General features: G+C 66.2%; 57 protein-coding genes (2 of these 57 only partly in view). 21 read left to right on the plus strand and 36 right to left on the minus strand.

Annotation, left to right across the window (positions count from 1 at the left end; translation table 11 throughout):
• Positions 1 to 581, plus strand: partial view of a tripartite tricarboxylate transporter substrate binding protein gene (locus tag FHT32_RS08850; protein ID WP_176664248.1) — the 3' portion only. It extends 415 nt beyond the left edge of the window; only the last 581 of its 996 coding nucleotides appear in the window; its start codon lies off the left edge, out of view; the stop codon is at positions 579 to 581.
• Between the two features lie 29 nt (positions 582 to 610).
• Here the strand turns inward: FHT32_RS08850 and FHT32_RS08855 are convergent, their stop codons facing one another.
• The 7 genes from FHT32_RS08855 to icd form a co-directional block, all read right to left on the minus strand.
• Complete coding sequence (locus tag FHT32_RS08855) at positions 611 to 1,063, minus strand: DUF3574 domain-containing protein (protein WP_176664249.1); 453 nt, start codon at positions 1,061 to 1,063, stop codon at positions 611 to 613.
• 23 nt (positions 1,064 to 1,086) lie between these two features.
• Positions 1,087 to 1,746, minus strand: coding sequence for a CatB-related O-acetyltransferase (locus tag FHT32_RS08860; protein ID WP_371132148.1), 660 nt, complete (start codon positions 1,744 to 1,746; stop codon positions 1,087 to 1,089).
• Positions 1,747 to 1,843: 97 nt separating this feature from the next.
• Entirely contained in the window at positions 1,844 to 3,283 is a 1,440-nt protein-coding gene (gene sbcB, locus FHT32_RS08865; protein WP_176664250.1) for an exodeoxyribonuclease I, read from the minus strand.
• Positions 3,284 to 4,729, minus strand: coding sequence for a cardiolipin synthase (cls, locus tag FHT32_RS08870; RefSeq protein ID WP_176664251.1), 1,446 nt, complete (start codon positions 4,727 to 4,729; stop codon positions 3,284 to 3,286).
• Positions 4,730 to 4,838: 109 nt separating this feature from the next.
• Positions 4,839 to 7,160: an ATP-dependent Clp protease ATP-binding subunit ClpA gene (gene clpA / locus FHT32_RS08875; RefSeq protein ID WP_176664252.1), complete on the minus strand. Its 2,322-nt coding sequence runs from the start codon at positions 7,158 to 7,160 to the stop codon at positions 4,839 to 4,841.
• Positions 7,161 to 7,227: 67 nt separating this feature from the next.
• The gene (gene clpS, locus FHT32_RS08880; protein ID WP_176664253.1) at positions 7,228 to 7,587 is read right to left on the minus strand and encodes an ATP-dependent Clp protease adapter ClpS; all 360 of its coding nucleotides are present in this window, start codon (positions 7,585 to 7,587) and stop codon (positions 7,228 to 7,230) included.
• 248 nt (positions 7,588 to 7,835) lie between these two features.
• Positions 7,836 to 9,095, minus strand: coding sequence for an NADP-dependent isocitrate dehydrogenase (icd, locus tag FHT32_RS08885; RefSeq protein WP_176664254.1), 1,260 nt, complete (start codon positions 9,093 to 9,095; stop codon positions 7,836 to 7,838).
• A gap of 219 nt (positions 9,096 to 9,314) precedes the next feature.
• Here icd and FHT32_RS08890 point away from each other — a divergent pair, with 219 nt between their 5' ends.
• The 3 genes from FHT32_RS08890 to FHT32_RS08900 all read left to right on the plus strand — a co-directional run bounded on the left by FHT32_RS08890 (position 9,315) and on the right by FHT32_RS08900 (position 10,560).
• Positions 9,315 to 9,638, plus strand: coding sequence for a cell envelope biogenesis protein TolA (locus FHT32_RS08890; RefSeq protein WP_126020304.1), 324 nt, complete (start codon positions 9,315 to 9,317; stop codon positions 9,636 to 9,638).
• A 96-nt stretch (positions 9,639 to 9,734) separates the two neighbouring features.
• A complete protein-coding gene (locus FHT32_RS08895) occupies positions 9,735 to 9,992 on the plus strand; it encodes a hypothetical protein (protein ID WP_371132149.1) in 258 nt (85 codons plus the stop codon).
• Positions 9,993 to 10,089: 97 nt separating this feature from the next.
• Positions 10,090 to 10,560 carry a DUF192 domain-containing protein gene (locus tag FHT32_RS08900; protein ID WP_176664255.1) on the plus strand — a complete coding sequence of 157 codons (471 nt, stop codon included), beginning with the start codon at positions 10,090 to 10,092 and terminating at the stop codon, positions 10,558 to 10,560.
• Between the two features lie 70 nt (positions 10,561 to 10,630).
• On the opposite strand, the gene FHT32_RS08905 is transcribed toward FHT32_RS08900, so the two are convergent.
• Complete coding sequence (locus tag FHT32_RS08905) at positions 10,631 to 11,212, minus strand: superoxide dismutase (protein ID WP_176664256.1); 582 nt, start codon at positions 11,210 to 11,212, stop codon at positions 10,631 to 10,633.
• Positions 11,213 to 11,261: 49 nt separating this feature from the next.
• Complete coding sequence (gene xseA, locus FHT32_RS08910) at positions 11,262 to 12,575, minus strand: exodeoxyribonuclease VII large subunit (protein ID WP_176664257.1); 1,314 nt, start codon at positions 12,573 to 12,575, stop codon at positions 11,262 to 11,264.
• 313 nt (positions 12,576 to 12,888) lie between these two features.
• On the opposite strand from xseA, the gene FHT32_RS08915 reads away from it, so the two are divergent.
• The 6 genes from FHT32_RS08915 (at position 12,889) to adk (ending at position 16,692) form a co-directional block, all read left to right on the plus strand.
• Positions 12,889 to 13,521 (plus strand): MotA/TolQ/ExbB proton channel family protein, encoded by a 633-nt coding sequence (locus FHT32_RS08915; RefSeq protein ID WP_093202257.1) that lies wholly within the window; start codon positions 12,889 to 12,891, stop codon positions 13,519 to 13,521.
• A gap of 11 nt (positions 13,522 to 13,532) precedes the next feature.
• Positions 13,533 to 13,958 (plus strand): ExbD/TolR family protein, encoded by a 426-nt coding sequence (locus FHT32_RS08920; RefSeq protein WP_371132158.1) that lies wholly within the window; start codon positions 13,533 to 13,535, stop codon positions 13,956 to 13,958.
• Positions 13,959 to 14,972: a tetraacyldisaccharide 4'-kinase gene (gene lpxK / locus FHT32_RS08925; protein WP_176664259.1), complete on the plus strand. Its 1,014-nt coding sequence runs from the start codon at positions 13,959 to 13,961 to the stop codon at positions 14,970 to 14,972.
• Positions 14,953 to 15,135, plus strand: coding sequence for a Trm112 family protein (locus FHT32_RS08930; protein ID WP_176664260.1), 183 nt, complete (start codon positions 14,953 to 14,955; stop codon positions 15,133 to 15,135). Before lpxK ends, FHT32_RS08930 begins: the two co-directional genes overlap by 20 nt.
• A complete protein-coding gene (kdsB, locus tag FHT32_RS08935; protein WP_176664261.1) occupies positions 15,132 to 15,905 on the plus strand; it encodes a 3-deoxy-manno-octulosonate cytidylyltransferase in 774 nt (257 codons plus the stop codon). Before FHT32_RS08930 ends, kdsB begins: the two co-directional genes overlap by 4 nt.
• 130 nt (positions 15,906 to 16,035) lie before the next feature.
• Positions 16,036 to 16,692 carry an adenylate kinase gene (adk, locus tag FHT32_RS08940; RefSeq protein ID WP_176664262.1) on the plus strand — a complete coding sequence of 219 codons (657 nt, stop codon included), beginning with the start codon at positions 16,036 to 16,038 and terminating at the stop codon, positions 16,690 to 16,692.
• A gap of 45 nt (positions 16,693 to 16,737) precedes the next feature.
• Here the strand turns inward: adk and FHT32_RS08945 are convergent, their stop codons facing one another.
• On the minus strand, positions 16,738 to 17,703 hold the full coding sequence (locus FHT32_RS08945) for an asparaginase (protein ID WP_176664263.1): 966 nt from the start codon (positions 17,701 to 17,703) through the stop codon (positions 16,738 to 16,740).
• A gap of 73 nt (positions 17,704 to 17,776) precedes the next feature.
• Between FHT32_RS08945 and lexA the strand changes: the two genes are divergently transcribed.
• The 9 genes from lexA to FHT32_RS08990 all read left to right on the plus strand — a co-directional run bounded on the left by lexA (position 17,777) and on the right by FHT32_RS08990 (position 26,977).
• The gene (gene lexA, locus FHT32_RS08950) at positions 17,777 to 18,460 is read left to right on the plus strand and encodes a transcriptional repressor LexA (RefSeq protein WP_019652457.1); all 684 of its coding nucleotides are present in this window, start codon (positions 17,777 to 17,779) and stop codon (positions 18,458 to 18,460) included.
• Between the two features lie 144 nt (positions 18,461 to 18,604).
• Entirely contained in the window at positions 18,605 to 18,985 is a 381-nt protein-coding gene (locus tag FHT32_RS08955) for a hypothetical protein (RefSeq protein WP_176664264.1), read from the plus strand.
• Positions 18,986 to 19,074: 89 nt separating this feature from the next.
• Positions 19,075 to 20,082: a D-2-hydroxyacid dehydrogenase family protein gene (locus FHT32_RS08960; protein WP_093202278.1), complete on the plus strand. Its 1,008-nt coding sequence runs from the start codon at positions 19,075 to 19,077 to the stop codon at positions 20,080 to 20,082.
• On the plus strand, positions 20,079 to 21,236 hold the full coding sequence (locus tag FHT32_RS08965) for an MFS transporter (RefSeq protein ID WP_176664265.1): 1,158 nt from the start codon (positions 20,079 to 20,081) through the stop codon (positions 21,234 to 21,236). Before FHT32_RS08960 ends, FHT32_RS08965 begins: the two co-directional genes overlap by 4 nt.
• A 150-nt stretch (positions 21,237 to 21,386) precedes the next feature.
• Positions 21,387 to 22,907, plus strand: a complete 1,521-nt coding sequence (locus FHT32_RS08970) for a 3-hydroxyacyl-CoA dehydrogenase (RefSeq protein ID WP_176664266.1) — start codon at positions 21,387 to 21,389, stop codon at positions 22,905 to 22,907.
• A 33-nt stretch (positions 22,908 to 22,940) separates the two neighbouring features.
• Entirely contained in the window at positions 22,941 to 23,723 is a 783-nt protein-coding gene (locus FHT32_RS08975) for an oxepin-CoA hydrolase, alternative type (RefSeq protein WP_176664267.1), read from the plus strand.
• A 77-nt stretch (positions 23,724 to 23,800) separates the two neighbouring features.
• A complete protein-coding gene (locus FHT32_RS08980; protein WP_093202289.1) occupies positions 23,801 to 24,520 on the plus strand; it encodes a Crp/Fnr family transcriptional regulator in 720 nt (239 codons plus the stop codon).
• Between the two features lie 50 nt (positions 24,521 to 24,570).
• The gene (locus tag FHT32_RS08985; protein WP_176664268.1) at positions 24,571 to 25,677 is read left to right on the plus strand and encodes a phosphotransferase; all 1,107 of its coding nucleotides are present in this window, start codon (positions 24,571 to 24,573) and stop codon (positions 25,675 to 25,677) included.
• Positions 25,678 to 25,705: 28 nt separating this feature from the next.
• Positions 25,706 to 26,977 carry an acyl-CoA dehydrogenase family protein gene (locus tag FHT32_RS08990; RefSeq protein ID WP_176664269.1) on the plus strand — a complete coding sequence of 424 codons (1,272 nt, stop codon included), beginning with the start codon at positions 25,706 to 25,708 and terminating at the stop codon, positions 26,975 to 26,977.
• Positions 26,978 to 27,057: 80 nt separating this feature from the next.
• On the opposite strand, the gene FHT32_RS08995 is transcribed toward FHT32_RS08990, so the two are convergent.
• The 5 genes from FHT32_RS08995 to FHT32_RS09015 all read right to left on the minus strand — a co-directional run bounded on the left by FHT32_RS08995 (position 27,058) and on the right by FHT32_RS09015 (position 32,581).
• Positions 27,058 to 27,555, minus strand: a complete 498-nt coding sequence (locus FHT32_RS08995; protein ID WP_176664270.1) for a GNAT family N-acetyltransferase — start codon at positions 27,553 to 27,555, stop codon at positions 27,058 to 27,060.
• On the minus strand, positions 27,552 to 28,889 hold the full coding sequence (gene glmM / locus FHT32_RS09000) for a phosphoglucosamine mutase (protein ID WP_176664271.1): 1,338 nt from the start codon (positions 28,887 to 28,889) through the stop codon (positions 27,552 to 27,554). Before glmM ends, FHT32_RS08995 begins: the two co-directional genes overlap by 4 nt.
• The gene (folP, locus tag FHT32_RS09005; protein WP_176664383.1) at positions 28,886 to 29,704 is read right to left on the minus strand and encodes a dihydropteroate synthase; all 819 of its coding nucleotides are present in this window, start codon (positions 29,702 to 29,704) and stop codon (positions 28,886 to 28,888) included. Before folP ends, glmM begins: the two co-directional genes overlap by 4 nt.
• Positions 29,705 to 29,829: 125 nt before the next feature.
• Positions 29,830 to 31,746 (minus strand): ATP-dependent zinc metalloprotease FtsH, encoded by a 1,917-nt coding sequence (gene ftsH / locus FHT32_RS09010; protein WP_176664272.1) that lies wholly within the window; start codon positions 31,744 to 31,746, stop codon positions 29,830 to 29,832.
• Positions 31,747 to 31,912: 166 nt separating this feature from the next.
• Positions 31,913 to 32,581, minus strand: a complete 669-nt coding sequence (locus FHT32_RS09015; RefSeq protein WP_126181958.1) for an RlmE family RNA methyltransferase — start codon at positions 32,579 to 32,581, stop codon at positions 31,913 to 31,915.
• A 33-nt stretch (positions 32,582 to 32,614) separates the two neighbouring features.
• Here FHT32_RS09015 and FHT32_RS09020 point away from each other — a divergent pair, with 33 nt between their 5' ends.
• Both FHT32_RS09020 and FHT32_RS09025 read left to right on the plus strand, forming a co-directional pair.
• A complete protein-coding gene (locus tag FHT32_RS09020) occupies positions 32,615 to 33,094 on the plus strand; it encodes a YhbY family RNA-binding protein (protein WP_019652443.1) in 480 nt (159 codons plus the stop codon).
• 5 nt (positions 33,095 to 33,099) lie between these two features.
• Positions 33,100 to 33,858: a glycosyltransferase gene (locus FHT32_RS09025; RefSeq protein ID WP_176664273.1), complete on the plus strand. Its 759-nt coding sequence runs from the start codon at positions 33,100 to 33,102 to the stop codon at positions 33,856 to 33,858.
• Between the two features lie 62 nt (positions 33,859 to 33,920).
• Here the strand turns inward: FHT32_RS09025 and FHT32_RS09030 are convergent, their stop codons facing one another.
• The 21 genes from FHT32_RS09030 to rpsB all read right to left on the minus strand — a co-directional run.
• Positions 33,921 to 34,346, minus strand: coding sequence for a DUF4149 domain-containing protein (locus tag FHT32_RS09030; RefSeq protein ID WP_176664274.1), 426 nt, complete (start codon positions 34,344 to 34,346; stop codon positions 33,921 to 33,923).
• Positions 34,347 to 34,357: 11 nt separating this feature from the next.
• The gene (greA, locus tag FHT32_RS09035; protein WP_019652440.1) at positions 34,358 to 34,834 is read right to left on the minus strand and encodes a transcription elongation factor GreA; all 477 of its coding nucleotides are present in this window, start codon (positions 34,832 to 34,834) and stop codon (positions 34,358 to 34,360) included.
• 68 nt (positions 34,835 to 34,902) lie between these two features.
• Positions 34,903 to 35,772, minus strand: coding sequence for a Kdo hydroxylase family protein (locus tag FHT32_RS09040; RefSeq protein WP_176664275.1), 870 nt, complete (start codon positions 35,770 to 35,772; stop codon positions 34,903 to 34,905).
• Positions 35,773 to 35,789: 17 nt separating this feature from the next.
• Positions 35,790 to 39,038 (minus strand): carbamoyl-phosphate synthase large subunit, encoded by a 3,249-nt coding sequence (gene carB, locus FHT32_RS09045; RefSeq protein WP_176664276.1) that lies wholly within the window; start codon positions 39,036 to 39,038, stop codon positions 35,790 to 35,792.
• Positions 39,031 to 40,224, minus strand: a complete 1,194-nt coding sequence (gene carA / locus FHT32_RS09050; RefSeq protein WP_093202317.1) for a glutamine-hydrolyzing carbamoyl-phosphate synthase small subunit — start codon at positions 40,222 to 40,224, stop codon at positions 39,031 to 39,033. Before carA ends, carB begins: the two co-directional genes overlap by 8 nt.
• Positions 40,225 to 40,366: 142 nt before the next feature.
• Positions 40,367 to 41,152 carry an RNA methyltransferase gene (locus tag FHT32_RS09055; protein WP_176664277.1) on the minus strand — a complete coding sequence of 262 codons (786 nt, stop codon included), beginning with the start codon at positions 41,150 to 41,152 and terminating at the stop codon, positions 40,367 to 40,369.
• 12 nt (positions 41,153 to 41,164) lie between these two features.
• Positions 41,165 to 41,890 (minus strand): ribonuclease HII, encoded by a 726-nt coding sequence (gene rnhB, locus FHT32_RS09060; RefSeq protein WP_256098926.1) that lies wholly within the window; start codon positions 41,888 to 41,890, stop codon positions 41,165 to 41,167.
• Positions 41,862 to 43,010 (minus strand): lipid-A-disaccharide synthase, encoded by a 1,149-nt coding sequence (gene lpxB / locus FHT32_RS09065; RefSeq protein WP_176664278.1) that lies wholly within the window; start codon positions 43,008 to 43,010, stop codon positions 41,862 to 41,864. Before lpxB ends, rnhB begins: the two co-directional genes overlap by 29 nt.
• A 10-nt stretch (positions 43,011 to 43,020) precedes the next feature.
• On the minus strand, positions 43,021 to 43,809 hold the full coding sequence (lpxA, locus tag FHT32_RS09070; protein ID WP_176664279.1) for an acyl-ACP--UDP-N-acetylglucosamine O-acyltransferase: 789 nt from the start codon (positions 43,807 to 43,809) through the stop codon (positions 43,021 to 43,023).
• Positions 43,810 to 43,843: 34 nt separating this feature from the next.
• Positions 43,844 to 44,293 (minus strand): 3-hydroxyacyl-ACP dehydratase FabZ, encoded by a 450-nt coding sequence (gene fabZ, locus FHT32_RS09075; protein ID WP_021007523.1) that lies wholly within the window; start codon positions 44,291 to 44,293, stop codon positions 43,844 to 43,846.
• Positions 44,294 to 44,316: 23 nt separating this feature from the next.
• Positions 44,317 to 45,294, minus strand: coding sequence for a UDP-3-O-(3-hydroxymyristoyl)glucosamine N-acyltransferase (gene lpxD, locus FHT32_RS09080; RefSeq protein ID WP_176664281.1), 978 nt, complete (start codon positions 45,292 to 45,294; stop codon positions 44,317 to 44,319).
• A gap of 14 nt (positions 45,295 to 45,308) precedes the next feature.
• On the minus strand, positions 45,309 to 45,860 hold the full coding sequence (locus FHT32_RS09085; RefSeq protein ID WP_176664282.1) for an OmpH family outer membrane protein: 552 nt from the start codon (positions 45,858 to 45,860) through the stop codon (positions 45,309 to 45,311).
• Entirely contained in the window at positions 45,861 to 48,293 is a 2,433-nt protein-coding gene (gene bamA / locus FHT32_RS09090; protein WP_176664283.1) for an outer membrane protein assembly factor BamA, read from the minus strand.
• Between the two features lie 38 nt (positions 48,294 to 48,331).
• Positions 48,332 to 49,705, minus strand: a complete 1,374-nt coding sequence (gene rseP, locus FHT32_RS09095) for an RIP metalloprotease RseP (RefSeq protein WP_176664284.1) — start codon at positions 49,703 to 49,705, stop codon at positions 48,332 to 48,334.
• 27 nt (positions 49,706 to 49,732) lie between these two features.
• Positions 49,733 to 50,923: a 1-deoxy-D-xylulose-5-phosphate reductoisomerase gene (gene ispC, locus FHT32_RS09100; RefSeq protein WP_176664285.1), complete on the minus strand. Its 1,191-nt coding sequence runs from the start codon at positions 50,921 to 50,923 to the stop codon at positions 49,733 to 49,735.
• Entirely contained in the window at positions 50,920 to 51,765 is an 846-nt protein-coding gene (locus FHT32_RS09105) for a phosphatidate cytidylyltransferase (RefSeq protein WP_176664286.1), read from the minus strand. The genes ispC and FHT32_RS09105 overlap by 4 nt, the downstream gene beginning before the upstream one ends.
• 21 nt (positions 51,766 to 51,786) lie before the next feature.
• Entirely contained in the window at positions 51,787 to 52,509 is a 723-nt protein-coding gene (uppS, locus tag FHT32_RS09110; protein WP_176664287.1) for a polyprenyl diphosphate synthase, read from the minus strand.
• An 8-nt stretch (positions 52,510 to 52,517) separates the two neighbouring features.
• Positions 52,518 to 53,078: a ribosome recycling factor gene (gene frr / locus FHT32_RS09115; protein ID WP_176664288.1), complete on the minus strand. Its 561-nt coding sequence runs from the start codon at positions 53,076 to 53,078 to the stop codon at positions 52,518 to 52,520.
• An 11-nt stretch (positions 53,079 to 53,089) separates the two neighbouring features.
• A complete protein-coding gene (pyrH, locus tag FHT32_RS09120) occupies positions 53,090 to 53,812 on the minus strand; it encodes a UMP kinase (protein WP_019652424.1) in 723 nt (240 codons plus the stop codon).
• A 96-nt stretch (positions 53,813 to 53,908) separates the two neighbouring features.
• On the minus strand, positions 53,909 to 54,832 hold the full coding sequence (gene tsf, locus FHT32_RS09125; protein ID WP_176664289.1) for a translation elongation factor Ts: 924 nt from the start codon (positions 54,830 to 54,832) through the stop codon (positions 53,909 to 53,911).
• 80 nt (positions 54,833 to 54,912) lie between these two features.
• Positions 54,913 to 55,557 carry the 3' portion of a 30S ribosomal protein S2 gene (gene rpsB, locus FHT32_RS09130; protein ID WP_176664290.1) on the minus strand. It continues 108 nt past the right edge of the window, so 645 of the gene's 753 nt are visible here — the last part of the coding sequence; its start codon lies off the right edge, out of view; it ends in the stop codon at positions 54,913 to 54,915.

Raw genomic sequence — 55,557 nt, forward strand, 5'->3', positions numbered from 1 at the left:
TGGCGAGCAAGGGCTCCGGCCTCAAGACATTCGCCGACTTCGAGGCGCTGGCGCGCAAGGAAGGCCGCATCGACTTCGGCTCGGGCGGCCCTGGGTCCATCGGACACATCCACGGCGAGCTGCTGAAGAAGATCACCGGGATCAACATGGTGCACGTGCCCTATCGCGGCGGTGCGCCGATGAGCACCGACCTTCTCGCCAACACCATCCCGGTGGGCATCGACGTCATCACCTCGTACGTTCCCTTCTTCAAGAGCGGCCAACTGGTGCCGCTGGCCGTGACAGGCACGCAGCGTTCGCCGCTCATGCCCGAGGTGCCCACGATGGTCGAGCTGCATCAGCCGAAGCTGGTGCTGGAGAACTTCTTCGGCCTTTCAGGCCCCGCCAAGCTGCCGCCGGACGTGGTTGCGCGGCTCAACGCCTCATGCAACGAAGTGCTGGCCATGCCCGAGATCCAGAAGAAACTGACGGAGCTGGGCATCGTTGCAAAGCCGGAGTCGGTGGCCGTGTTCAACGGCTTCGTGAAGGAGCAGGTCGAAGTGCTCGGGCCGACGGTCAAGGGGGCGGGCATCAAGCTGTAGCCTCGCGGCCACCCCGCTTCTGGAGGCGATCAGAAGCGCACGCAGACGGCCTGCCTCTCCTGCAGCACGGCCTCCTGCGCGAATCGCTGGCGGTAGGCGCCGACGATGGTGGCGATGGCAGCGTCGTCCTTCTCGCTGCGCGGGTGCAACAGAACGACCAGCTTCGAGCGCTCGCGCACCACCTCGCCCGACACGCTGCGCCACTGGCCGGCGGCGTCAATCACTGTCAGGCCCTGCGGAAAGGCCGGCGTCACGGTGGTGTCGAGGAAGGCCGTCCATTCGGCGTCCGACACCTGGCCGCCCGAAGGAATGGCGCGGCCGAAGTACAGCGTGTCGCGCTCGAAGCTTTCGAAGCCGCTCCCGCAGGCCCTCGCGTCGCCGGAGGCCGGGGGCGGCAAGGTGCCGCAGCCGGCCAGCGCCAAGGCCGCCACCGCGACAGCAAGAGCGCCGCGGGCGGGAGACAAAGTGGCCGTCGTCGTCATGCGAACACCTCCTTGCATTGTTTTCAGCCCGGCAGAAAGACCAGCGGCGCGGGCTGGCCCTCGCCCGGCGGCTGGCCACGGTCGAGCAGCCGCCAGCCGGGATTCCAGCGCGAAACGCGGCCGTCGGCAACAGCCTCTTCCAGCATCGACTGGGCCTGCTCGGGGTGCTGCCAGTCGAGTGCCAGCGCGCGCAGGTCCCAGTCCCACCACGGGCAGGCGCGGATGCGATCGACGAGCACGTCGGGAAAGCGCTGGCGGATCACCCGGGCCGGCACGCCGCCCACGATGGTGAAAGGCTCCACGTCGCGCGTCACGATGGCGCCGGCGCCTATCACCGCGCCGTCGCCGATGGTGATGCCGCTCTTGAGACTGACACGCGAGCCGATCCACACGTCGTTGCCGATGGTCACCGGCGAATGCGACGGGAACTGCGCCACGGACTGGTGCCGGTACGGCTCCGGAAAATTGGGCGCATAAGCCAGCATGTGCGTGGTGAACCAGTCGGCGGGATGGTCCGACAGGGTCTGCACGCCGTCGCCGATGGAGCAGTAGCGCCCCATGCCCAGGTCGACCAGCAGCGCGCCGGGCGAGATGCTCGAATAGGCGCCGATGGAGCACCGGCCGTGCAACTGGGCCGAATGCCAGATGCGCACCGGCGTCTCGAAGCGCAGCGGCGTCGGCACCAGGCAGCCCTCGACAGGTAGAGCCCGTAGCCTTCGAGCCCCTTCGAGAGTTCGGCGTTGATGCTCAGGCTCATGGCTGCGCCGTCCGGTCTGCCGATCAGGCCTCGGGCGCGATGGCTTCGGCGTATTCGTAGAGCGCGCCGAGGATCTCCTCCCCGCGCTCGTCGGCGTTCTCGGAGAGCGCGTCGACCTCGCTGAACAGCATCTCGATGGTGCGCGCCCCGCCCTCGCCCTTGAAGAGCTTCGCGACACGCAGCGCCTCCCAGCGCTCGACCTCATCCTCGCTGAGCAGCTCAGGCCAGTTGCGCGCGCGATAGCGGAAGACGATCTCGTCGAGCCGGCCGTCGTCGAAGCCGGTGCGATCCTTCGCCAGTTCCTCGGGCGACAGGCCGCGCAGCTGGTTCAGGCGCCGCCGGTCGGCATTGCCGACGAAGCCGCCGTAGAGGTCTTCGTCGACATCGGGCGTGGCTTCCTTGGGACGGGCATACACCTGCGACCAGATGGCGCTCATGTCGGGCAGGTCGCGCGCGATGGCTGCGTGGCGCATCGCCGTGTCCAGGTCGACGCCCCAGCGCTCGGCCATCGGCGCCGCGAGCGTGCGCAGGTTGCCGACGACCATCGGCGACTTGTTGAGGTGCACGCCTTTGATCGGCAGGCGCACCACGCCCTCGGGCAGGTCGGCGGTGCGGGTGAAGAGGCGCAGCCGCAGCGTCTCGACGTCGATGTCGCGCAGCTCGCTGGGGTCGTGCGCCAGGTCCCAGGCCAGCAGCTCGTTCTTGTTGGTGGGATGGCTGGCCAGCGGCCACATCACGGCCAGGCAGCCACGCTCGACCGGGAACATGCCCGAGACGTGCAGGAAGGGCTTCGCGGTCTCGCGCGTCGCGGGCAGTCCCAGCTCGCTGGCGACGCGGTCCTTCCTGTGCAGGCCGAAGGCGAAGTCGAACAGCTTGGGCTGCTTGCTGCGGATGAGGCGGGCCAGCGCGATGGTGGCGCGCACGTCCGACAAGGCATCGTGCGCCGACTCGTGCAGCAGGCCGTTGGCGCGTGCCAGGTCTTCGAGCTTGAAGCTGGGCTTGCCGTCTTCCTTTTTCGGCCACTCGATGCCCTCGGGGCGCAGCGCGTAGGTGAGGCGCACCACGTCGAGCAGGTCCCAGCGGCCGCAGTCGTTCTGCCATTCGCGGGCGTACGGATCGATCAGGTTGCGCCAGAACAGGAAGCGCGTGACCTCGTCGTCGAAGCGGATAGTGTTGTAGCCCACGCCGATGGTGCCGGGCTGCGAGAAGGCGCGCTCGATGTGCGCGGCGAATTCGTGCTCGGGAATGCCGCGCTCCAGGCACAGCTGCGGCGTGATGCCGGTGATCAGGCAGGCCTCGGGGCTGGGCAGGTAGTCCGGCGCGGGCTTGCAGTAGATCATCAGCGGCTCGCCGACTTCGTTGAGCTCCGCGTCGGTGCGCACGGCCGCGAACTGCGAGGGGCGGTCGCGGCGCGGCACCGCGCCGAAGGTTTCGTAGTCGTGCCAGAGAAAAGTGTGGTTCATTCAGAGCAGGGTTGAAAACAGGCGCGCGATGGCGTCGCCGAGGCGGCGCCAGAAAGTCTGGGGCCGGTTGGCGCGCACCGCGCCGGAACTGTGGAGGTCGGTCTCGAACTGCGACGCCAGCGGCCGGGTCAGCTCGGGACCATAGACCACCGCGCAGACCTCGAAGTTGAGACGGAAGCTGCGGTTGTCGAAATTGGCGGTGCCGATCATTGCGCAATGGTCGTCCACCACCAGGGTCTTGGAATGGAGCATGCGCGCCTTGTACTCCCAGACCTTCACGCCGGCGGCGATCAGTTCGTCGAAGTACGAGCGCGCCGCCGCGCTCACGATGGCCGAGTCGCTGCGGCGCGGCACCAGCAGGCGCACGTCCACGCCGCGCAGCGCGGCGCTCGTGAGCGCCATCAGCGCGGGCTCGCCGGGCACGAAGTACGGCGTGGTGAGCCAGGCGCGGTGCGTGGCCGAATGGATCGCCTCGACGTGCATGCGGTGGATGGCCTCCATCGGGTTGTCGGGCCCGCTGGTGACAATCTGCACGGGGATGTCGCCCGCCTCCAGTTGGGGAAGCATCGCGTTCATGGCATCGTCCAGGCCGCGCAGGTTCTCGCCGGTGGCGTAGGCCCAGTCTTCGAGGAAGGTGGTCTGCAGCCAGCGCACCGCGCTGCCCTCGATGCGCAGGTGCACGTCGTGATAGGCGTCGGGATTGGTGCGCTTGTCTTCCTCGTCGGTGATGTTCACGCCACCCGTGAAGCCGACGCGGCCGTCGCACACCACGATCTTGCGGTGGGTGCGGTAGTTGGTCACCGGGCGCAGGCGCCGGCCGATCTTCGTGTCGTGGAAGAGCGCCACCTCGACGCCCGCCTCGACCATCGGCGCCAAGAACTTGTGGCCGATGCGCTTGGAGCCCAGCGCGTCGATCAGCAGGCGCACCATCACGCCCTCCTTTGCGCGCTCGATCAGCAGGTCGCGCAGCGCGGTGCCGATGCGGTCGGGCTCGAAGATGTAGTACTCGAGGTGGATGTGGTCCCGCGCGGCGCGCACCGCGTCGAAGATCGCGTCGAAGGTGCGTGCGCCGCCCGAGAGCAGCTCGACATCCACGGCGCTCGATACCGGCAGCCCGCAGGTCGCGGTACCCAGCTTCGCCATCTGCTGCAGCGCTGGCGGCGCGTTCTGCGCCGCGTCGCGCAGCCGGGCCACGTCGGCCTGCGCCGAGGCCCCGGCGCGGCTGCGCAGCCGCTTGAGGCGCTGCTTCTTCAGCCGCTGCGGCCCCAGGAAGTAATAGACGACGAAGCCCGCGAACGGCAGCAGCGCGAGCGAGAGGATCCAGCTCATCGTCGACACCGGCGCGCGCTTCTGCATCACGATCCAGACCGACAGCACCGCGATGTAGCCGCTCCATGCGAGGGAGAGGCCGGTTTTCCATTCGTGGCTGAGTTCGGGGAGGATCAAGGCGGGAAAGCGGCTGGAACGGTGATTCGATACGGGTCGGCCCAAAGAAAAAGGCCGGTAGCGATGCTACCGGCCTTTGGCTTCATTTCAGAAGACGCGATGGACTGGCTCAGCCTGCCGCGGTTTCCTCTGCTTCGGGCTTCTGCTTGCCTTCCTTCTTCGGAAGGGGCTGGATGTCCAGCAGCACTTCGTCCTTGTCGTCGAGGTCGACTTCGAGGCGGCCACCGTCAGTCAGGCGTCCGAACAGCAGCTCGTCGGCCAATGCACGACGGATCGTGTCCTGGATCAGGCGCTGCATCGGACGTGCGCCCATCAGCGGATCGAAGCCCTTCTTCGCCAGGTGCTTGCGCAGCTTGTCGCTGAAGGTGACTTCCACCTTCTTCTCGCCGAGCTGGGTTTCCAGCTGCAGCAGGAACTTGTCGACCACGCGCAGGATGACCTGTTCGTCGAGCGCCTTGAAGTTGACGATGGCGTCCAGCCTGTTGCGGAACTCGGGCGAGAACAGGCGCTTGATGTCGCCCATCTCGTCGCCGGCCTGCCTCGGGTTGGTGAAGCCGATGGTCGCCTTGTTCATGGTCTCGGCACCCGCGTTCGTCGTCATGATGATGATGACGTTGCGGAAGTCGGCCTTGCGTCCGTTGTTGTCGGTCAGCGTGCCATGGTCCATGACCTGCAGCAGCACGTTGAAGATGTCCGGATGCGCCTTCTCGATTTCGTCGAGCAGCAGCACCGCGTGCGGCTTCTTCGTGACAGCCTCGGTCAGCAGGCCACCCTGGTCGAAACCGACGTAGCCCGGAGGCGCGCCGATCAGGCGGCTCACCGCATGACGCTCCATGTATTCCGACATGTCGAAGCGGATCAGCTCGATGCCCATGATGTAGGCCAGCTGCTTCGCCGCTTCGGTCTTGCCGACGCCGGTGGGGCCGGAGAACAGGAACGAACCGATCGGCTTGTCGCCCTTGCCCAGGCCCGAGCGAGCCATCTTGACCGCCGAGGCGAGCACTTCGAGTGCCTTGTCCTGGCCGAACACCACGCTCTTGAGGTCGCGCTCGATGGTCTGCAGCTTGCTGCGGTCGTCGTTGCTGACGTTGGCCGGGGGAATGCGCGCGATCTTCGCGACGATTTCCTCGACTTCGGTCTTGCTGATGGTCTTCTTGCGCTTGCTCGGCGGCAGGATGCGCTGGGCTGCGCCCGCTTCGTCGATGACGTCGATCGCCTTGTCGGGCAGGTGACGGTCATTGATGTACTTGGCGCTGAGCTCAGCCGCGGCCTGCAGGGCAGCCACGGCGTACTTCACGCCATGGTGTTCCTCGAAGCGCGACTTCAGGCCCTTCAGGATGTCGACGGTTTCCTGCACCGACGGCTCGACCACGTCGACCTTCTGGAAACGACGCGACAGGGCCGCGTCCTTCTCGAAGATGCCGCGGTATTCCGTGAAGGTGGTCGCGCCGATGCACTTGAGCTGGCCGCTGGAAAGCGCCGGCTTGAGCAGGTTCGACGCGTCGAGCGTGCCGCCCGAGGCTGCGCCCGCACCGATCAGGGTGTGGATCTCGTCGATGAAGAGGATGGCGTTCGGCTTGTCCTTCAGCGACTTGAGCACGCCCTTCAGGCGCTGCTCGAAATCGCCGCGGTACTTGGTGCCGGCCAGCAGCGCGCCCATGTCGAGCGAGAACACGTTCGACTCGGCCAGGATTTCCGGCACGTCGCCCTGCGTGATGCGCCATGCAAGGCCCTCGGCGATGGCGGTCTTGCCCACGCCGGCCTCGCCGACCAGCAGCGGGTTGTTCTTGCGCCGGCGGCACAGGATCTGGATGACGCGCTCGACCTCGTACTCGCGGCCGATCAGCGGATCGATCTTGCCGTCCTTGGCCATCTGGTTGAGGTTTTGCGTGAACTGCTCGAGCGGCGACGCCTTCTCGTTGCGTTCGCCGCCGCCCTCCTCGCCTTCGCCCGAGGGAGCTTCGCCGCTGCCCTTGACGGCTTCCGGCGGATCGCTCTTCTTGATGCCGTGGGCAATGAAGTTGACCACGTCGAGGCGGGTGACGCCCTGCTGGTGCAGGTAGTACACCGCGTGCGAGTCCTTCTCGCCGAAGATCGCGACCAGCACGTTGGCGCCGGTGACTTCCTTCTTGCCGTTGCCGGTGGACTGCACATGCATGATGGCGCGCTGGATCACGCGCTGGAAACCCAGGGTCGGCTGGGTGTCTACATCGTCGGTACCCGCCACCTGGGGCGTGTTGTCCTTGATGAAGTTGGTGAGCGACGCCCGCAAGTCGTCGACGTTGGCCGAGCAGGCGCGCAGAACTTCCGCGGCGCTCGGGTTGTCCAGCAAAGCGAGCAGCAGATGCTCCACGGTGATGAACTCGTGGCGCTGCTGCCGGGCCTCGACGAAGGCCATGTGCAAGCTGACTTCCAGTTCCTGGGCAATCATGTGATTTCCTTTTGCCTTGCTGTAAATAAGTTCTCAGATGGGTTGGAGCTTGCGCAATTCAACTGGTTCATGCAACAGGTTCGCTGACGCATTGGAGCGGATGCCCGGCCTGCTGCGCGGCTTCCATGACCTGGTTGACCTTGGTGGCTGCCATGTCGCGGGAATAAACCCCACAGACGCCCCGGCCATCGAGGTGGATCTTGAGCATGATCTGGGTGGCGGTCTCGCGATCCTTGTTGAAATATTCCTGCAGCACGACGATCACGAACTCCATGGGCGTGTAGTCGTCGTTCAGCATCACCACCTGGTACATCTGCGGCGGCGCGGTTCTTTGCGGTCGGCGCTCCAGGACGACCGAATCTCCGTCGTCCCCGGCCGGTTTCTGGGCCGGCGGAGTGCTGGGAGTTTTTGGAGTTCTCGTTGCCATGAAAATCATTCTATAGAGCGTGCAAGCGCTGTGCCGAGCGAAAAAAACGTGGTGGCGCGTATCCGACAATTCAAGGGGTTTGCGGCCGCTGCGACAGTATTTCCGCAACGGCATGCCAGGCAGGAGTTTTAGGCAAAAAAGCCTGCGGCAATTGACTGAAAAAGCAGCAAAAAGCCCTTGAATTCCTTCCGGAAGTTCAAGGGCTCCTCGTGTTGCCGCGACGCCGCCAGGACGTCGAAGCGCGGCAACTACATGTTGTCGATCATCACTTGGCCGAAGCCCGAGCAGCTCACCTGCGTCGCGCCGTCCATCAGGCGGGCGAAGTCGTAGGTGACTTTCTTGCTGGCGATCGACTTCTCCATCGAGCTGATGATCAGGTCGGCGGCTTCCTTCCAGCCCATGTGGCGCAGCATCATTTCGGCCGAAAGGATCTCGGAACCGGGGTTCACGTAGTCCTTGCCGGCGTACTTGGGAGCCGTGCCGTGGGTGGCCTCGAACATGGCGACGGTGTCGCTCAGGTTCGCGCCCGGGGCGATGCCGATGCCGCCGACCTGCGCGGCCAGGGCATCGGAAACGTAGTCGCCGTTGAGGTTGAGCGTGGCAATCACGCTGTATTCGGCCGGACGCAGCAGGATCTGCTGCAGGAATGCATCGGCGATGCTGTCCTTGACGGTGATTTCCTTGCCGGTCCTGGGATTCTTGAACTTCATCCAAGGGCCGCCGTCGATCAGTTCGGCACCGAACTCCTTGGCCGCCAGGCCGTAACCCCAGTCACGGAAGCCACCTTCGGTGAACTTCATGATGTTGCCCTTGTGCACCAGGGTGACGCTGAGCTTGTCGTTGTCGATGGCGTATTGCAGCGCCTTGCGCACCAGGCGCTCGGTGCCTTCCCGGGACACCGGCTTGACGCCGATGCCCGAGGTTTCGGGGAAGCGAATCTTCTTGACGCCCATTTCGTCCTGCAGGAACTTGATGAGCTTCTTCGCCTTTTCGCTCTCGGCTTCGAACTCGATGCCGGCGTAGATGTCTTCGGAGTTCTCGCGGAAGATCACCATGTTCGTCTTGTGCGGTTCACGCACCGGGCTCGGAACGCCTTCGAAATACTGGATGGGGCGCAGGCACACGTAGAGGTCGAGTTCCTGGCGCAGCGCGACGTTCAGCGAGCGGATGCCGCCACCGACTGGCGTGGTCAGCGGGCCCTTGATGGAGACCACGTAGTCGCGCACGGCGTGCAGCGTTTCCTCGGGGAGCCAGACGTCGGGGCCGTAGACCTTGGTCGACTTCTCGCCGGCGTAGACCTCCATCCAGTGGATCTTCTTCTTGCCGCCGTAGGCCTTTGCCACCGCAGCGTCCACCACCTTCAGCATCACCGGCGTGATGTCCAGGCCGGTTCCATCGCCCTCGATGAAGGGAATGATCGGTTGGTCAGGCACATTGAGGGAGTTGTCGGCGTTGACCGTGATCTTCTGGCCTTCGGTCGGGACTTTGATGTGCTGATAACTGGTCATGAGAGGGGAAGGCTCCGGGATCGACGTACTTTTAAGAACTGTCAGCGAATTCAGACACGGCGCGTATTCCGCTGTACAGCCGGCGAACAAATCGCTGTACATTTTAGACGCAACCCATCAGCAAGCGTTTGTCAACCGGCGGCCCAACGGCGTCGTTAGTGGCTGACCTTCTGCTCGCCGGGAGGCGTTTCCAACCAATTCTCGATAGAGGAATCACCAATGAGCAAAATTCTCGCAGTCATGATCGCCGGCCTGTTCGCCGCTGGCGCCTACGCCCAGAACCCGGCCGGTACGACGCCCGAGCAAGGCAACGCCACCAACAGCAAGTCGCAGCAACGCGCCGAAGCCAAGAAGGCTGCCAAGCCCGCTGGCCAGGTCAAGGCTCCGGCTGGCGACGAAGCCAAGACCCCCGAAGGCGGCGCCATCGGTGCCGACAAGGCTGCGGCCTCCGGCGAGAAGCGTGCTGAAACCCGCGACCAGCGTCGTCGCAACAAGGACGGCAGCGTCAAGCGCAAGTCGACCCAAGGCGGCACCCCGAAGTAATTCGGCCTGCCCCGCAAAAGAAGCGCTCTTCGGAGCGCTTTTTTTTCGTGCGAAAGCAGCTTTGTCCTGTCAACCGCTGAAAACGGCCTCCGTTGAATGTCTACCTTCCGCAAGAAGGCCAATCCAGATCAACGAATTTCAAAGGATATGTTCATGAACAAGCTGCTCGCAGCCCTGGTCGCCGGTCTCTTCGCCGTCGGCGCTTTCGCTCAACAAGCCGAGCCCACCACGGCAGCTCCGGCTCCCGCAGCCAAGGCTGCCAAGCACGCTTCCGTCAAGAAGCACGCTGCTGCCAAGAAGCACAAGGTTCGCCACATTGCCAAGGCCCACACGGCCGCCGCCAAGAAGGTGTAAGCTTCCCCGCTCACCGGCAATGCCCGCATCAGCGGGCATTTTTATTGGCATTTTTAATCCAGGCCGGGCCCTGGCCCCGCCCTGAAAGAGTCGTCCGATGCTCATCAAGCGTCTCGCCGCCCTGCTCTCCCTGCTCCTCGCATCCGCATCGTTCACGATGCAGGCACATGCCCAGCAGCAACCCCAGACGGACCTGCCACGCACCCAACTGTCGGTCGGCCTGTACAAGATCGACGCGCAGGTTGCGCAAACCCCTCTTCAACGTGAAATCGGCCTGATGTTCCGCAAGGAGATGCCCCAGGCCGAAGGGATGATCTTCGTGTTCGAGCAGCCCGCCACGCAGTGCTTCTGGATGCGCAACACGATCCTTCCGCTGACCGCCGCCTTCGTTGCCGACGACGGCCGCATCGTCAACCTGGCCGACATGCAGCCCATGACCGAGAACACGCATTGCTCGCAGGAGCCGGTGCGCTACGTGCTCGAAATGAACCAGGGCTGGTTTGCCAAGAAGAACATCAAGAAGGGCGCCAAGCTCGGCGGCGAGCTGTTCGCAGCCGGCAAACGATGAGCGCCTGCCGCCCATAGCCAACAAAAAGCCGACCCATGGTCGGCTTTTTCGTTTTTGGCAGAACGCGGGATCAGCCGAAGTTCTTGGCGGCGAAGTCCCAGTTGGCCAGCTTGGCCAGGAAGGTCTCGACGAACTTCGGGCGCAGGTTGCGGTAGTCGATGTAGTAGGCGTGCTCCCAGACGTCCACCGTCAGCAGCGCGGTGTCGGCGGTCGTCAGCGGCGTGCCGGCTGCGCCCGTGTTCACGATGTCCACGGTGCCGTCGGGCTTCTTCACCAGCCAGGTCCAGCCCGAGCCGAAGTTGCCCACGGCCGACTTCACGAAGGCTTCCTTGAAGGCGTCGTAGCTGCCCCACTTCGCTTCGATGGCCTTGGCCAGCGCGCCGGTGGGAGCGCCGCCGCCTTGGGGCTTCATGCAGTTCCAGAAGAAAGTGTGGTTCCAGATCTGCGCGGCGTTGTTGTAGATGCCGCCGCTGGACTTCTTGACGATCTCTTCGAGCGTCAGCGTTTCGAACTCGGTGCCCTTTTGCAGGTTGTTGAGGTTCACCACGTAGGCGTTGTGGTGCTTGCCGTAGTGGTACTCGAGGGTTTCCTTCGAATACTCGGGTGCCAGTGCGTCCAGGGCGTACGGCAGGGGTGGGAGCACATGTTCCATGGTTTTTTCTCGTGGGTTGGTTGTGGGAATAAAGGATTCTAGGAAGTAATTATCGAGACGGCGTCGGACGCGTTCCCGTCGCGCCGCCCAAAGCGACGGTCAGGTCGACCTCGCCATCGGCGAGCCGCGCCTTGACCGCATCGCCCGGTGCGAGTTGCGTGGCGCTGACGATCGCATGACCATCTGTATCGGTCAGCCACGCATAGCCGCGCTGCAAGACCAGTGCCGGATCGAGCAATCGCATGCGCAGGGCCACGCGCTCCAGCCGATCGCGACGCTGCACGACCGCGCGCCCCATCTTCAGCGGAAAGTCAGCGGCGATCTGGCGCGGCAACTGCGTCAGCCGCTCCCTTCTGGACATCACGCTGTAGCGAAGCCGCTGCGCATGATGCGCAAGCCGCAACTGCTGGCGAGTCACCAGATTCGAAGGCCGGCCGAGGCGCCCCGCGGCCTGGTCCAGACGCTGTCCGAGCACGTCGAGGCGACTGCCCAGCGCGTCGCCGAGCCGCTCCTCGAGCAGATCGAGCGCACCGAGCCACACGTCGCGAGGCGCGCTCACCAGTTCCGCTGCGGCCGTGGGCGTAGGCGCGCGCAGGTCGGCGCAGAAATCGGCGATGGTGAAGTCGGTTTCGTGCCCCACGCCGCTGACCAGCGGCACCGGACTCTGCACGATGGTGCGAGCCAGCGCCTCATCGTTGAAGGCCCAGAGGTCTTCGATGGAACCGCCACCGCGCACCAGCAGGATCACGTCGACAGCGGGCGCGAGGCCATAGAGCGACTGCAGCGCCCGCACCAGTTCGCCCGGCGCGTTGGCCCCCTGCACCGCCGCCGGGGCAAGCACGACCGGAATGTGTGGAACACGCCTTCGCAGCGCAGTGACTACGTCGTGCAAGGCAGCAGCGCCCAGCGATGTGACGATGCCGATCGAGCGGGGCATGGTCGGCAACGCCCGCTTGCGCGCCGGATCGAACAGGCCCTCGGCCTCCAGGCGCGCCTTGCGCTGCATGAACTGCTCGAACAGCGCGCCCTGCCCCGCGCGCCGCAGGCTCTCGACCACCAGTTGCAGATCGCCGCGCGGCTCGTACACCGCAAGTCGCCCGCGCACCTCGACCTGATCGCCGTCGCGTGGCGAAAAGTCGAGCAGCCCGGCGGCGCGGCGGAACATCGCGCAGCGCAGCTGGCCGGATTCGTCCTTGAGCGCGAAGTAACAATGTCCACTTGAGGCGCGCGAAAAGCCGGATATCTCGCCACGCACCGTCACCGGGTTGAAGCGGGCGTCGAGCGCGTCGGCAACCGCGCGGCACAAGGCGCCGACAGCCCAGACTCGCGGCCCGGGCGCGGAATTCGGTTCACGCAAGTTCACAAAACGCCCGCTCGGCCGGATGCCACTCTTCCACAACGGGCGGCATGGCCCCCAGCTTCGGCCCCCAGGGCAGGACAGGCGCACGGTTTCTCGTGCAAGCCATTGATTTCATTGAAAAAAGTGCTGCTCAAAATTCAGTCGATCCAGCGAAAAGGCCACCCCATGCGGGTCGCGGCGAGTTGCGCAGCAGGTTAATCACAAAGTTATCCACAGAATCTGTGCGTCCTTGCTGACACAAAAACAAGGCGCGTGACGATGGTGGGCTCAGTGGATAATCGCCGCGCATTTGCAGTCTACGGGCCGGAGGATTTTCTTGTTTTCCATCATAGTTGCCGCGGGTTGGCCGATCTGGCCCTTGCTCGCATGTTCGGTCATTGCGCTCGCGCTGGTTATAGAACGTTTCACGAGTCTCAAGACCGTGAGGGTACTGCCGCCGAAGCTGCTCGACGAAACCATCACCGCGTCGCACGGAGCCATTCCCGGTCCGGACGTCGTGACCAAACTCGAACGCAACTCGATGCTCGGCCAGGTCCTGGCCGCCGGCCTGCGCGCGCTGAACGCCAATCCGCGCTGCACCGAAGACGACCTGCGCGCCGCCATGGAGGCCTCCGGCCGCACCGTGGCGCACAAGCTCGAGCGCTACCTGCCGGCGCTGGCCACCATCGCTTCGGCAGCCCCCCTGCTGGGCCTGCTGGGCACCGTGATCGGCATGATCGAGATCTTCGGCTCGCAGTCGCCGGGCAGCGGCGCGGTGGGCTCGGGCAACCCGGCGCAACTGGCGCACGGCATCTCGATCGCGCTGTACAACACCGCCTTCGGCCTGATCGTGGCCATCCCGACGCTGATCTTCTGGCGCTACTTCCGCAGCCGGGTCGACGAGTACCTGCTGAACCTCGAGCTCTCCGGCGAGCGCTTCGCGCGCCATCTCAACGCACTGCGCAAATGAGCCGCGCCCGCATGCAGTTCCGCCACGGCGCGCGCGACGAGCCGGAGATCAACCTGATCCCGTTCATCGACGTGCTGCTGGTGATCCTGATCTTCCTGATGCTGTCGACCACCTACAGCAAGTTCACCGAGATGCAGCTGCGGCTGCCCACGGCGGACGTCGATGCGCAGCGCGACTATCCAAAGGAAGTGATCGTGGCGGTGTCGGCCGATGGCCGCTACTCGGTCAACAAGAACCCCGTGGCCGACCGGAGCGTGGAAAGCGTGACGGCCGCCCTCGCCGCCGCGGCCACCGGTGGCAAGGACAGCGTGGTGATCATCAGCGCCGACGCGACCAGCCCGCACCAGGCCGTGGTGACGGTGATGGAAGCCGCGCGCCGTGCCGGCCTGATGCAGATCACCTTCGCGGCCCAGTCGACGGCACAAGCCGGGCACTGAGTGCCTAACGGCGGCAGCAGAAACACGGGTTCGCGCCTGCAGGACGCCTGGCTGCGCCGCGGCCTCCTGGCCTGCCTGCTGTGGCCGCTGTCTCTTGTCTATGCCGCGCTGTTCGCGGTGCGCGGCCTGCTCTATCGCGCGGGATGGCTGAAGACCGAACGCGTGCGTGTGCCGGTGATCGTGGTCGGCAACGTGATTGCGGGCGGCGCCGGCAAGACGCCGGTCGTGATGGCCGTCGTCCGGCACCTGCAGTCGCGGGGAATGCAGGTCGGCGTGGTGTCGCGAGGCTATGGCCGCCGCACCGACGACTGCCGCGAAGTGCTCGGCGACAGCGATCCGCGGGATGTGGGCGACGAGCCTGCACTGATCCATCACGCCACCGGCGCGCCGGTGTTCGTCGCGCGCCAGCGCATCGATGCCGCACGCGCGCTGCTCGAACGGCATCCGGCCACGCAGGTCATCGTGAGCGACGACGGACTGCAGCATCTGGCGCTCGGGCGCGTCATCGAGATCTGCGTGTTCGACGACCGGGGCATCGGCAACGGCTGGCGATTGCCCGCGGGCCCGCTGCGCGAAGCCTGGCCACGACGCTGCGACCTGGTGCTGCACAGCGGATCGCGACCGGCCTTCGCAGGAGGCCATACCGCCACCCGGTCGCTCGCGAGCGACGCCTTGGGCAGCGATGGAAAACGCGTACCGCTGGCCTCCCTTGCAGGCCGGCCGTTGACCGCTCTGGCGGCGATCGCCCGGCCCGAGGCTTTCTTCGAGATGCTGCGGAACCGCGGCCTGACGCTCGCCGACACCATCGCGTTGCCCGATCACTTCGATTTCGAGAGCTGGCAGCCCCCGTCTGGCGCGGACATGCCTCTCGTCTGCACTGAAAAGGACGCCGTCAAGCTCTGGCGCAAGGCTCCCGATGCGCTGGCCGTGCCGCTGGAGTTCGTGCCTTCCGCGGAATTCTTCGCCGCCCTCGACGCAAAGCTATCATCGCTCGATGGATACCAAGCTGCTTGAACTGCTCGTCTGCCCCGTCACCAAGGGGCCGCTGACCTGGAACCCCGAGAAGCAGGAGCTGTGGTCTCGCAGCGCCCGCCTGGCATATCAGGTGCGCGACGGTATTCCGGTGCTGCTCGAGAACGAGGCGCGCACGCTCTCCGACGAAGAGCTCGGGCTGTGAGCTTCACCGTTCTGGTTCCGGCGCGGCTGGCGTCGACACGGCTTCCCAACAAACCTCTCGCCGATATCGCCGGCGTGCCCATGGTCGTGCGCGTGGCGCAGCGTGCCGGCGAATCCGGCGCGGCGCGCGTGGTGGTCGCGGGGGACGATCCATCCATCATCGAGGCTTGCAAGGCGCATGGTGTCGAGGTCGTCCTGACGCGCCAGGACCATCCCAGCGGCACCGACCGGCTGGCAGAAGCCTGCGAACAACTCGGGCTCGATGGCGACGACATCGTCGTCAACGTGCAGGGCGACGAGCCGCTGATCGACCCGGCGCTGATCGATGCGGTGGCGAGCACACTGTCCACGCACGCCGAAGCGGCGATGAGCACCGCGGCCCACGAGATCGATTCGGTGGGCGACTTCATGAATCCCAACGTGGTGAAGGTCGTGCTCGACGCACAAGGCAACGCGATGTACTTCAGCCGCGCGCCCATTCCATGGTGGCGCGACGGCTCCGCCAACGGTGCCGCGCCTGCCGTGTTGCCCGCCGCCCCTGCGCCGCTGCGCCACATCGGGATCTATGGCTATCGCGCGGGCTTCGTGCGGCGCTTTCCTTCGCTGCCCCCGGCGCCCGTCGAGTCGACGGAAGCACTCGAGCAACTGCGCGCTCTGTGGCACGGCCATCGCATCGCGGTGCATGTGAGCCATGTCGCGCCGGGCCCCGGCATCGACACGCCCGAAGACTTGGCGCGCGTGCGCGCGGTCTTCGCAGCCGCAGGCGCCTGAGCGTCCCGGCGGCTGCAGGAGCGGGATTTCCCCAAGGGCACGCATGCTATCCTCGAAACAACTCCGCCTTGCCCAGCCACGGGGCCGATGCACGGCGCGACACAAGATCTAAGAACCGTCCGAGGACACCATGAGACTAATTTTGCTGGGCGCGCCCGGGGCGGGCAAAGGCACGCAAGCGGCCTTCATTTGCCAGAAGTACAGCATTCCCCAGATTTCGACCGGCGACATGCTGCGGGCAGCCGTCAAGGCCGGCACCCCGCTCGGACTGCAGGCCAAGGCGGTCATGGACGCCGGCGCGCTGGTCAGCGACGACCTGATCATCAACCTCGTGAAGGAGCGCATCGCGCAGCCCGATTGCGCCGGCGGCTTCCTCTTCGACGGATTCCCCCGCACCATCCCCCAGGCCGACGCCATGAAGGCGGCCGGAGTCAAGCTCGACTACGTGCTCGAGATCGATGTGCCCTTCAGCGACATCATCGAGCGCATGAGCGGCCGCCGTTCGCACCCGGCTTCGGGCCGCACCTACCACGTCAAGTTCAATCCGCCCAAGGTGGAAGGCAAGGACGACGTGACCGGCGAGGACCTGATCCAGCGCGAGGACGACAAGGAAGAAACCGTGCGCAAGCGGCTTGAGGTGTACAGCCAGCAGACGCGTCCGCTGGTCGACTACTACTCCGCCTGGGCGAAGGCAGATCCGGCCGCAGCGCCGAAGTACCGCGCCATCAAGGGCGTGGGCACGGTCGACGAGATCACGCAGCGGGCCTTGGCCGCGTTGAGCAGCTGACCTGACTCCAAGAAAACCGCCCCTTCGACAGGGGCGGTTTCGTTTTCACCCTAGCAGTTCGAGCATCAGGGCGATGCGCGCCTTGACCGGCGTCAGTGCGCCTGCATCGCGCAGCGGATCGCCGGCCTTCGGGAGGATGCGCCCGCTGGTGCAACGCGTCGCCCTGACCACCGAGACACCGGCGTCCTGCGCCCTGAGCGCAGCCGCCTCCAGAGCATGGTGAAGGGTGCCGTTGCCGGTAGTGGCAAGCACCAGCCCGCGCAGGGGCTCCGCGCCCCCAGGCAGCAGGAGCGCATCGATCACCGCCCCGCTGGCACCGGCATGGCTCATCACGATCTCCACCCGGGGCCACTGCACCGCGGTCGCCGCCAGGACCTTCGCCGCCGACACAGCCTGCCCCTGCGGCCAGGCGCGAACGAGGCGGACTTCTCCCTCCTCGACATAGCCGATCGGTCCTGCATCGCCTGAGGCAAAGGCATCGAGCCGATAGGTATGCACCTTCTGGATGTCGACGCCGCCGTGGACGGCGCCGGCGCAGACCACCGTCACGCCCTGGGCGCCCTGCGTCATTGCGACGCCGATCGCATCGCGCACGTTCTGCGGCCCGTCCGGCGACAGGGCGGTGGCCGGACGCATCGCGCAGGTGAGCACCACGGGCTTGGATGGTGCCAGCACGGAGTGCAGGAAGAACGCCGTCTCCTCGATGGTGTCGGTGCCGTGCGTGATAACCACGCCGGCCACATCGGCCTGCGCCAGCCAGTGCGCGCAGCGTCGGGCCAACTGCTGCCAGATGTCGAAGGACATGTCCTTGCTGTCCACCTGGGCCACCTGCTCGGCCTCTAGGGTCACGCCGGCAGGCGCCTCGATACCGCCCAGCAGGTCGGCCACGCCCACCTGCGCGGCGGTGTAGCCGATGTTGTCGTCGCTGCTGGCGGCCCGGCCCGCGATGGTGCCGCCGGTACCCAGAACCACCACACGTCGGCGCAATTCAGGCGAAGAGGAATTGACCATGGCTTGTCAACTTAAAAAAACTGGTTAAAAATACAGCCACTGGATATCCAGCCAGTACCGCAAGGAACCACATATGCAGTTCGCCGTGAAGCTTACAGCCCGCCAGCAGCAGATCCTGGATCTCATCCAGAGCGCTATCGCACGTACCGGTGCGCCGCCCACCCGCGCCGAGATCGCCAACGAACTCGGCTTCAAGTCAGCCAACGCCGCGGAAGAGCATCTGCAGGCGCTGGCGCGCAAGGGCGTCATCGAACTCGTCAGCGGCACTTCGCGCGGCATCCGCCTCAAGGGCGACGCGCTGCGCTCGCTCAACGAAACGCGCCATCGCGAAGGCAACCAGTTCTCGCTCTCGCTGCCCGGCATGGCCCAGCTTGCGCTGCCGCTCATCGGCCGCGTCGCGGCAGGTTCGCCGATCCTGGCGCAGGAGCACGTCGACCAGACCTACTACGTCGAGAACACGCTGTTCCAGCGCCAGCCCGACTACCTGCTCAAGGTGCGCGGCATGTCGATGCGCGACGCCGGCATCATGGACGGCGACCTGCTCGCAGTGCAGGCCACCAAGGAGGCGCGCAACGGCCAGATCGTGGTCGCGCGACTCGGCGACGAGGTGACCGTCAAGCGCCTGAAGCGCAACAAGCAGGTCATCGAGCTGCACGCCGAGAACCCCGACTACCCGACCATCATCGTGCAGCCCGGAGAGCCCTTCGAGATCGAAGGCCTCGCTGTCGGACTCATCCGAAACACCATGCTGATGTAGGCACCGGGCGGCCTGCTTTCTGCAGCACACATCCCCATCCGGCCTCGACAGGTGGCGGGCGTATGGCGAAGAGTCGCCATCACCCTGTCGCGGCCGATTCAAGAAATCCTGCCTGTGTTCAACCTCTACTTTCTTGGAGTTCACATGGGAATCGCCCTCCTCGCCATCGCCGATATCTGGATGCCGCTGCAATCGCTGGCCAGCCGCCTGATGCCGGCACGTCGCGATCGTCGCGGGAATCACATCGACACGACCGAATCCTCTGCCGGACTGCGCTATGTAGCGGTGCGCCCCGCCTGCACGGCCCGCTCGGGTGGCAGTGCCTCGCCCAGCCAGGCGGCCACCGTGCCAGCACGCCCGTTGCGAGTGGTCCGCGTCGTCGACGACAAGAACAGGCAGTGCAGCAGCAATCGCGTCCGAATCTCCGGCCGCATGGCCGATGTCTGCGCCGAGCTCGACCGACTGGCCGCGCTCGAGGCCGCCGAAACCATGGCCACGGCACCGCGCTCGACCCGCCTGCACTGAGCCCGAACGGCCCTGCGAGCGGCTTCGGGGTGGGTATCCAAACGTTCGCAGGCGCGACATTCCAATGCTGCGAGGCACAATGGCGTGCCATGAACATTGTGATCCTCGACGATTACCAGGACGCCGTACGCAAGCTGCGCTGCGCTTCCAAGCTGGACGCATACGCGGCCAAGGTCTATACCAACACGGTGAAGGGCATTGGGCAGCTATCGGTTCGCCTCAAGGACGCCGACGTGATCGTGCTGATCCGCGAGCGCACCCAGATCTCGCGCCAGCTGATCGAGAAGCTCCCCAAGCTCAAGCTCATTTCCCAGACCGGGCGCGTTGCCGGACACATTGATGTCGCGGCCTGCACCGAGCGAGGCGTGGCCGTGGCGGAAGGCTCCGGCTCTCCGCAGGCGCCTGCCGAACTCACATGGGCGCTCATCATGGCCGCCATGCGCCGGCTGCCGCAGTACATCAGCAACCTCAAGCATGGCGCCTGGCAGCAGTCGGGGCTCAAGTCGGCCTCCATGCCGCCCAACTTCGGCATCGGCTCGGTGCTCAAGGGCAAGACGCTTTGCATCTGGGGCTATGGCCGCATCGGCCAGTTGGTCGCGCGCTACGGTCAGGCCTTCGGCATGCAGGTCGTGATCTGGGGCCGTGAAGCCAGCTGCGCCAAGGCGCGTTCCGATGGCTTCCAGGTGGCACAGAACCGACACGAGTTCTTCGCCGCGGCCGACGTGCTGTCGGTGCACCTGCGGCTCAACGAAGAGACCAACGGCCTCATCACGCTGGAAGACCTCTCGCGCATGAAGCCGACCGCCCTGTTCGTGAACACCTCGCGTGCGGAACTGGTCGAGGCCGACGCCCTGCTCGCGGCGCTCAACCGCGGGCGCCCCGGGCTGGCGGCTGTCGATGTGTTCGAGAGCGAGCCGCCGCTGCAGGGCCACGCGCTGCTGCGCCTGGAGAACTGCATCTGCACGCCGCACATCGGCTACGTCGAGCAGGAAAGCTACGAGAGCTACTTCGGCCAGGCTTTCGACAACGTCGTGAGCTACATCAACGGCAACCCCACGAACATCGTGAATCCCGGCGCGCTGCAGGTCCGCCGGTGAGCCGGCCAGCGTCCAGGGGTGCGCTCTGGGCGCTGCTCGTCGGCAATTTCGTGATCGGCACGGGCGTGATGGTCGTGCCCGGCACGCTCAACGAGATCAGCGCCTCGCTCTCGGTCACGGCCGCCACGGCGGGGCAACTCATCACGGCCGCTGCGGCGGTCATGTGCATCGGTGCACCGCTGCTGGCTGCCGCGGTCGCAGGCTGGGACCGCCGGCAGCTGCTGGCCCTCACCCTGCTCTGGTACGCGGCCGGCCACGTTCTCTGCGCGCTGATGCCGAGCTTCGGCGCGCTGCTGCCGGTGCGCATGCTCACGGTGATCGCGCCAGCCATCTTCACACCCCAGGCTGCCGCCTGCGCCGGCCTGCTGGTGCCGCCCGAGCACCGCGGGCGCGCCGTGACCTTCGTCTTTCTCGGGTGGTCGATGGCCTCGGTGCTGGGGCTGCCCATCGGAGCGCTGATCGGCGGGCACCTGGGCTGGCGCATGGCTTTCGCCGCCATCGCGCTGCTCAGTGTCGCGAGCGCGACATCGATCTGGCTCACCTTGCCGAACGGCATCAAGCCCGCCGCGCTGACGGCCGCCGCATGGTCGCGCGTGCTGCGCAGCCCCGTGCTGATGGGCATCGTGTCGGTCACGGCACTGCAGGGCGCGGGCCAGTTCGTGCTGTTCAGCTACTTCGGCCCGATCCTCAAGCAGAGCTTCGGCGCGGACGCCACCACGCTGAGCGTGATGTGGGCGCTCTTCGGCGCCTGCGGGCTGGTCGGCAACATGGTGGTCAGCCGGTACATCGACCGCGTGGGTGCCGGCCGCATGGTGCTGGTCACGACGGTGCTGATCGCCGCCAGCCTGCTGCTGTGGCCGCTGGCTTCCACGCTTGCCTGGCTCGCGGTCGTGCTCGTGCCCTGGGGCCTGGGCTGCTTCTCCACGAATTCGGCGCAGCAGGCCCGGCTGGTAGGCCTTGCGCCCGCGCTCGCGCCGGGCTCGGTGGCGCTCAACAGCTCCGGCATCTACACCGGCCAGGCCGTCGGCGCGGCGCTCGGCGGCTGGCTGCTCGCCAACGACGCCGGTGCCTGGATGAGCTGGGTCGGCCTCGGCCTGGTGCTCATCGCCATTTCGCTCAGCGTGGCCATCGACCGCAGCCGTCGTGCGCCCTGAAAGCGCGCCCCCGCGTAAAACCCGTCACGCCCCGCCCGCGCGGGGCTGCAAAATCGAAGACTTCGACAGCGGTGCCGATGCGTACGGCACCTGTGTCGACGCCTGCCCCGCAGGCCCGGATACCACCCAACCAGTGAAAATCTCCAGCAAATGACAGTGAACTACTCCCGAATCGGCGTCGTCGGCGCCGGCGCCATGGGGCGCGGTATCGCGCAGATCGCCGCACAGGCGGGCAGCGAGGTGCTGCTGCTCGACAGCTTCGCGGGCGCCGCCGAGCGCGGGCGCGAAGCCCTCTGCGCCCAATGGAACAAGCTGCACGAGAAGAACAAGATCGACGCGGCCATGCGCGATGCGTACATCGCCCGCGTGAAATCCGTCGATTCGGTCCAGGCCCTGGCGGGCTGCGACCTGGTGATCGAAGCCATCGTCGAAGACCTGGAAGTCAAGCGCAAGCTGTTCCGCGAACTCGAAGGCGTGGTGACGGAGACCGCCACGCTGGTCACCAACACTTCCTCCCTCTCGGTGACGGCCATCGCCGCAGGGCTGAAGCACCCCGAGCGCATCGCCGGCTTCCACTTCTTCAACCCCGTGCCGCTGATGAAGGTGGTCGAGGTGGTAGCGGGCTTCAAGACCGCGCCCGAGGTCTGCAAGCAGCTCGCCGGCTACGCCACGCAGATGGGCCACAGCGCAGTGCAGGCGCAGGACACGCCGGGCTTCATCGTCAACCACGCCGGCCGCGGCTACGGCACCGAGGCGCTGCGTATCGTGGGCGAAGGCGTGGCCGACTTCGCGACCGTCGACCGCATCCTCAAGGACCAGGCCGGCTTCCGCCTCGGCCCCTTCGAGCTGCTGGACCTGACGGCGCTCGACGTGTCGCACCCGGTGATGGAGTCGATCTACCACCAGTACTTCGAAGAGCCGCGCTTCCGCCCCAGCGTGATCACCGCGCAGCGCCTGGCCGCTGGCGCGCTGGGCCGCAAGACCAACGAAGGCTTCTATCGCTACAACGACGGGGTGATGCAGCAGGTGCCCGAAGCGCCCGCGCCGGTGGTCGAGGGCACGCCTTCAGTGTGGGTGTCGCCGCGTGCGGCACGTCGTGCCGAACTGCTTCGCCTGGTGAACACGCTGGGCGCGCAGATCGACAGCGGCGCCACTGCCGCGCCGCAATCGCTGATCCTGGTCGCGCCGCTGGGTTTCGACGTGACCACGGTGGCCGCCGTCGAGCGCCTGGACGCCACCCGCACCATCGGCATCGACATGCTGATCGACGACGCGGCCACCAAGCGCCGCGTGCTCGCCACCAACCCGGCCACGCGCCGCGACATCCGCGATGCCGCGCACGCCCTCTTCGCACGCGACGGCAAAGCCGTGAGCGTGATCCGCGACAGCGGCGGCTTCGTCACGCAGCGCGTGATCGGCACCATCGTCAACATCGCCGCCGACATGTGCCAGCAGCGCGTGTGCACGCCGGCCGACCTCGAGACCGCCGTGCAGCTGGGCCTGGGCTATCCGCGCGGCCCGCTGGCCATGGGCAACCTCTACGGCCCGACCAACATGCTCGAGGTGCTGTTCAACCTGCAGACGGTGTATGGCGACCCGCGCTATCGCCCGAGCCCGTGGCTGCGCCGCCGCGGCGCGCTGGGCCTGAGCCTGCTGCACGAAGAAGAATGATCGCGAAATAAACGAGGAGCACGGAACCGAGCCATGAGCACAGCAGAACTCAAGAGCACGAGCGAGGGCAGCACCATGGTGCTGACGATCTCCAACCCCAGCCAGCGCAACGCGCTGGGTCCCGACATCTACGCGGCGGGCATCGAGGCGCTCAACGGCGCCGAGAACAGCGCGGAGATCCGCAGCGTGGTCATCGTGGGCGAAGGCTCATGGTTCTGCGCCGGCGGCTCGCTGCAGCGGCTGCTGGCCAATCGGCAGCTCGACCGCTCGGTGCAAGCCGAGAGCATCGAGGGCCTACACAACTGGATCGACTCGATCCGCACCTTTCCCAAGCCGGTGATCGCTGCCGTCGAGGGCGCGGCCGCCGGCGCGGGCTTCTCGCTTGCGCTGGCCTGCGACTTCGTGGTGTCGGCGCGCGATGCTGTCTTCGCGGCCTCGTACAGCAACGTGGCGCTTTCGCCCGACGGCGGCCTGAGCTGGCACCTGGGCCGGCAGCTGCCGCGCCAGCTTGCGAGCGAATGGCTGATGAACGGCGAGCGCATCGCGGCTTCGCGCCTGCACGAACTGGGCCTCGTCAACGAGCTCACCGAAAGCGGCCAGGCCCTCGCGGGCGCGCTGGCGCTGGCGGGCCGGCTCAATGCGCGCGCGCCGAACTCGCTGGCCAGCATCAAGGAGCTGCTGAGCGAGGCCCGGGGCGCCACGCTGGCATCGCAGCTCGCGCAGGAGCGAGACCACTTCGTGCGCAACCTGCACCACGCGAACGCGGGCATCGGCATCGCCGCGTTCCTCGAGAAGAAACCGCCGCAGTACGAATAGCCCAGTAACCGAGCAGCGCCGGACGGCGTCGCTCCCGTGACACCCATCAGCTTTCCAGTCGCCGAGAGGACAGACCAATGGACGACCCCATTCTTACCATCGAAGAACGTGAAGCGATCAACAGTGGTCGCTGGTTTTCTTCCCTTTCTCCATCGCTGCGGCACGACATCCTCCGATGCGCCTTCGTCAAACGCTACAAGGACGGCGACCTGATCGCTGCCCGCGGCGATCCGCCCGAACACTGGATCGCCTGCGCCAAGGGCGCGGTGCGGGTGAGCTCGACGGCCGTCTCGGGCAAGCAGGTGACGCTGACCTACGTGGAGCCGGGCATCTGGTTCGGCGACGTGGCGATGTTCGACGGGGACCGGCGCACGCACGACACCTACTCGCACGGCGACACCACCATCCTGTGCGTGGCGCGCGCCGACTTCCAGAAGATCCTGGCCTCGCACGTGGAGCTGTACGAGGCGCTGATGCGGCTGCAGGCGCGGCGCATCCGCACGCTCTTCGGGCTGGTGGAAGACCTCAACACCCTGCCCCTGCGCGCGCGGCTGGCCAAGCAGCTCATCCACCTGGTGCGCAGCTACGGCGTGCCGAATCTGGAAGACGGCAGCCAGATGCGCATCGGCCTGCAACTGGCGCAGGAAGAACTGGCGCAGCTGCTGGGCGCGTCGCGCCAGCGGGTCAACCAGGAGCTCAAGACCATGGAGCGCGAGGGCACCATCCGCATCGAGCCGGGCGGCCTCGTGGTGCTCGACCGCTCGGCGCTCATGCGCGTCTCGGAAGCTGAGAGCTAGAGCGACAAATACAAGCAGAACAACAGCCACAGGCAGACAAACATACCGACATGAGCCAGGACTTCTCCTCCTTCATCGGCACCCGTGCCGTCTCGCAACAGCACGCCTTCGACATCGATGCGCTCGCGGCCTGGCTCGGGAAGAACCTCGACGGTTTCAAGGGCCCGCTGACGGTCGAGATGTTCAAGGGCGGCCAGTCGAACCCGACCTACAAGCTGGTCACGCCCACGCAGAGCTACGTGATGCGCGCAAAGCCGGGCCCGGTCGCGAAGCTGCTGCCCTCGGCCCACGCGGTGGAGCGCGAGTTCAAGGTGATGAGCGGCCTGGCCGGCACCGACGTGCCCGTGCCGCGCATGTACTGCCTGTGCGAGGACGAGAGCGTGATCGGCCGCGCCTTCTACGTCATGGAGTTCATGCAGGGCCGCGTGCTGTGGGACCAGTCGCTGCCCGGCATGAGCAACGCCGAGCGCGCCGCCCACTACGACGAGATGAACCGCGTGATCGCGGCGCTGCACACCGTCGACTTCGCGGCGCGCGGCCTGGCCGACTACGGCAAGCCCGGCAACTACTTCGAGCGCCAGATCGGCCGCTGGAGCAAGCAGTACAAGGCCTCGGCCGACGGCGCGGGCGAGCTCTCGCAGCCCATCGAGGCCATGGAGCGGCTGATCGACTGGCTGCCCGCGCACATGCCCGCGAGCGCGCGCGACGAGAGCAAGGTGTCGATCGTCCATGGCGACTATCGGCTCGACAACGTGATGTTCCATGCCACCGAGCCGCGCATCATCGCCGTGCTCGACTGGGAACTGTCGACGCTCGGCCACCCGCTGGCCGACTTCAGCTACCACTGCATGTCGTGGCACATGCCCCCGACCACCGGGCGCGGCATCGGCGGTGTCGACGTCGCCTCGCTGGGCATCCCCACCGAGAACGAATACATCCGCCGCTACTGCGAGCGCACCCGCATCAGCACGCCCGAGGCGCTCGCGCCCGACTGGAACTTCTACCAGGCCTACAACCTGTTCCGCATGGCCGCGATCCTGCAAGGCATTGCCAAGCGGGTCGAGGCCGGTACCGCGTCGAGCGAGCAAGCCGTGGCTTCTGCCCGCGGCGCCCGCCCCATGGCCGACATGGCCTGGCAGTTTGCCCAAAAGGCATAAGCCGCCCCACCCCACCAGGAGAGACAAGATGGACTTCGAATACTCGGCCAAGACCAAGGACCTGCAGAAACGCGTCCAGGCATTCATGGACGACCACATCTATCCGGCCGAAGCCGAGTACCACGCCGAACTGGCCGCCAACACGGCAGCCGGCAAGCGCTGGTCGGCGCTGAAGACAGTCGAGAAGCTCAAGGAAAAGGCCAAGGCCCAGGGCCTGTGGAACCTGTTCCTGCCGGTCGACAGCGCAGCCGCCTCGGGCTACGAAGGCGCGGGCCTGACCAACCAGGAATACGCACCGCTGGCCGAGATCATGGGCCGGGTGCCATGGGCCTCGGAGGCCTTCAACTGCTCGGCGCCCGACACCGGCAACATGGAGACCATCGCGCGCTACGGCTCCGAAGACATCAAGGCCCGCTGGCTCAAGCCGCTGCTCGAAGGCCAGATCCGCTCGGCCTTCGCCATGACCGAGCCCGAGGTGGCCTCGAGCGACGCCACCAACATCTCCACGCGCATCGAGCGCCAGGGCGACGAGTACGTCATCAACGGCCACAAGTGGTGGATCTCGGGCGCGGCCGACCCGCGCTGCGCGGTCTTCATCACCATGGGCAAGAGCGACCCCGAGGCGCCGCGCCACTCGCAGCAGAGCATGATCGTGGTGCCGGCCGACGCCAAGGGCATCCGCATCGTGCGCCCGCTGAACGTGATGGGCTACGACGACGCACCGCACGGCCACGTCGAGATGTACTTCGAGAACGTGCGCGTGCCCGCCAGCAACATGCTGCTGGGCGAAGGCCGCGGCTTCGAAATCGCCCAGGGCCGCCTCGGCCCCGGCCGCATCCACCATTGCATGCGCCTGATCGGCCTGGCCGAGCGCGCGCTGGAACTGATGTGCAAGCGCGCCTCCTCCCGCGTGGCCTTCGGCAAGACCGTCGCCTCGCAGACCGTGACGCAAGAGCGCATCGCCGAGGCCCGCTGCAAGATCGACATGGCCCGCCTGCTCACGCTGAAGGCCGCATGGCTGATGGACGTGGCCGGCAACAAGGTCGCCAAGAACGAGATCGCCATGATCAAGGTGGTGGCGCCCTCGATGGCCTGCCAGGTGATCGACTGGGCCATGCAGGTCCACGGCGGCGGCGGCATGTGCGACGACTTCCCGCTGGCTGCCGCCTATGCCGGCGCACGCACGCTGCGCTTCGCGGACGGTCCGGACGAAGTGCACCGCAACGCGATCGCCAAGTGGGAGCTGGGCAAGTACGCGCCGGGCAAGGCCGACGCCGAAATGCCGGTGACGCGCTTCTGATTCGACTTGCTCCCTCTCCCCTTGGGGAGAGGGCTGGGGTGAGGGCCGACGGCGATGAATTCGCCTCGGCCCTTTTCTTTTCAGAGCTTCTTCTGAAGAAAGACGGCGGTACCGAACGCTGGGTCGAGCTGGTAACCCGCGAAGCCTTCCCGTTCGTAGGCGCGCAGCGCCGGTGCGTTGCCCGACAGCACCTCCAGCGTGAGCTTGCAGGCACCGCGCCTGCGGGCTTCCTGCTCCACCAGCGCGAACATCCTCTGCGCCACGCGTTTCCCGCGATGGCTGGGCAGCACCACCACGTCGTGGACGTTGACCAGCGGCCTGGCGGCGAAGGTCGAGAAGCCCTCGATGCAGTTGACAAGGCCCACGGGCTGGTCGCCCTCATACGCCAGCACGCTGAAGGCTTGGGGACGCGCAGCCAGCTCGGCCGGCAGGCTCTCGCGCACGGTGGCATCGAGCGGCTTGCCGCCGCCGGCCGGGTCGCTGGCATAGGCGTCGAGAAGATCGACCAGCGCGGCTGCGTGGGCGGCGTTGCGGTAGTCGGCGATCAAGACTTCGATCGGCGCCGCTGCTGACGTCATCGCGCGGGCTCCAGCGTCGCCGCAAGGCGCCTGGCGCAGGATTCGGCCTGCTTCGCATCCCGGGCCTCGACCATCACGCGCACCAGCGGCTCGGTGCCGCTCGCGCGGATCAGCACGCGGCCGGAATCGCCGAGTTCGGCCTCGATGCGCTCGGTTTCGCTGGCCAGTGCCTTGTTGGTCTTCCAGTCCAGGTCGGGTGAGATGCGCACGTTGATGAGCGTCTGCGGGAACAGCGTGACGCCTTCGAGCAGCTGCGCCACCGTCTTGCCGCTGCGCACGCAGGCCTGCAGCACCTGCAGCGCGCTCACGATGCCGTCGCCGGTGGTGTGGCGGTCGAGCGCCAGCAGGTGGCCGGAGCCCTCGCCGCCCAGCAGCCAGCCGCGCTTGTCGAGCTCTTCGAGCACGTAGCGGTCGCCGACCTTGGCGCGCACGAACTCGATGCCCTGCCCGCGCAGGGCAACTTCGACGGCCTTGTTGGTCATGAGCGTGCCGACCACGCCCACCGGCTTGTCGCCGCGCGCGATGCGCTCGGACACCATGAGGTACAGCAACTCGTCGCCGTTGAAGAGGCGCCCGCTCGCGTCGACCAGCTGCAGGCGGTCGGCGTCGCCGTCGAGTGCGATGCCGTAGTCGGCCTTCTGCGCCGTCACCGCGGCGATCAGCGCCTCGGGGTGCGTGGCGCCGAAGCCCTTGTTGATGTTCAGCCCGTCCGGCGCGACGCCGATGCTGGTCACTTCCGCGCCCAACTCGTGGAACACGTTCGGCGCCACCTGGTAGGCGGCACCGTGTGCCGCATCGACCACCAGCTTCATGTCGCGCAGCGTCAGGTCGTTGGCAAAGGTGCTCTTGCAGAACTCGATGTAGCGGCCGGGCGCGTCGTTGAGGCGGCGCGCCTTGCCGAGGTTGGCGGAATCGACCCACACCGGGTCTTCTTCCAGTGCGGCCTCGACGGCCAGCTCCCAGGCGTCGTCGAGCTTGGTGCCCTGGGCGCTGAAGAACTTGATGCCGTTGTCCGGATACGCGTTGTGGCTGGCGCTGATCACCACGCCCAGGCTCGCACGCTGCGCGCGGGTGAGATAGGCCACGCCGGGCGTCGGCAGCGGGCCGAGCAGCACCACGTCGACACCGGCCGAGTTGAAGCCCGATTCGAGCGCGGATTCGAGCATGTAGCCAGAGATGCGCGTGTCCTTGCCTATCAGCACCGTAGGGCGCGACTGCGTCTTCTTGAGCACGCGGCCCACGGCGTGAGCGAGGCGCAGGACGAAGTCGGGAGTGATGGGCGCCTTGCCCACGGTGCCGCGGATGCCGTCGGTGCCGAAATATTTGCGGGTCATGGTGTGAGTACCTGTCCTTGTGTTTGTTGTTGTGACTCTTGCGCCTTCATGGCGTGCCATACGGCGAGTGCGGCGACGGTGTCGCGTACGTCGTGGACGCGCACCACGGCCGCGCCACGATCCGCAGCCAAAACGGCAGCCGCGACGCTGGGCACGATGCGCTCTCCCGCCGCCTCGATGCCGGTGACCGCACCGATCGACGACTTGCGCGACCAGCCCAGCAGCAGCGGGTAGCCTCCCGCGAGCAGCTCGCGCTGCCGCGCAAGCAAGGCGAAGTTCTGCGCCACCGTCTTGCCGAAGCCCACGCCGGGGTCGAGCGTGATGCGCGAGGAATCGACGCCCTTCTCGCGCAGGAGTTGCACCTGCGCCGAGAGGAATGACAGCACTTCGGGAATCACGTCGCCAGCCATGGGCACGGCTTGCATGGTCTGCGGATCGCGGTGCATGTGCATCAGGCAGATGCCGCACGAGGGATGGGCGGCGACCGCCTCGCGCGCGCCCGGCTGGCGCAGCGCCCAGATGTCGTTGACGATGTCCGCGCCCAGGTCGAGCACGGCGCGCATGACCTCGGGCTTGTAGGTGTCGATGGAGATCGGCACGTTCAGCTTCACCGCCTCGCGCACCACCGGCAGCACGCGCGCCAGTTCGGCATCGAGCGGCACCGCCGGGCTGCCGGGACGGGTCGATTCGCCGCCGATGTCGAGGATGTCGGCGCCCTCCTTCAGCAGCTGCTCGCAGTGCCGAAGGGCCGTCTCGGTGGAAGCATGAGCACCGCCGTCGGAAAAGGAATCGGGCGTGACATTGACGATGCCCATCACGCGCGGCTGCGCGAGGTCGATGCGGAAGCGGGAGGTCTGCCAGAAGGCGGCACCCGCGGTCGGGTGTCCGCCATCGAAAACGGGGCCAGAGGCCCCGTTGTGGTTTGACGCCTGGCTCGCGCTCACGCTGCGTTGGGCGCCGGGTCGGTCGACACAGCGGGCGTACCGCCGCTGCCACCGCTGCCCGAAGGCGGGATGCGCGGCGTCCAGTCCTTGGGCGGACGGGGCGCGCGGCCGGCCATGATGTCGTCGAGCTGCTCGGTGTCGATGGTTTCCCATTCGAGCAGCGCCTTGGCCATGGCGTGCATCTTGTCGCTGTTCTCTTCGATCAGGCGACGCGCCAGGGCGTACTGCTCGTCGATGATGCGGCGGACTTCCGAGTCGACCTTCTCCATGGTCTGCTCGCTCATGTTCGTGGTCTTGGTGACCGAGCGGCCCAGGAACACTTCGCCTTCGTTCTCGGCGTACACCATGGGTCCCAGGGCATCGCTCATGCCGTACTTCATGACCATGTCGCGCGCCAGGTTGGTCGCACGCTCGAAGTCGTTGCTCGCGCCGGTGGTCATCTGGTGCATGAACACTTCCTCGGCAATGCGGCCGCCGAACAGCATGCTGATCTGGTTCAGCATGTACTCGCGGTCGTAGCTGTAGCGGTCCTGCGAGGGCAGGCTCATGGTCACGCCGAGGGCGCGGCCGCGCGGAATGATCGTGACCTTGTGGACCGGGTCGCATTTGGGCAGCAGCTTGCCGATGAGCGCGTGGCCGGACTCGTGGTAGGCCGTGTTGCGGCGCTCTTCCTCGGGCATGACCATGCTCTTGCGCTCGGGGCCCATGAAGATCTTGTCCTTGGCCTTCTCGAAGTCCTGCATCTCGACCACGCGCGCGTTGCGGCGGGCGGCCATCAGGGCAGCTTCGTTGCAGAGGTTGGCCAGATCGGCGCCGGACATGCCGGGCGTGCCGCGGGCGATCACGCTCGGGTTCACGTCCTGGCCCAGCGGGACCTTGCGCATGTGCACGCCGAGGATCTGCTCGCGGCCGCGGATGTCGGGCAGCGTGACGTAGACCTGGCGGTCGAAACGGCCGGGGCGCAGCAAAGCGGCGTCCAGGATGTCGGGGCGGTTGGTGGCAGCCACCACGATCACGCCGAGGTTGGTTTCGAAGCCGTCCATCTCGACCAGCATCTGGTTGAGCGTCTGCTCGCGCTCGTCGTTGCCGCCGCCGAGGCCAGCACCACGCTGGCGGCCCACCGCATCGATTTCGTCGATGAAGATGATGCAGGGAGCGTTCTTCTTGGCGTTCTCGAACATGTCGCGGACACGGGCGGCCCCCACACCCACGAACATTTCGACGAAGTCGGAACCGGAGATCGAGAAGAAAGGCACCTTGGCTTCGCCGGCGATCGACTTGGCCAGCAGCGTCTTGCCGGTGCCCGGGGGGCCGACCAGCAGCAGGCCGCGCGGAATGCGGCCGCCGAGCTTCTGGAAGCGCTGCGGGTCCTTCAGGAAGTCGACCACTTCACGGACTTCTTCCTTGGCCTCGTCGCAGCCCGCGACGTCGGCGAAGGTGACCGTGTTGTTGTTCTCGTCCATCATGCGGGCCTTACTCTTGCCGAAGCTGAACGCCCCGCCCTTGCCGCCGCCCTGCATCTGCCGCATGAAGTAGATCCAGACGCCGATCAGCAGCAGCATCGGGCCCCAGCTGACCAGCAGGGTCATGAGCAGGGAGCTTTCTTCGCGCGGCTTGACGTCGAACTTGACGTTGTGGTCGATCAGGTCGCCCACGAGGCCGCGGTCGAGGACCGTGGCGGTCGTGCGGATCTTGCGGTCGTCGTTGGTGACGGCGACGATCTCGCCGCCGGCGGCGCCCTCAGGAATGACGGCGCTCTTGATCTGGTTGTTCCGGACCTGGTCCAGAAACTCGGAGTAGCTGACTGTCCCCGAGCCGACGCCACCGCGGGTGTCGAACTGCTTGAACACAGTGAACAACACCATGGCAATGACGAGCCAAACGGCAACTTTGGAAAACCACTGATTGTTCAAACGAAACTCCAGGCTAAGGCGCGTGACACGTGGATGAAAAAACGCGCTGTGGGTACGCAATTGCGCCCCATTTTAGGCTTTTCAAGCTACGAAAAGCTGGCATTTCCCTAATGCAGCCATAGCCTGACATGGGTTTGCGCCGCAAAGGATGTTGCTCGGGCCGGTATCAAGGCGTATCCGCTGCCTTCAGCCCCACCCCGACCAGGAAGGTCTCGGCCGATTTGTCCCGCGACGCCTTGGGCTTGAAAGGTTTCACGACACGGAAATTGGCCTTGAAGAGCTTCACCAGCTCGTCGTAGCCGCTGCCATGGAAAACCTTGGCCACCAGCGCCCCCTCGGGCTTCAGGTGGTTCTGGGCGAAGTCGATGGCCAGCTCGATCAGGTGCGAAACGCGGGCCGCGTCGGCCGAATGGATGCCCGACAGGTTGGGCGCCATGTCCGACACCACAAGATCGGCCTTGCGTCCAGCGAGCACGCCGAGCAACTGCTGCAGCAGGTCGTCCTCCCGGAAATCGCCCTGCAGGAAGGTCACGCCCTCGATGGGCTCCATCGGCAGCAGGTCGAGCGAGATGATGGTGCCGTTCAGTTCACCTGCGGCAGCCCCGCCCGGCGACATGCGCCGGCGCAGGTACTGGCTCCAGGCGCCCGGCGCGGAGCCGAGGTCCACCACCAGCTGGCCCGGCTTGATCAGGCCGAGCGACTCGTCGATCTCCTTGAGCTTGTAGGCGGCGCGAGCCCGGTAGCCCTCCTTCGTGGCGAGCTTCACATAGGGGTCGTTGATATGGTCGTGCAGCCACGCCTTGTTGACTTTCTTGCTTTTGGCTTTGGTGCTCATGGGGGTCTTCGTGTACGGGTCGATAATACGGGGATGCCCGCCATTCAACTTACCCCTGCCGAGCGCAAGGTGCATCGCGCCGAAGCTCACCACCTGGATCCGATCGTCATGGTCGGTGGAGACGGGCTCACCCCTGCCGTGAAGAAGGAAGCCGACGCGGCGCTCAAGGCCCATGGCCTGATCAAGATTCGCGTCTTCTCCGACGACCGCCTGGCCCGCGACGCCATGCTGCGCGAACTGGCCGACGAACTCGATGCCGCCCCGATCCAGCACATCGGCAAGCTGCTTGTGCTGTGGCGCCCGAAGCCCGAGAAGGAACGCGTGGTCGACGAAGACCGCATGCCCGGCCCGCGCGACGTGAAGATCGTCAAGTACAGCAAGCGCGGCGGCCAGCGCCCTGAAATCAAGACCCTGCGCGTGCTGGGCAACCAGCGCCTCACCCCGGGCGGCACCATCAAGCGCGCCAAGGCGAAGCGGCCGCTGTCGGCCAAGAAGCGCAACCAGGCGGATTGAGCCTGGTGGCAGCCGCCGAAGGCGCTCAGCGCCACATCCTCTGCATGAAGTGGGGCACGAAGTACGGCCCCGAGTACGTCAACCGGCTCTACGCGATGGTCCGCCGCCACCTGAGCGGCGACTTCAAGTTCGTCTGCCTGACCGACGATGGCAACGGCGTGCGTCCCGAGGTGACCTGCCTGCCGATTCCGCCGCTGAACCTGCACCTGGCCCCCGGCCAGCGCGATGGCGCCTGGAAGAAGCTCACCACCTTCGAGAAAGACCTGCACGGCCTGCGCGGCCCCGCCCTCTTCCTCGACCTCGACGTGGTCGTCGTGGGCAGCCTGGACGCCTTCTTCGAGCAGCCGGGCGAGTTCCTGATCATCCACGACTACGACCGTCCCTGGCGGCGCGGCCGGATCACGGGCAACTCCTCGGTTTATCGCTTCGAGCTCGGCGCCCATGCCGATGTGCTGGCGTATTTCCGGGCCAACATGGACAAGGTCCAGGCCGAATACCGCAACGAGCAGACCTACCTGTCGGACGTGCTCCACAAGCAGGGCAAGCTGTCCTACTGGCCCGATGGCTGGTGCCCGAGCTTCAAGTACCACGGCATTCCGACCTGGCCGACCAACTACTGGGAAGAGCCCTTCGTGCCCGAGGGCGCCCGCATCATGGTGTTCCATGGCGAATGCAACCCGCCGGACGCTTTGGCGGGCCGCCGCAACCGGGCTTTCCGGTTCATCAAGCCGGCTCGCTGGGTCGCGGAATACTGGAAAGAGTAGGAGCGGCAGCGGAAAAGCAAAAAGGCGGCCCGGGCCGCCTTTTTCTTTGTTTGTCGTCGCCCTCAGCCAGCCGTGCGCGCTCCCACGCGCCACAGCACCACGCCGGCGCACAGCCACTGCACGAAGTACATCCCTGTGCCCATGGCATGCCAGAGCTTGAGGTTCTCCCGCGCCACGATGCGCGGCGCCACCGCGTACTGCTGAAGCAGCGCCAGCAGCAGCGCACCCAGGACAAAAAAGATGGTCGTCATCGCCGGCCCGCTCATGCGCTCGTCGGCCTTGGATCGGAAATGGATCAGCAGGATCACCCCGCAGGCGATGGCGATCCAGCTCTGCGCCTCGAAAAGCTGCGCCGCGAAATTGCCCGCCACCGCCGGATTGCCCAGCTTCGCGAACAGCATCGGCACGACGAGGAATCCGATCGTCGTCAGGCTGCCCCACCAGAAGGCAGCCAGCATCAGCGCAATACGGTCCTTCAGGTCCTTCATGCGCGCGACGATCAGACGTAGCTGACCGCCACGATCTCGTAGCGCTTCAGGCCGCCAGGCGTCTGCACCTCGGCAGTGTCGCCCTCTTCCTTGCCGATCAGCGCGCGGGCGATCGGGCTGGACACGTTGATCAGGCCCTGCTTCAGGTCGGCCTCGTCCTCGCCCACGATCTGGTACTTGACGGCGTCGCCGCTGTCTTCTTCCTCGAGTTCGACGGTGGAGCCGAACACCACCTTGCCGCCTGCGTCGAGCTCGCTGGGGTCGATCACCTGCGAGGCAGAGAGCTTGCCCTCGATCTCCAGGATGCGGCCTTCGATGAAGCCCTGGCGGTCCTTGGCGGATTCGTATTCGGCGTTTTCGCTGATGTCACCCTGCGCGCGCGCTTCGGCGATCGCATTGATGACGGCGGGGCGGTCCACCGACTTGAGCCGGCGCAGTTCTTCGCGCAGCTTCTCCGCGCCGCGCTTGGTGATGGGGATGGTCGCCATGTCTAGTTTTCTCTCCATAAAGCGAAACCGCCGAACGCTGCCGTTCGGCGGTCGATGGGGGACTGCGCTCAGACGAGCGTCCGTCCTGTCAGCCGGCTCAGGATGGCGAGCGGGCTCGATTCGGGATTGTATTGCTTGGAAGCAGCCAGATGAAGGGTCTGCTCGAGCATGTACTGGCCGGCCATCACGGCGTGCGAGGTCTGGTCCGAGAAGCAGACCCACACCGAACCGGGCGGAAACTTCGCGGTTTCCTGCGGCGAGTTTTCCTGATAGGCCATGTCCGACTTCATGCCGTCGTGCAGCTGCAGCATCAGGTGGTCGTATTCGCTGCGGAACGACTTGGTGACGTGGAGCGCCTGCAGCAGCTTGGCCTGCCAGCGCGAGTAAGGCTTGGCGCGGGGCAGGAAGCGCTTTGCGATGTCCTCGAAAGGCTCGCCCACGCGCCAAACGCGCGGCGCGCCGTCGGGGTTCACGTTGGTGAAAACGCGCAGGATGCGCTCGCCGTAGTTCGGCCGCGACGGGAATGCATCGACATGCAAGCGCCGGTCGTCGGCGCGCCACGACTGCACGCGCGTCTCGACCTGCGCCGGCCGGTAGCTGGTCGGCGCCAGCCGCAAGGCCGGCGCGTAGTGCGGCAGCAGCCCATGGATGAGCTGCGTGGCCTGCGCCCTGAAGCGCCCCACCATCGCGGCCGCAGTGCGCTGCACCGTCTCGTCGCCCACGGCGCCCTTGAGCTTGCCGTTGGCGTCGAGGCTGATGTTGCGCACGTCGGGCGACAGCAGGCTGGGTGTGAGCAGGCTGCGCTCTTCGGGAAACAGCTCGAAGCCCAGGCGCGGAAAGTACAGCACCTTGCCCGCCTCCAGCTCCGCGATCCACGCCTCGTTGGGCGTGGCCGCGTTCCAGTCAGTCAGGCCGAGTTCGACGAGCTGCGTTTCCATGTGCCGATGCTCGACGCTCAGGCCGCAGCCAGTTGCGCGTGCATTTCCTGCACCGAGATCACGCCGAGCTCGTCCATGAAGCCCATGCCTTCCACCGCGGCTTCGGCGCCGAAGATCGTGGTGAAGGTCGTCACGCGCGCCTGCAGCGCCGAGGTGCGGATCTGGCGCGAGTCGGTGATGGCGTTGCGGCGCTCCTCCACCGTGTTGATGACCAAGGCAATCTCGTTGTTCTTGATCATGTCCACGATGTGCGGACGGCCTTCGGTCACCTTGTTCACCGTCGCGCACTCGATGCCCGCAGCGTTGATGGCGGCGGCCGTGCCCTTGGTGGCGATCAGCTCGAAGCCCAACTTGGCCAGGCCGCGCGCCACTTCGACCGCGCGCGCCTTGTCGTTGTTCTTCACCGAAATGAAGGCCTTGCCCGACTTCGGCAGGTGCGTGCCCGCACCCAGCTGCGACTTCACGAAGGCTTCGCCGAAGGTCTTGCCCACGCCCATCACTTCACCGGTCGACTTCATTTCGGGGCCGAGGATGGTGTCCACGCCCGGGAACTTGACGAACGGGAACACCGCTTCCTTCACGCTGAAGTACGGCGGCGTCACTTCCTTCTCGATACCCTGCGACTTCAGCGACTGACCAGCCATGCAGCGTGCCGCCACCTTGGCGAGCTGGATGCCGGTGGCCTTGCTCACGTACGGCACGGTGCGCGAGGCGCGCGGGTTCACTTCGAGCACGTAGATGACGTCCTTGCCGTCCTTCTGCTGGATGGCGAACTGCACGTTCATCAGGCCGACCACGTTCAGCGCGGCCGCCATGGCGGCGCTCTGGCGCTTCAGCTCGGCCACGGTCTCGGCGCCCAGGCTGTACGGCGGCAGCGAGCAGGCGGAGTCGCCCGAGTGCACGCCGGCCTGCTCGATGTGCTCCATCACGCCACCGATCAGCGTGGCGCCTTCGCCGTCGCGGATGCAGTCGACGTCGCACTCGACAGCGTCGTTCAGGAAGCGGTCGAGCAGCACCGGCGAATCGTTGCTGACCTTGACGGCCTCGCGCATGTAGCGCTCGAGGTCGCGCTGCTCGTGCACGATTTCCATCGCGCGGCCGCCCAGCACGTAGCTTGGGCGCACCACCAGCGGGTAGCCCAGTGCCGCGGCCTTTTCAAGGGCTTCGGCTTCGGTGCGCGCGGTGGCGTTCGGCGGCTGGCGCAGGCCCAGCTCATGCAGCAGCTTCTGGAAGCGCTCGCGGTCTTCGGCTGCGTCGATCATGTCGGGCGAAGTGCCGATGATCGGCACGCCATTGGCCTCCAGGTCGAGCGCGAGCTTCAGCGGCGTCTGGCCGCCGTACTGCACGATCACGCCCAGCGGCTTTTCCTTGTCGACGATCTCGAGCACGTCTTCCAGCGTCAGCGGCTCGAAGTACAGGCGGTCCGAGGTGTCGTAGTCGGTCGACACGGTCTCGGGGTTGCAGTTGACCATGATGGTCTCGTAGCCGTCCTCGCGCATGGCGAGCGCGGCGTGCACGCAGCAGTAGTCGAACTCGATGCCCTGGCCGATGCGGTTGGGCCCACCGCCGAGCACCATGATCTTCTTCTTGTCGCTGGGGTTGGCTTCGCACTCGTCTTCATAGGTCGAGTACATGTAGGCCGTGTTGGTGGCGAACTCGGCCGCGCAGGTGTCCACGCGCTTGTAGACCGGGCGCACGCCCAGGGCGCGGCGCTTCTCGCGAATGGCCGTGTCGGTGGTGCGAAGCTGCTTGGCCAGGCGGCGGTCGGAGAAGCCCTTCTGCTTCAGCAGGCGCAGCGTGGCGGCGTCGATGTCGTCGAGCGACTTGGTTTCCAGTTCGAGCTCGATCTTCACGATCTCCTCGATCTGCACCAGGAACCACGGGTCGATCTTCGTGAGCGCGAACACTTCATCGACGCTCATGCCCAGCGCGAAGGCATCGCCCACGTACCAGATGCGCTCGGGGCCGGGCTCGCCGAGCTCCTTCTCGAGCACTTCGCGGTCCTGGGTTTTCTCGTTCATGCCGTCGACGCCGACTTCAAGGCCGCGCAGCGCCTTCTGGAACGACTCCTGGAAGGTGCGGCCCATGGCCATCACCTCGCCCACCGACTTCATCTGCGTGGTCAGGCGCGAGTCGGCCTGCGGGAACTTCTCGAAAGCGAAGCGCGGAATCTTGGTGACGACGTAGTCGATCGAGGGCTCGAACGACGCCGGCGTGGCGCCGCCGGTGATCTCGTTGCGCAGCTCGTCGAGCGTGTAGCCCACGGCCAGCTTGGCCGCGACCTTGGCGATCGGGAAGCCCGTGGCCTTGGAGGCCAGCGCCGACGAACGCGACACGCGCGGGTTCATCTCGATGACGACCATGCGGCCGTCCTTCGGATTGATGGAGAACTGCACGTTCGAGCCGCCGGTGTCCACGCCGATCTCGCGCAGCACGGCCAGCGAGGCGTTGCGCAGGATCTGGTATTCCTTGTCGGACAGCGTCTGCGCGGGCGCCACGGTGATCGAGTCGCCGGTGTGCACGCCCATGGGGTCGAGGTTCTCGATGGAGCAGACGATGATGCAGTTGTCGGCCTTGTCGCGCACGACTTCCATCTCGTACTCCTTCCAGCCGAGCAGCGATTCTTCGATCAGCAGCTCGTTGGTCGGCGAGGCTTCGATGCCGCGCTTGCAGATGGTCTCGAACTCTTCCGGGTTGTAGGCAATGCCGCCGCCGGTGCCGCCGAGCGTGAAGCTGGGGCGGATCACGGTCGGGAAGCCGACGTTCTTCTGCACCGCCCAGGCCTCGTCCATGGAGTGCGCGATGCCGGAGCGGGCCGAGCCCAGGCCGATCTTGGTCATCGCGTCCTTGAACTTCAGGCGGTCTTCAGCCTTGTCGATGGCCTCGGGTGTGGCGCCGATCAGCTCGACGGGCTTGTTGGTGGCGGCGCCCGTGTACTTGTCGAGCACGCCGTTGCGCCACAGGTCGAGCGCGCAGTTCAGCGCGGTCTGGCCGCCCATGGTCGGCAGGATCGCGTCGGGGCGTTCCTTGGCGATGATCTTCTCGACCGTCTGCCAGGTGATGGGCTCGATGTAGGTGACGTCGGCCGTGGCCGGGTCGGTCATGATCGTCGCGGGGTTGCTGTTGATCAGGATGACCTTGTAGCCTTCTTCGCGCAGCGCCTTGCAGGCCTGCACGCCGGAGTAGTCGAACTCGCAGGCCTGGCCGATGATGATCGGGCCGGCGCCGATGATGAGGATCGATTTGAGGTCTGTGCGCTTAGGCATTCTCTTTCTCCGTCTTTTCCGTCTTGTTCTTTTCCATGAGTGCCGTGAAGCGATCGAACAGGTAGCCGATGTCGTGCGGGCCCGGCGAGGCTTCGGGGTGGCCCTGGAAGCAGAACGCGGGCTTGTCGGTGCGCGCCAGGCCCTGCAGCGTGTTGTCGAACAGGCTGATGTGGGTGGGACGCAGGTTGGCCGGCAGCGACTTCTCGTCGACCGCGAAGCCGTGGTTCTGGCTGGTGATGCTCACGCGGCCGTTGTCGAGGTCCTTGACCGGGTGGTTCGCGCCGTGGTGACCGAACTTCATCTTGAAGGTCTTGGCGCCGGAGGCCAGCGCCATGATCTGGTGGCCCAGGCAGATGCCGAAGGTGGGAATGCCGGTCTCGATCAGCTCCTTGACGGCGCTGATGGCGTAGTCGCAGGGCTCCGGGTCGCCGGGGCCGTTGGCCAGGAAGATGCCGTCCGGCTTGAGCTTGAGCACGTCGGCAGCGGGCGTCTGCGCCGGCACCACGGTGATGCGCGCGCCGCGCTGGGCGATCATGCGCAGGATGTTCTTCTTGACGCCGTAGTCGAAGGCCACGACGTGAAAGCGCGGCGTGATCTGCACGCCGTAGCCCGAGCCCAGCTTCCACTCGGTTTCGGTCCACTCGTAGGTCTGCTTGACCGACACTACCTTGGCGAGGTCGAGGCCCGCCATGCTCGGCGCGGCCTTGGCGGAGGCGATGGCCTTGTCGATCAGCGCCTGCGTCACGGTCTCGCCCGCGGCCAGGCCCAGGATGCAGCCGTTCTGCGCGCCATTGGTTCGCAGGTGGCGGGTGAGCTTGCGGGTGTCGATGTTCGCGATGGCCACGGTGTTGCCGGACACGAGGTACTCGGTCAGCGTGGCGGTCTTGCGGAAGTTGGAGGCGACGAGGGGCAGGTCCTTGATGATCAGGCCCGCGGCATGGATCTTGTCGGCTTCGATGTCCTCGCCGTTGACGCCGTAGTTGCCGATGTGCGGATACGTGAGCGTCACGATCTGCTGGCAATAGCTCGGGTCGGTGAGGATTTCCTGGTAGCCGGTCATGGCGGTGTTGAACACCACTTCACCGGTCGTGGAGCCGGCGGCTCCGATCGAGTTGCCGAGAAAGACCGTGCCGTCTGCGAGCGCCAGGATGGCGGGCGGGAAACTTCCCTTGAGAGACAAAAGCACTGGGTTCTCCGGATGGTTACGGTCGCCCGGAGCCTCAGGCGTATAGCCTGGGGACTGCTGCTTAAGGGGAAGATGGCGTTGTAGGCGGCCGGGCGACGCTGATTTGCGAGTAAGCCCCCGATTGTAGCCCGGACTGGGTGTGTTATTTGGCCAGCAGGGCTGCTCCGCTCGCATGAAGGCAGATTGCGGCGGCGGCGGCCACGTTCAGCGACTCCTCCCCGCCCGGCTGGGCGATCCGGATGTGGTGCAACGCCCGAGCCTCCAGCGCCGCCGAGACGCCCTGCCCTTCGTGCCCCATCAGCCAGGCGCAGGGATGCGGCAGATCGGCGTTGTGAAGCCAGTCGCCGCGGTGGGAACTGGTCGCAACCAGAGGTACCTTCAGGCCGTCGAGCGCGTCAGCGTCCACGCCCTCGATCAGCCGCAGGCCGAAATGCGCCCCCATGCCGGCGCGCAGCACCTTGGGCGCCCACAGCGCGGCCGTGCCCTTGAGCGCGATCACCTGGGTGAAGCCGAAGGCAGCGGCGCTGCGCAGGATGGAGCCGGCATTGCCTGCGTCCTGGAGGCGGTCGAGCACGACGCTCGGCGCATCGGGCAACAATTCAGGGCGGGCTGGCACGTCGAGCACGAAGCCCATCGGCGCCGGCGACTCCAGGCCACTGATGTCGCGCAGGAGGTTGTCGGCGACCACTACGGTTTTGATAGCACCAACCGACCACTCGGCCGGCGCCTTGGGCCAGAAAGACTCCGAGAACACCGCCACGGCAGGCTTGACGCCACGTGCCAGCGCAGCCCGGCACAGATGATCGCCTTCGAGCCAGATCCGCCCCAGCTTGCGATAGGCGCCCGGGTCCTGTGCGAGCTTGCGCAGGTCCTTGAGCAGCGGGTTGTCGCGCGAGCTGATGTGGCTGGCGCCGGTGTCGGAAGTCATCGGGGATAGGGCTCAGGGAGCAGCACGCAGCTCGGGCCGCGCGGCCGCGATGACACCGAGGTCCATCGCCGGCTGCCCGTCGGATTCGGCCGGCAGCATCACGTTCAGCACGCCGCCGGTACGGACGAGCGCCGCGGCCACAGGGCTGAAGGACTTCCGGTGATGCACGCAGGCACCATGGCGCTGCAGCGCCTCCAGGTGCTCCGGCGTGCCATAGCCCTTGTGGCCGGCGAAGCCGTAGTGCGGAAACTCGACGTGCAGCTGCTCGCAAAGCCGGTCGCGATGCACCTTCGCCAGGATCGACGCGGCGGAAATCGCCTTGACCCTCGCGTCGCCCTTCACGATGGCCTCGGCCAGCACGTCGAGCGTGGGCAGGCGGTTTCCGTCGACCAGCACTTTCGCCGGCTTGAGCCGCAACCCCTCGACGGCCCGGCGCATCGCGAGCATGGTCGCCTGCAGGATGTTGTGGGTGTCGATCTCTTCGACGGTGGCCTGCGCGATGGAGCAGCACAGCGCCTTGGCCAGGATCTGGTCGTGCAGGCGTTCGCGCTGCAGGGCCGTCAGCGTCTTGGAATCCGCGAGGCCGCGAATGGGCCGCAGGTCGTCGAGGATCACGGCCGCCGCCACCACCGGCCCGGCCAGGGGCCCGCGGCCCGCCTCGTCGACGCCGGCGATCAGGCCCGGCGCGTCCCACGCCAGCGGGGCCTGCTCAGCCTTCAAGAACTTTCTGGATCGCATCGGCGCAAAGTGTGGGCGTATCGCGCTGCAACTGGACATGCAGCTCTGAAAATCTTTGTTGCAGCGCCCGCGTCTTCTCCGGCGCGTCCAGCCAGGCCAGCGTGGCCCCGGCCAACGCCTCGGGCGTGGCGGCTTCCTGCAGAAGCTCCGGCACGACGAACTCCCGGCAGAGGATATTGGGCAATCCCACCCAGGGCTGCAGCTGCTTGCGCCGCATGAGGCGCCAGGAGAGCGCGTTCATGTTGTAGGCGATGACCATCGGCCGCTTGAAGAGGGCCGCCTCCAGCGTGGCGGTGCCGCTGGCGATCAGCGTGACGTCGCAGGCAGCCAGCACGGCGTGCGACTGGCCGTCGAGCAGCTTCACGCGCCCGGCCATGCCGCTGGCCTGGAGCAAGGCCTCGACCTCCGAGCGCAGGCCCGGGATGATCGGTGCCACGAACTGGAGCTCGGGCCGCGCCTTTTGCATCAGCGCGGCGGCAGCGAAGAAGCGTGCGGCAAGGTAGCGGATCTCGGACCGCCGGCTGCCCGGCAGCAAGGCGACGACCGGCGCATCAGGCGAAAGGCCCAGCGCGGCGCGTGCACCGGCCCGGTCGGGCGTCATCGGGATCACGTTGGCGACGGGATGGCCGACGTAGCTCGCGGCCACGCCCTGCTTCGCCAGCAACTCGGGCTCGAACGGGAAGATGCACAGGACATGGTCGGCCGCGGCCCGGATCTTCTCGATGCGCTCCGGCCGCCAGGCCCAGATCGACGGGCAGACGAAATGCACCGTCCTGATGCCCTGGCTGCGCAGCCCGGCTTCGAGGTCGAGGTTGAAATCGGGCGCGTCCACGCCGATGAAGAGCCCTGGCCGCTCCTGCAGCAGCCGGGCCTTGAGCTGGCGGCGGATGCCGGCGATCTCCGCGTAGTGCCGCAGCACTTCGATATAGCCGCGCACCGCGAGCTTTTCCTGCGGCCACCAGCTCTGGAAGCCATGAGCCAGCATCCGGGGACCGCCGATACCGGCAGTCTGGAGATCGGGCCAGCGCGACAGCAGGCCGTCGAGCACCAGGCCGGCGAGCAGGTCGCCGGACGCTTCGCCCGCGACCAGCGCGAAGCGTCGCTGTCCGTCGTTCTGCATGGCCGGCACTTCAGCGCGCGATGCCGCGCGTCGAATTGGCGAGGAAGGATTCCATCAGCGCGACGTCGCCGGCCGCCTCGGGCATTTCGGTCGCCAGCGCGGCAATGCCTGCACGGGCCTCGTCGAGCGTCTTGCCCTGGCGGTACAGCAGGCGGTGCATCTGCTTCACCGCCGCGATCCGCGGGGCAGAGAAATCGCGCCGGCGCAGTCCGACGATGTTGAAGCCGCGCACCGCCAGCGGGTTGCCGTCGACCAGCATGAAGGGCGGCACGTCCTGCGTGACGGCGCTGGCAAAGCCGAGCATGGCGTGGGCGCCGACCGAAACGAACTGGTGGATGCCCGTGAGCCCGCCGACCGTGACCCAGTCGGCCAGGTGCACGTGCCCGGCCAGCGTGGTGTTGTTGGCCAGCGTGGTGTGGTCGTCCACGCGGCAGTCGTGGGCGATGTGCGTGTACGCCATGATCCAGTTGTCGTTGCCGACACGCGTGACCCCCCCCGCCCCCGGCACGCCGAGGTTGAAGGTGCAGAACTCGCGGATCACGTTGCGGTCGCCGATGACGAGTTCGGTCGGCTCGCCGGCGTATTTCTTGTCCTGGGGGATGGCGCCGAGCGACGAGAACTGGAAGATCCTGTTGTCGCGCCCGATGGTCGTGCGCCCTTCGATCACGCAGTGCGCGCCGATGGTGGTGCCCGCGCCGATCCGCACGTGCGGGCCGATCACGGTATAGGGCCCGACCGACACCGAGGCGTCGAGCTGTGCCTGGGGGTCGACGACGGCCGTCGAGTGAACCTGGGTCATGCCTTGTGAATGAGCGACTGGCTGTGGCCGGTCATCAGTTGATCTGGCGCATGGCGCACATCAGCGTCGCCTCGCAGGCGAGTTCGCTGCCCACCAGGGCCCGGCCCTTGAACTTGGAAATGCCCGCCTTCATGCGCTCGATCTCGACTTCGAGGGTGAGCTGGTCGCCCGGCTCCACGGGACGCTTGAAGCGGGCGCCGTCGATCGCGGCGAAGTAATAGACGGTGTTGTCGTCCGGCACGATGTCGAGCGAATGGAACGACAGCAGCGCGGCAGCCTGCGCCATCGCTTCGAGCATCAGCACGCCCGGCATCACCGGACGGTGCGGGAAGTGGCCATTGAAGAACGGCTCGTTCATCGTCACGTTCTTGAGCGCCGTGATGCGCTTGCCCTTTTCCATGTCCAGCACGCGGTCCACCAGCAGGAACGGGTAGCGGTGAGGCAGCAGCTTGAGGATTTGATGGATATCGAGCGTCGTCGTCATGATTTTCTGTTCCTGCATCGTCGTCATTTTTTCGAGGGAGCCTTCTCCAGCGCCTTCAGTCGTTCGCGCAGGCTGTGCAACTGCTTGAGCGTTGCAGCGTTCTTTTCCCAGCTCGCATTGTCATCGATGGGAAACATGCCGGTGTATTGGCCGGCCTTGTGGATGGAACGGGTAACCACGGTCGCGGCCGACACGTGCACGCCGTCGGCGACCGTCAGGTGCCCCAGCACGATGGCGCCGCCGCCGAAAGTGCAGTTGGCGCCGATGGTCGCGCTGCCGGCCACGCCGACGCAGCCCGCCATGGCGGTGTTCTTGCCGACCCGCACGTTGTGGCCGATCTGGATCAGGTTGTCGAGCTTGACGCCGTCTTCGATGATGGTGTCGTCGAGCGCGCCGCGGTCGATGCAGGTGTTGGCGCCGATCTCGACGTCGTCGCCGATGCGCACAGCTCCCAACTGCTCGATCTTGACCCAGCGCCCCTCGTGCGGAGCGAGGCCGAAACCGTCCGCGCCGATGACCACGCCCGGATGAAGCAGGCAGCGCTCGCCGACGATGCAGTCCTCGCTGACCGTCACCCGCGACTTGAGCACGGTGCCCGCCCCGATGCGCGCACCCCGCTCCACCACGCACAGCGCGCCAATGCGCGCCGTGGCGTCGACATGAGCCTCAGGATGAATCACTGCGCTGGGATGGATGCGGTCGACCTCCGGACGGGCGTGATGCGCCTTCCAGAGCTGGGTGAGCCGGGCAAAGTAGAGATACGGATCAGGCGTGACGATGTAGGCGCCACGCGCCGCGGCTGCCTCGCGCATGGCCGGCGACACGATCACGCAGGCAGCCTTGGAGGCCGCCAGCTCCTGCTGGTATTTGGGATGGCTCAGGAAGCTGAGCGCATCGGGCTGCGCATTCTGCAGCGGCGCGAGCCGCTCGATGGACAGCGCCGCATCGCCATGAAGCTCGCCCCCGAGGGCGTCGACAATGGCTCCGAGCTGCAGTGACACGCCGGTTCGCGGCGTTACTTGCCGGTCGTGGGGGCGGGAGAAGTCACCGACGCGTTCAACGCCTTGATCACCTTGTCGGTGATGTCGTGCTTCGGATTGATGTAGATCGCTTCCTGCAGGATGGCGTCGTACTTCTCGGCCTCGGCGACCTGCTTCACCACGCGGTTGGCACGCTCGTAGACCTGCTGGAGCTCTTCGTTCTTGCGCGCGTTCAGGTCTTCCTGGAATTCACGGCGCTTGCGTTGGAAATCACGATCCTGGTCGACCAGCGAACGCTGGCGCGTGACCCGCTGGCTTTCGGACAGCGTGGGCGCCTCGCGCTCGAACTTCTCCGAAGCGGCCTTCAGGGCATCGCCCTGCGCGGTCAGGTCCTTTTCGCGCTTCAGGAACTCCGCCTCGAGCTTTGCCTGGGCGTTCTTGGCCGGCTGGGCTTCGCGCAGCACGCGGTCCGGGTTCACAAAACCGATGCGAAAGGTTTCCTGAGCCTGCGCTTGCGCGGGCACCGCAACCAGCGCAAAAGCCGGGATCAACAACGCGCCAGCCGCGGCGCGAATCAAATGCTTCATTTAGAAAGACGTTCCGATCTGGAATTGGAGGCGCTGAATTCTATCCTTCGGGATATAGCCTGCCGTGAACGGTTGCCCCACTTCCTTCTGGGACTTGATCGGGAAGGCGTAGGCCAGGCGCAGCGGGCCCAGCGGCGAGATCCAGCTGATGCCCAGACCGACGGACGCGCGCAGCTTCTTCTCGGCCTTCCATTGCTCGTCCGTGATACCGGCGGCACGCGAACCGAAGACGTTACCGACGTCGAAGAAGCCGTACAGGCGCAGCGTGCGGTCGTTGCCGGCACCCGGGAACGGAGTGCTCAGCTCTGCATTGAAGATCGCCTTCTTCGTGCCGCCGATCGCCGCACCTTCGCTCTGGAGGAACAACGGGGCGTCACGAGGACCCAGCGAGTTCTGCTCGAAGCCCCGCACCGAGCCCAGGCCGCCCGCATAGAAGTTCTTGAAGATCGGGTAGACCTTGCCGCCGAGCGCCTTGGCATAGCCGACTTCACCATTGATCGAGAAGGTGTACTGCTTGTTGATCGGGAAGAACTGCTGGTACTGATAGTTCGTCTTGACGTACTTCATGTCGCCGGCAGCGCCCACCTCGAGGTTGGCACGCTGCACGCGGCCGGTGGTCGGAATCAGCGCACTGTCACGGCTGTCCCGGCCCCAGCCGATGCTCAGCGGAACGCCCCAGACGCTCTTCTGATCACAGCCGACCACCAGCAGACCCGTGGAATCCTTCTTGCACTGGAAGTAGTTGAGATACGACGGCGGCGTGTACAGGCCGGAGAACGCGGTCGAACTGTTCGGGTCGAAGGCGTAGCGCTCGATGCCGACGCCGAAGAAAACGGTATCGACTTCGCTGAACGGCACACCGAAGCGAACCGAGGCGCCCTGGTTCACGAGCTTGTAGTCGCCGTCGGTCGAGGTCTGGTAGGGACGCGTGGTGGTGTGGTAGACGCTGAACGTACGCGAGATGCCGTCCGGCGTGAAGTACGGATCGGTGGTGGTCAGCGACAGCGTGCGGTTGTACTTGCTGGTGTTGACCTGCACGCCCAGGAAGTTGCCCGAGCCGAACACGTTTTCCTGCGAGATGCCGAAGGTCAGCGCGACCTTCTCGGCGCTCGAATAGCCGGCGCCGAGCTGCAGGCTGCCGGTGGGCTTTTCGGTCACGTTGACGGTCAGGTCCACCTGGTCGGGCGAGCCGGGCACCTCCTGCGTGTCGACATTCACTTCGTTGAAGAAGCCCAGGCGGTCCACGCGGTCGCGGGAAAGCTTGATCTTGTCGCCGTCGTACCAGGAGGCTTCGTACTGGCGGAACTCGCGGCGGATCACTTCGTCGCGGGTCTTGTTGTTGCCGCCGACCGACACGCGGCGCACGTAGACGCGGCGCGAGGGTTCGGCCTGCAGCGTGAGGGCCACACGGTTGTTGACGCGGTCGATCTCGGGACGCGCCTGCACGCGAGCGAAGGCGTAGCCGAAGGTGCCGAAGTAGTCGTTGAAGGCCTTGGTGGTCTCGGTGACCTGCTCGCCGTTGTATGGCTCGCCCGGCTTGATGGTGATGAGCGACTTGAACTCGTCGTCGCGGCCAAGGTAGTTGCCGTCGAGCTTGACGCTGGACACCACGAACTTCTCGCCTTCGGTGATGTTCACGGTCACCGTCAGGTCCTTGCGGTCCGGAGAGATGGCGACCTGCGTCGAGTCGATGCGGAACTCGAGGTAGCCGCGCGTGATGTAGTACGAGCGCAGGGTCTCCAGGTCGGCGTTGAGCTTGGCGCGCGAATACTGGTTCGACTTCGTGTACCAGCTCATGAAGCCGCCGCTGTCCTGGTCGAACAGGCTCAGCAGGGTCGATTCGCTGAAGGCCTTGTTGCCGACCACGTGCACTTCGCGGATGCGGGCCGAGTCGCCTTCGGTCACGGTGAAGGTCAGGTTGACGCGGTTGCGCTCGATGGGGGTGACGGTGGTCACGACCTGCGCGTTGTAGAGGCTGCGGCTCACGTACTGGCGCTTGAGCTCCTGCTCGGCGCGGTCGGCCAGTGCCTTGTCGTAGGGCCGGCCGTCGGCAAGGCCCACTTCGCGCAGCGCCTTCTGCAGCGCGGCCTTGTCGAATTCCTTGGCCCCGACGAAGTCGACATCGGCGATGGTCGGGCGCTCTTCCACGATGACGACCAGCACGTTGCCGTTCACGTCGATGCGAACGTCCTTGAACAATCCCAGATCGAACAGCGCGCGGATGGCGGCGGAACCCCGTTCGTCGCTGTAGGTATCGCCCACGCGCAGCGGCAGCGACGCGAAGATCGTGCCGGCCTCGACGCGTTGCAGGCCCTCGACGCGGATGTCGCGCACCGTGAAAGGCTCGACGGCCCAGGCGGCCGTAGCCGCAAGCGCACTGGCAACTACCGCAGCAACGCTACGCAGGCGAAAGCGACTGAGTTTTTTGTTCATCTGTGAATTGAGCCGGCACGGAAAGGGCCGGCAGAAAGTTAACCAAAGAGCCGCGTGACGTCGTTGAAGAGTGCGACCGACATCATGACCAGCAGAAGGGCTACGCCCCCGCGCTGAAGCCGTTCCATCCAGGCGTCAGAGACGCTCTTGCCGGTCAGGCCCTCCCAAAGATAATACATCAGGTGTCCCCCATCGAGGACCGGCAGCGGCATGAGATTGAGGACCCCGAGGCTCACGCTGATAAGCGCCAGGAAGACCAGGTACTGAGTGAAACCGAGGCTTGCGGACTTGCCGGCGTAGTCGGCGATCGTTAACGGACCGCTCAGGTTCTTGAGCGAAGCCTCGCCGATCACCATCTTGCCCATCATGCGCACGGTCAGCGCGGACACCTCCCAGGTACGCACCACGCCGCGCCAAACGCCGTCGACCAGCCCCTGGCGCACAGTCACCATTTCCGGAGGCGCGCCAACGTAGGCGCCGACACGCCCCACCTTGGCGCCGCCCTCCTCCCGCACCTCGGGCTTCACGTCGATGACGAGCGAGCGGCCGCCGCGGTCGATCCGCCAGGCCTGGACGCGGGGCTGATCGCCGTCCACGGAGGCGCGGATTACCTCGCGCAGCTGCTGCCCCTCGATGATCTCTGTGCTGCCGATGGCGCGCACGACGTCGCCATTGCGCAGCCCGGCGGCCTCGGCCGCACTGCCTTTCATGACCTCGCCGATCTCCGGCCGGGTCAAGGGAGCCAGCACGCCGATCTTGCGGAACATCTGCGGATCGGCGTCCTTCGTCTGCATCCGGCTCAGCGGAAGCACCAGCTGACGCGCCGGCCGGCCACCCTCGCCCGCGACTTCGAGCGTCAGGTCATGGCCGTCGAGCGCACCGCGCGTCATGCGCCAGCGCAGATCCTCGAAGGACTGGACCGGCGAGAGATCGCCGTCGAAACCCGCCCGCACGATGTGCTCGCCGCCCTTCAGCCCTGCGGCTTCGGCCAGCGAACCGGCCACCGGTCGCGCCAGCGTGGCCACGGGCTCCTGCACCCCGATCCAGTTGACGGCCGTGTAGAGCGCCACCGCCAGCAGCAGGTTGGCAATCGGGCCGGCGGCCACGATGGCCGCACGCGAGCGCAGCGGCTGGGTGTTGAAGGCGCGATGACGCTCCTCGGGAGCCACGGGGCCTTCGCGCTCGTCGAGCATCTTCACGTAGCCGCCGAAGGGGAATGCGCCGATGACGAACTCGGTCTGCTGACCCGGATGCTGCCGCTTCGGCTGCCAGCGGACCAGCGCCTTGCCGAAACCGACGGAGAAGCGCTCCACCTTGACGCCGCAGGCCACCGCCACGCGATAGTGGCCGTATTCGTGCACCGCGATCAGGACGGCGAGCGCAACCACAAAGGCTATGACAGTAAGCAGCATCGGAGTCCTTGGTTTCCGGAGGAGGCGTCAGGCGGCGAAGCGAAGCGCCGCGGCATTGGCCGCCGCACGGGCGCTGGCGTCGATCGCCAGCAGGTCGGCCAGCGATGCCGGCTTGGAGGGAGCGACTCTTTCCAAAGTTTCCATGTTCACCGCATGTATGCAATCGAAGCGCAGGCGGCGGTCGAGGAAAGCCTCCACCGCGACCTCGTTGGCGGCATTGAGCACCGCCGTCGTGCCCGGCGCGGCCCGAAGTGCGTGCCACGCAAGGCCCAGTCCCGGAAAGAGTTCCGCGTCGGGAGACTCGAACGTGAGCGACCCCATCTGCCGGAAGTCGAGCCGTGCGGCGCCGCTCTCGATGCGCTCGGGCCAGGCAAGCCCCACCGCGATCGGCACCCGCATGTCGGGCGTGCCGAGCTGGGCGATGACCGAGGCGTCGGTGAACTGCACCATCGAATGCACCACGCTCTGCGGATGGATGACGACCTCGATCTGCTCCGGCGACACGCCGAACAGGTGGCGCGCCTCGATGACTTCGAGCGCCTTGTTCATCATCGTGGCCGAGTCGACCGAGATCTTGCGTCCCATCACCCAGTTCGGATGGGCGCAGGCCTGCTCGGGCGTGACCGCGCTCAGGGTTTCCGGTGCGCGCGTGCGGAACGGGCCGCCCGACGCCGTCAGGATGATCTTGTCGACGCGCCGCGCCCAGGTGGACGGGTCTTCGGGCAGCGACTGGAAGATGGCGGAATGCTCGCTGTCGATGGGCAGCAGCGTGGCGCCGCCCTCGCGCACGGTGCGCATGAAAAGCTCGCCACCGACGACGAGCGCCTCCTTGTTGGCCAGCAGAAGGCGCTTGCCGGCACGCGCGGCTGCCAGGCAAGGCCCGAGGCCCGCGGCGCCGACGATAGCGGCCATCACGGAATCGGTCTCTTCGTGGGAAGCTATGGTTTCGAGAGCATCGTCGCCCATCAGGACGGCCGTTTTCAGGCCGTTCTGCTTCAGCTTCTCGGCCAGCGCAGCGGCATGCGGGGCACTGGCCATCACGGCGAACTTCGGCGAGAACTGCGCGCACTGCGCCAGCAATTCGTCGACCCTGGTGGCCGCGGAAAGCGCGAACACCTCGAAACGCTCGGGGTGGCGCGAAATGACGTCGAGCGTGCTGACACCGACCGAACCGGTCGAGCCGAGCACCGTCACGCATTGTTTTCTGGAAGAGTTCACAGGAAAGCCAGCATCATGGCAATAGGAAGCGCCGGCAAGAGGGCATCCACGCGGTCGAGGACGCCGCCGTGGCCGGGCAGCAGCCGGCTGCTGTCCTTGGCGCCGGCGCTGCGCTTGATGAGGGATTCGACGAGGTCGCCCACGACGCTCATGGCCGAAAGGAACAGCGCGGCGAGCAGCAGCAGCCACCAGCCCCGCTCGTTGAGACGGGTGTACAGGCTGGCCACCGTGGCGCCCGTGGCCTTGTCGGCCCACACCCAGGCGAATGCCAGCACCACCACGCCGATCATGCCGCCCCACACGCCCTCCCAGCTCTTGCCGGGGCTGATGGAAGGGGCGAGCTTGCTGCGGGTGAACTTGAGGCCGAAGGCGCGGCCGGCGAAATAGGCGAACACGTCGGCAACCCACACCAGCACGAGGATCGACAACAGGAAGTTGATGCCGATCATCCGCGCCTGCACCGCGGCCAGCCACGCGACCCAGAGCGCCAGCAGGCCGCCGACCAGCCGCAGCCCGCGCGGAATGCGCGGCCAACCCGGCACCGCCACGCGCAGCAGCGCAGCGCCACCCAGCACCCAGGCCGCGCTGGCAAGGGTCCACATCAGGACCAGCGGCTGCTCCAGCAGCCCGAGCCACCAGGACAGCGCGCACAGCACGATCGTCTCGGCGCCGAGGAACAGCGACACGCCCTGCCCGTAGCCGTTCAGGCGCCCCCATTCCCAGGCCGCGGCCCCGATGAGCACCAGCATGACGCAGCCGAAGGGAACGTAGCTGGGGTAGAACAGCGCCGGCAGCAGGATCGCGAGGAGCACGATCGCCGTGATGATGCGTTGCTTGAGCATGCGGAAGGGGTTCCCGCGCCTTCAGGCCGCGGCGGTGGATGAGACTTGCGCCGAGGTCTGGCCGAAACGCCGCTCGCGGCCCTGGAACGCGGCAATGGCCTCGTCCAGCGCTGCCTCGTCGAATTCGGGCCATAGCTTGTCGCTGAAGAAAAGCTCGGCGTAGGCACTCTGCCAGAGCAGGAAATTGGACAGACGCTGCTCGCCGCCGGTGCGGATGAACAGGTCGGGATCGGGCACGTGGGCCAGGGCCATGGCGCGATCGAGGCTGAGTTCGGTGATCGCCTCGCCCTGCGCCGCGAGCCTTGCGGCGGCTTGCGCGATGTCCCAGCGACCGCCGTAGTTGAAGCAGACGTTGAGCATCAGCCGGGAGTTGTGCGCGGTGGCGGCCTCGGCGTCGAGCAGGCCGTTCACCATCTTGGGCGACAGGCCCGCGCGTTCGCCGACGAAATGCAGTCGCACGCCGTCGGCGCTGAGCTTGGGCACCTCACGGGCAAGCGCACCGACCATCAGCTCCATGAGCCCGGAAACCTCCTCGACAGGACGATTCCAGTTCTCGGACGAGAACGCGAACACGGTGAGCACGGCCACGCCGCGCTCGACGCAGGCCTTGACGCAGCGGCGCAGCGATTCGACGCCCTGCTTGTGCCCCGCGATGCGGGGCAGGAAGCGCCGCGTCGCCCAGCGGCCGTTGCCGTCCATGACGATGGCAACGTGGTGGGGAATGCGCGGCGCTGAAGAGGCCATGGCAGGCCTCAAACGGCCATGATCTCCGCTTCCTTGGCCGCGACCAGGCGGTCGATTTCCGCGATGTGGCGGTCGGTGACCTTCTGGATCTCGGCCTCGGCGCGCTTCTGGTCGTCTTCCGACGCCAGCTTTTCCTTGACCAGCTTCTTGACCGCTTCGTTCGCATCGCGGCGCAGGTTGCGCGTAGCGATCTTGGCGCTCTCGCCTTCGTTGCGGACGAGCTTGGTCATTTCCTTGCGGCGCTCTTCGCTCATGGCGGGCAGCGGCACGCGGATCAGGTCGCCCATCGAGGCGGGGTTCAGGCCCAGGTCGCTTTCGCGGATGGCCTTCTCGATCTTCGCGCCCATGCCCTTTTCCCAGGGCTGCACGCTCAGGGTGCGCGAGTCGAGCACCGACACGTTGGCCACCTGGCTCAGCGGCACCTGCGAGCCGTAGTACTCGACGTGGACCGCATCGAGCAGCGCCGAGTTGGCACGCCCCGTGCGGATCTTGGTGAGGTTGTTCTGGAATGCCGCGATCGACTGGTTCATCTTCGCGTCAGTCGTGCTGCGGATGTCTGCAATGGTCATCTCAAATACTCCTAGGCATGCACCAGCGTGCCTTCGTCCTCTCCCATGACGACGCGCTTGAGCGCGCCGTTCTTGAAGATCGAGAACACCTTGATCGGCAGTTTCTGGTCGCGGCACAGCGCGAAGGCCGTGGCGTCCATGATGCCGAGGTTCTGCGCGATCGCCTCGTCGAAGGTCAGCGTGGCGTAGCGCGTTGCGTCGGGATTGGTCTTGGGGTCGGCGGTATAGACGCCGTCGACCTTCGTCGCCTTGAGCACCAGCTCGGCGCCGATCTCGGCACCGCGCAGCGCGGCGGCCGTATCGGTGGTGAAGAACGGATTGCCCGTGCCGGCCGCGAACACCACGACCTTGCCCTCTTCGAGGTACTGCAGGGCCTTGGGGCGAACATAGGGTTCGACCACCTGCTCGATGGCGATGGCGGACATCACACGGGCCACCAGGCCCTGCTTGTCCATCGCATCGGCCAGGGCCAGCGAATTCATGACCGTGGCCAGCATGCCCATGTAGTCGGCGGTGGCGCGGTCCATGCCGACCGAGCCGCCCGCGACGCCGCGGAAGATGTTGCCGCCGCCGATCACGACCGCCACCTGGACGCCCATGTTCACGACCTCGGCCACCTCCTGCACCATGCGCACGATGGTCGCGCGGTTGATGCCGAAGGCATCGTCACCCATCAATGCCTCTCCCGACAGCTTCAACAAGATTCGCTTGTGGGCTGGGCGGGCATCAGACATGGGCAATTTCCTTTGGTTGGGGCGAGACGAGTGTAAAACGTGGCGATGAAAAAACGACGGTGCGCGCGAACGCACCGTCGTTGGAGCCGTAAAGGCTTAAGCGGCAGCCTTGGCTGCGGCGACTTGTGCAGCGACTTCTGCGGCGAAGTCGTCAACTTTCTTCTCAATGCCTTCACCCACCACGTACAGGGTGAAGCCCTTGATCGTGGTGTTGACGGCCTTGAGCATCTGCTCGACGGTCTGCTTGTCATTCTTCACGAACGGCTGGTTGTGCAGCGAGACTTCCTTGAGGAACTTCTGCACGCCGCCTTCGATGCGCTTGGCAACGATGTCGGCCGGCTGCGGCTTCTTGCCTTCGGCTTCGGCCGTCTTGCGGTCTTCTTCCGCCTTGCCGGCTGCCACGGCACGCTCTTTCTCGATCAGCTCGGCGGGCACGTCCGAAGCGGCGACCGACACGGGCTTCATGGCGGCGATGTGCATCGCGACGTCCTTGGCGGCGGTGTCGTCGCCTTCGAACTCGACCATCACGCCGATGCGCGTGCCGTGCAGGTACGAGGCCAGCTTGCCGTTGCCGGCGAAGCGCTTGAAGCGGCGGAAGGTCATGTTCTCGCCGATCTTGCCGATCAGGCCCTTGCGCACGTCCTCGAGCGTGGGGCCGAAGCCGTCCTGCTCGTAGGCCAGGGCACCCAGCGCGGCGATGTCGGCGGGATTCTTCTCGGCGATGAGCTTGGCTGCGGCGTTGACCAGGGCCAGGAAGCTGTCGTTCTTCGAGACGAAGTCGGTTTCGCAGTTGACTTCGATCATGGCGCCGGCATCACCGGCAACGTACGCGGCCACCACGCCTTCGGCGGTGATGCGGCTCGATGCCTTGCCAGCCTTGTTGCCGAGCTTGATGCGCAGCAGCTCCTCGGCCTTTTCCATGTTGCCGTCGGCCTCGGTCAGGGCCTTCTTGCATTCCATCATCGGTGCGTCGGTCTTCGCGCGCAGCTCGCCGACCATGCTTGCGGTGATTGCAGCCATTTTGTATCTCCGTGAATTCAAAAATCAGGTTAAAAAAAAGGGGCACAAAAGCCCCTTCTTCAGGCTCGCGGGCGCGCCAATCAGGCCGAGGCGCCCTCTTCGACTTCGACGAATTCGTCATTGCCTTCGGCGATGGCCTTGACCACGTCGCCGGTAGCGCTGTTGCGGCCTTCGATGATCGCATCGGCGATACCGCGGGCATACAGCGTGACGGCCTTCGACGAGTCGTCGTTGCCGGGGATCACGTAGTCGATGCCTTCGGGCGAGTGGTTGGAGTCCACCACGCCGATCAGCGGAATGCCCAGCTTCTTGGCTTCGGCCACGGCGATCTTGTGGAAGCCCACGTCGATCACGAAGATGGCGTCGGGCAGAGCGGTCATGTCCTGGATGCCGCCGATGTCCTTCTCGAGCTTCTCGATTTCACGCGTGAACGTGAGCTGCTCTTTCTTGCTCAGGTTGTCGAGGCCAGCTTCCTGCTGGGCCTTCATGTCCTTCAGGCGCTTGATCGAGGTCTTGACCGTCTTGAAGTTGGTCAGCATGCCGCCGAGCCAACGGGTGTCGACGAAAGGCACGCCGGCGCGACGGGCTTCAGCCGCCACGATCTCACGGGCCTGGCGCTTCGTACCGACCATCAGGATCGTGCCGCGGTTGGCGGTGAGCTGCTTGGCGTACTTCATCGCCTCCTGGAACATCGGGAGCGACTTTTCCAGGTTGATGATGTGGAT

Origin of the sequence: Variovorax sp. SG517, assembly GCF_013376045.1 — a bacterium.
GTDB lineage: Bacteria > Pseudomonadota > Gammaproteobacteria > Burkholderiales > Burkholderiaceae_C > Variovorax.

What these genes read in the sequence shown, in the direction of transcription:
- FHT32_RS08975 (WP_176664267.1), top strand. Translation starts at nt 22,941, where the DNA reads ATGAGCACAGCAGAACTCAAGAGCACGAGCGAGGGCAGCACCATGGTG.
- greA (WP_019652440.1), bottom strand. Translation starts at nt 34,834, where the DNA reads ATGGCGACCATCCCCATCACCAAGCGCGGCGCGGAGAAGCTGCGCGAA.
- lpxB (WP_176664278.1), bottom strand. Translation starts at nt 43,010, where the DNA reads ATGCAGAACGACGGACAGCGACGCTTCGCGCTGGTCGCGGGCGAAGCG.
- FHT32_RS08945 (WP_176664263.1), bottom strand. Translation starts at nt 17,703, where the DNA reads ATGGTCAATTCCTCTTCGCCTGAATTGCGCCGACGTGTGGTGGTTCTG.
- tsf (WP_176664289.1), bottom strand. Translation starts at nt 54,832, where the DNA reads ATGGCTGCAATCACCGCAAGCATGGTCGGCGAGCTGCGCGCGAAGACC.
- FHT32_RS08900 (WP_176664255.1), top strand. Translation starts at nt 10,090, where the DNA reads ATGCTCATCAAGCGTCTCGCCGCCCTGCTCTCCCTGCTCCTCGCATCC.
- FHT32_RS08895 (WP_371132149.1), top strand. Translation starts at nt 9,735, where the DNA reads ATGTCTACCTTCCGCAAGAAGGCCAATCCAGATCAACGAATTTCAAAG.
- rnhB (WP_256098926.1), bottom strand. Translation starts at nt 41,890, where the DNA reads ATGCGATCCAGAAAGTTCTTGAAGGCTGAGCAGGCCCCGCTGGCGTGG.
- uppS (WP_176664287.1), bottom strand. Translation starts at nt 52,509, where the DNA reads ATGGCCTCTTCAGCGCCGCGCATTCCCCACCACGTTGCCATCGTCATG.
- adk (WP_176664262.1), top strand. Translation starts at nt 16,036, where the DNA reads ATGAGACTAATTTTGCTGGGCGCGCCCGGGGCGGGCAAAGGCACGCAA.
- clpA (WP_176664252.1), bottom strand. Translation starts at nt 7,160, where the DNA reads ATGATTGCCCAGGAACTGGAAGTCAGCTTGCACATGGCCTTCGTCGAG.
- lpxA (WP_176664279.1), bottom strand. Translation starts at nt 43,809, where the DNA reads ATGACCCAGGTTCACTCGACGGCCGTCGTCGACCCCCAGGCACAGCTC.
- FHT32_RS08890 (WP_126020304.1), top strand. Translation starts at nt 9,315, where the DNA reads ATGAGCAAAATTCTCGCAGTCATGATCGCCGGCCTGTTCGCCGCTGGC.
- FHT32_RS08855 (WP_176664249.1), bottom strand. Translation starts at nt 1,063, where the DNA reads ATGACGACGACGGCCACTTTGTCTCCCGCCCGCGGCGCTCTTGCTGTC.
- glmM (WP_176664271.1), bottom strand. Translation starts at nt 28,889, where the DNA reads ATGACCCGCAAATATTTCGGCACCGACGGCATCCGCGGCACCGTGGGC.
- FHT32_RS09055 (WP_176664277.1), bottom strand. Translation starts at nt 41,152, where the DNA reads ATGACTTCCGACACCGGCGCCAGCCACATCAGCTCGCGCGACAACCCG.
- lexA (WP_019652457.1), top strand. Translation starts at nt 17,777, where the DNA reads ATGCAGTTCGCCGTGAAGCTTACAGCCCGCCAGCAGCAGATCCTGGAT.
- rseP (WP_176664284.1), bottom strand. Translation starts at nt 49,705, where the DNA reads ATGCTGCTTACTGTCATAGCCTTTGTGGTTGCGCTCGCCGTCCTGATC.
- FHT32_RS08960 (WP_093202278.1), top strand. Translation starts at nt 19,075, where the DNA reads ATGAACATTGTGATCCTCGACGATTACCAGGACGCCGTACGCAAGCTG.
- FHT32_RS09105 (WP_176664286.1), bottom strand. Translation starts at nt 51,765, where the DNA reads ATGCTCAAGCAACGCATCATCACGGCGATCGTGCTCCTCGCGATCCTG.
- pyrH (WP_019652424.1), bottom strand. Translation starts at nt 53,812, where the DNA reads ATGTCTGATGCCCGCCCAGCCCACAAGCGAATCTTGTTGAAGCTGTCG.
- FHT32_RS08970 (WP_176664266.1), top strand. Translation starts at nt 21,387, where the DNA reads ATGACAGTGAACTACTCCCGAATCGGCGTCGTCGGCGCCGGCGCCATG.
- FHT32_RS08955 (WP_176664264.1), top strand. Translation starts at nt 18,605, where the DNA reads ATGGGAATCGCCCTCCTCGCCATCGCCGATATCTGGATGCCGCTGCAA.
- fabZ (WP_021007523.1), bottom strand. Translation starts at nt 44,293, where the DNA reads ATGACGACGACGCTCGATATCCATCAAATCCTCAAGCTGCTGCCTCAC.
- FHT32_RS08995 (WP_176664270.1), bottom strand. Translation starts at nt 27,555, where the DNA reads ATGACGTCAGCAGCGGCGCCGATCGAAGTCTTGATCGCCGACTACCGC.
- carB (WP_176664276.1), bottom strand. Translation starts at nt 39,038, where the DNA reads ATGCCTAAGCGCACAGACCTCAAATCGATCCTCATCATCGGCGCCGGC.
- FHT32_RS08930 (WP_176664260.1), top strand. Translation starts at nt 14,953, where the DNA reads ATGGATACCAAGCTGCTTGAACTGCTCGTCTGCCCCGTCACCAAGGGG.
- sbcB (WP_176664250.1), bottom strand. Translation starts at nt 3,283, where the DNA reads ATGAACCACACTTTTCTCTGGCACGACTACGAAACCTTCGGCGCGGTG.
- frr (WP_176664288.1), bottom strand. Translation starts at nt 53,078, where the DNA reads ATGACCATTGCAGACATCCGCAGCACGACTGACGCGAAGATGAACCAG.
- FHT32_RS08980 (WP_093202289.1), top strand. Translation starts at nt 23,801, where the DNA reads ATGGACGACCCCATTCTTACCATCGAAGAACGTGAAGCGATCAACAGT.
- FHT32_RS09085 (WP_176664282.1), bottom strand. Translation starts at nt 45,860, where the DNA reads ATGAAGCATTTGATTCGCGCCGCGGCTGGCGCGTTGTTGATCCCGGCT.
- FHT32_RS09020 (WP_019652443.1), top strand. Translation starts at nt 32,615, where the DNA reads ATGCCCGCCATTCAACTTACCCCTGCCGAGCGCAAGGTGCATCGCGCC.
- icd (WP_176664254.1), bottom strand. Translation starts at nt 9,095, where the DNA reads ATGACCAGTTATCAGCACATCAAAGTCCCGACCGAAGGCCAGAAGATC.
- bamA (WP_176664283.1), bottom strand. Translation starts at nt 48,293, where the DNA reads ATGAACAAAAAACTCAGTCGCTTTCGCCTGCGTAGCGTTGCTGCGGTA.
- clpS (WP_176664253.1), bottom strand. Translation starts at nt 7,587, where the DNA reads ATGGCAACGAGAACTCCAAAAACTCCCAGCACTCCGCCGGCCCAGAAA.
- FHT32_RS08985 (WP_176664268.1), top strand. Translation starts at nt 24,571, where the DNA reads ATGAGCCAGGACTTCTCCTCCTTCATCGGCACCCGTGCCGTCTCGCAA.
- folP (WP_176664383.1), bottom strand. Translation starts at nt 29,704, where the DNA reads ATGGGCATCGTCAATGTCACGCCCGATTCCTTTTCCGACGGCGGTGCT.
- FHT32_RS09040 (WP_176664275.1), bottom strand. Translation starts at nt 35,772, where the DNA reads ATGGAAACGCAGCTCGTCGAACTCGGCCTGACTGACTGGAACGCGGCC.
- FHT32_RS08905 (WP_176664256.1), bottom strand. Translation starts at nt 11,212, where the DNA reads ATGGAACATGTGCTCCCACCCCTGCCGTACGCCCTGGACGCACTGGCA.
- FHT32_RS08990 (WP_176664269.1), top strand. Translation starts at nt 25,706, where the DNA reads ATGGACTTCGAATACTCGGCCAAGACCAAGGACCTGCAGAAACGCGTC.
- FHT32_RS09030 (WP_176664274.1), bottom strand. Translation starts at nt 34,346, where the DNA reads ATGAAGGACCTGAAGGACCGTATTGCGCTGATGCTGGCTGCCTTCTGG.
- FHT32_RS09015 (WP_126181958.1), bottom strand. Translation starts at nt 32,581, where the DNA reads ATGAGCACCAAAGCCAAAAGCAAGAAAGTCAACAAGGCGTGGCTGCAC.
- FHT32_RS08920 (WP_371132158.1), top strand. Translation starts at nt 13,533, where the DNA reads ATGCAGTTCCGCCACGGCGCGCGCGACGAGCCGGAGATCAACCTGATC.